The organism is Streptomyces sp. 5-10, assembly GCF_014712245.1.
Classification (GTDB): Bacteria; Actinomycetota; Actinomycetes; order Streptomycetales; family Streptomycetaceae; genus Streptomyces; species Streptomyces violaceusniger.
The window spans coordinates 57,081-114,053 of sequence record NZ_JACVYG010000032.1; the positions used below are offsets into that span (position 1 = coordinate 57,081).

General features: G+C 72.3%; 48 protein-coding genes and 2 tRNA genes (1 of these 50 cut by a window edge). 27 read left to right on the forward strand and 23 right to left on the reverse strand.

Annotation, left to right across the window (positions count from 1 at the left end; genetic code table 11):
- A protein-coding gene (locus IEJ02_RS29785; RefSeq protein WP_191067653.1) for a LacI family DNA-binding transcriptional regulator crosses the window boundary here: on the reverse strand, window positions 1–337 show its beginning. Its footprint begins 710 nt before the window's first position; 337 of the gene's 1,047 nt are visible here — the first part of the coding sequence; it begins with the start codon at window positions 335–337; its stop codon lies beyond the left edge, outside the window.
- Window positions 338–617: 280 nt separating this feature from the next.
- On the opposite strand from IEJ02_RS29785, the gene IEJ02_RS29790 reads away from it, so the two are divergent.
- The 5 genes from IEJ02_RS29790 (at window position 618) to qcrB (ending at window position 7,300) form a co-directional block, all read left to right on the forward strand.
- Window positions 618–1,952 (forward strand): ABC transporter substrate-binding protein, encoded by a 1,335-nt coding sequence (locus tag IEJ02_RS29790; protein WP_191067654.1) that lies wholly within the window; start codon window positions 618–620, stop codon window positions 1,950–1,952.
- A gap of 7 nt (window positions 1,953–1,959) precedes the next feature.
- Complete coding sequence (locus tag IEJ02_RS29795) at window positions 1,960–2,985, forward strand: carbohydrate ABC transporter permease (RefSeq protein ID WP_191067655.1); 1,026 nt, start codon at window positions 1,960–1,962, stop codon at window positions 2,983–2,985.
- A 17-nt stretch (window positions 2,986–3,002) separates the two neighbouring features.
- Entirely contained in the window at window positions 3,003–3,917 is a 915-nt protein-coding gene (locus tag IEJ02_RS29800; protein WP_191067656.1) for a carbohydrate ABC transporter permease, read from the forward strand.
- A 103-nt stretch (window positions 3,918–4,020) separates the two neighbouring features.
- Window positions 4,021–5,427 (forward strand): GH1 family beta-glucosidase, encoded by a 1,407-nt coding sequence (locus tag IEJ02_RS29805; RefSeq protein ID WP_191067657.1) that lies wholly within the window; start codon window positions 4,021–4,023, stop codon window positions 5,425–5,427.
- Window positions 5,428–5,608: 181 nt separating this feature from the next.
- Complete coding sequence (qcrB, locus tag IEJ02_RS29810; RefSeq protein WP_191067658.1) at window positions 5,609–7,300, forward strand: cytochrome bc1 complex cytochrome b subunit; 1,692 nt, start codon at window positions 5,609–5,611, stop codon at window positions 7,298–7,300.
- A gap of 379 nt (window positions 7,301–7,679) precedes the next feature.
- On the opposite strand, the gene IEJ02_RS29815 is transcribed toward qcrB, so the two are convergent.
- From IEJ02_RS29815 to IEJ02_RS29825, 3 genes are all read right to left on the reverse strand, one after another.
- A complete protein-coding gene (locus IEJ02_RS29815; RefSeq protein ID WP_191067659.1) occupies window positions 7,680–8,732 on the reverse strand; it encodes a chitinase in 1,053 nt (350 codons plus the stop codon).
- 138 nt (window positions 8,733–8,870) lie between these two features.
- Window positions 8,871–10,265, reverse strand: a complete 1,395-nt coding sequence (locus IEJ02_RS29820) for a sensor histidine kinase (RefSeq protein WP_191067660.1) — start codon at window positions 10,263–10,265, stop codon at window positions 8,871–8,873.
- The gene (locus IEJ02_RS29825; RefSeq protein WP_191067661.1) at window positions 10,262–10,975 is read right to left on the reverse strand and encodes a response regulator transcription factor; all 714 of its coding nucleotides are present in this window, start codon (window positions 10,973–10,975) and stop codon (window positions 10,262–10,264) included. Before IEJ02_RS29825 ends, IEJ02_RS29820 begins: the two co-directional genes overlap by 4 nt.
- Before the next feature lie 42 nt (window positions 10,976–11,017).
- Here IEJ02_RS29825 and IEJ02_RS29830 point away from each other — a divergent pair, with 42 nt between their 5' ends.
- The gene (locus IEJ02_RS29830; protein WP_191067662.1) at window positions 11,018–11,599 is read left to right on the forward strand and encodes a hypothetical protein; all 582 of its coding nucleotides are present in this window, start codon (window positions 11,018–11,020) and stop codon (window positions 11,597–11,599) included.
- A gap of 494 nt (window positions 11,600–12,093) precedes the next feature.
- On the opposite strand, the gene IEJ02_RS29835 is transcribed toward IEJ02_RS29830, so the two are convergent.
- Window positions 12,094–12,984 (reverse strand): spermidine synthase, encoded by an 891-nt coding sequence (locus tag IEJ02_RS29835; protein WP_191067663.1) that lies wholly within the window; start codon window positions 12,982–12,984, stop codon window positions 12,094–12,096.
- A 39-nt stretch (window positions 12,985–13,023) separates the two neighbouring features.
- Entirely contained in the window at window positions 13,024–13,581 is a 558-nt protein-coding gene (locus IEJ02_RS29840) for a hypothetical protein (protein ID WP_191067664.1), read from the reverse strand.
- Between the two features lie 204 nt (window positions 13,582–13,785).
- Between IEJ02_RS29840 and IEJ02_RS29845 the strand changes: the two genes are divergently transcribed.
- The gene (locus IEJ02_RS29845; protein ID WP_191067665.1) at window positions 13,786–15,204 is read left to right on the forward strand and encodes an NsdA family TPR-like regulatory protein; all 1,419 of its coding nucleotides are present in this window, start codon (window positions 13,786–13,788) and stop codon (window positions 15,202–15,204) included.
- Window positions 15,205–15,261: 57 nt separating this feature from the next.
- Here IEJ02_RS29845 and IEJ02_RS29850 read toward each other — a convergent pair whose 3' ends face one another.
- Window positions 15,262–15,855 (reverse strand): histidine phosphatase family protein, encoded by a 594-nt coding sequence (locus tag IEJ02_RS29850; RefSeq protein WP_191067666.1) that lies wholly within the window; start codon window positions 15,853–15,855, stop codon window positions 15,262–15,264.
- 307 nt (window positions 15,856–16,162) lie between these two features.
- Between IEJ02_RS29850 and IEJ02_RS29855 the strand changes: the two genes are divergently transcribed.
- From IEJ02_RS29855 to IEJ02_RS29885, 7 genes are all read left to right on the forward strand, one after another.
- Complete coding sequence (locus IEJ02_RS29855) at window positions 16,163–17,188, forward strand: phosphatase PAP2 family protein (RefSeq protein ID WP_191067667.1); 1,026 nt, start codon at window positions 16,163–16,165, stop codon at window positions 17,186–17,188.
- Window positions 17,189–17,219: 31 nt separating this feature from the next.
- Complete coding sequence (locus tag IEJ02_RS29860; protein WP_223864665.1) at window positions 17,220–18,500, forward strand: DUF2139 domain-containing protein; 1,281 nt, start codon at window positions 17,220–17,222, stop codon at window positions 18,498–18,500.
- Complete coding sequence (locus tag IEJ02_RS29865; RefSeq protein WP_191067668.1) at window positions 18,491–20,170, forward strand: hypothetical protein; 1,680 nt, start codon at window positions 18,491–18,493, stop codon at window positions 20,168–20,170. The genes IEJ02_RS29860 and IEJ02_RS29865 overlap by 10 nt, the downstream gene beginning before the upstream one ends.
- Window positions 20,170–21,552 (forward strand): AAA domain-containing protein, encoded by a 1,383-nt coding sequence (locus IEJ02_RS29870; RefSeq protein WP_317985948.1) that lies wholly within the window; start codon window positions 20,170–20,172, stop codon window positions 21,550–21,552. Before IEJ02_RS29865 ends, IEJ02_RS29870 begins: the two co-directional genes overlap by 1 nt.
- 213 nt (window positions 21,553–21,765) lie before the next feature.
- Window positions 21,766–22,131: a DUF8844 domain-containing protein gene (locus IEJ02_RS29875; protein WP_191067669.1), complete on the forward strand. Its 366-nt coding sequence runs from the start codon at window positions 21,766–21,768 to the stop codon at window positions 22,129–22,131.
- Window positions 22,132–22,245: 114 nt separating this feature from the next.
- Entirely contained in the window at window positions 22,246–22,977 is a 732-nt protein-coding gene (locus IEJ02_RS29880; RefSeq protein ID WP_191067670.1) for a bifunctional DNA primase/polymerase, read from the forward strand.
- A 56-nt stretch (window positions 22,978–23,033) separates the two neighbouring features.
- Window positions 23,034–23,107 (forward strand) — tRNA-Lys (locus IEJ02_RS29885).
- 76 nt (window positions 23,108–23,183) lie between these two features.
- On the opposite strand, the gene IEJ02_RS29890 is transcribed toward IEJ02_RS29885, so the two are convergent.
- The 5 genes from IEJ02_RS29890 to IEJ02_RS29910 form a co-directional block, all read right to left on the reverse strand.
- Window positions 23,184–24,512 (reverse strand): nucleotide disphospho-sugar-binding domain-containing protein, encoded by a 1,329-nt coding sequence (locus tag IEJ02_RS29890; protein WP_191067671.1) that lies wholly within the window; start codon window positions 24,510–24,512, stop codon window positions 23,184–23,186.
- A 90-nt stretch (window positions 24,513–24,602) separates the two neighbouring features.
- Window positions 24,603–25,472, reverse strand: a complete 870-nt coding sequence (locus IEJ02_RS29895; RefSeq protein ID WP_191067672.1) for an SDR family NAD(P)-dependent oxidoreductase — start codon at window positions 25,470–25,472, stop codon at window positions 24,603–24,605.
- 103 nt (window positions 25,473–25,575) lie between these two features.
- A complete protein-coding gene (locus IEJ02_RS29900; RefSeq protein ID WP_191067673.1) occupies window positions 25,576–26,526 on the reverse strand; it encodes a GlxA family transcriptional regulator in 951 nt (316 codons plus the stop codon).
- A gap of 92 nt (window positions 26,527–26,618) precedes the next feature.
- Window positions 26,619–27,854, reverse strand: a complete 1,236-nt coding sequence (locus tag IEJ02_RS29905; protein ID WP_191067674.1) for an FAD-dependent monooxygenase — start codon at window positions 27,852–27,854, stop codon at window positions 26,619–26,621.
- Between the two features lie 368 nt (window positions 27,855–28,222).
- Window positions 28,223–29,047 (reverse strand): AfsR/SARP family transcriptional regulator, encoded by an 825-nt coding sequence (locus tag IEJ02_RS29910; RefSeq protein WP_037953152.1) that lies wholly within the window; start codon window positions 29,045–29,047, stop codon window positions 28,223–28,225.
- A 183-nt stretch (window positions 29,048–29,230) separates the two neighbouring features.
- Here IEJ02_RS29910 and IEJ02_RS29915 point away from each other — a divergent pair, with 183 nt between their 5' ends.
- The 3 genes from IEJ02_RS29915 to IEJ02_RS29925 all read left to right on the forward strand — a co-directional run bounded on the left by IEJ02_RS29915 (window position 29,231) and on the right by IEJ02_RS29925 (window position 33,251).
- Complete coding sequence (locus IEJ02_RS29915) at window positions 29,231–29,485, forward strand: hypothetical protein (RefSeq protein ID WP_191067675.1); 255 nt, start codon at window positions 29,231–29,233, stop codon at window positions 29,483–29,485.
- Between the two features lie 7 nt (window positions 29,486–29,492).
- Window positions 29,493–31,892 carry a TOMM precursor leader peptide-binding protein gene (locus tag IEJ02_RS29920; protein ID WP_191067676.1) on the forward strand — a complete coding sequence of 800 codons (2,400 nt, stop codon included), beginning with the start codon at window positions 29,493–29,495 and terminating at the stop codon, window positions 31,890–31,892.
- A gap of 129 nt (window positions 31,893–32,021) precedes the next feature.
- A complete protein-coding gene (locus tag IEJ02_RS29925) occupies window positions 32,022–33,251 on the forward strand; it encodes a sensor histidine kinase (protein WP_275560394.1) in 1,230 nt (409 codons plus the stop codon).
- Window positions 33,252–33,371: 120 nt separating this feature from the next.
- Here IEJ02_RS29925 and IEJ02_RS29930 read toward each other — a convergent pair whose 3' ends face one another.
- From IEJ02_RS29930 to IEJ02_RS29940, 3 genes are all read right to left on the reverse strand, one after another.
- Window positions 33,372–33,977, reverse strand: coding sequence for a response regulator transcription factor (locus IEJ02_RS29930; protein ID WP_191067677.1), 606 nt, complete (start codon window positions 33,975–33,977; stop codon window positions 33,372–33,374).
- Between the two features lie 140 nt (window positions 33,978–34,117).
- Entirely contained in the window at window positions 34,118–35,761 is a 1,644-nt protein-coding gene (locus tag IEJ02_RS29935) for an AMP-binding protein (RefSeq protein ID WP_191067678.1), read from the reverse strand.
- Window positions 35,762–35,985: 224 nt separating this feature from the next.
- Window positions 35,986–37,251, reverse strand: coding sequence for a M6 family metalloprotease domain-containing protein (locus tag IEJ02_RS29940; RefSeq protein WP_191067679.1), 1,266 nt, complete (start codon window positions 37,249–37,251; stop codon window positions 35,986–35,988).
- 712 nt (window positions 37,252–37,963) lie between these two features.
- Between IEJ02_RS29940 and IEJ02_RS29945 the strand changes: the two genes are divergently transcribed.
- A complete protein-coding gene (locus tag IEJ02_RS29945) occupies window positions 37,964–39,607 on the forward strand; it encodes a putative bifunctional diguanylate cyclase/phosphodiesterase (protein ID WP_263407994.1) in 1,644 nt (547 codons plus the stop codon).
- A 76-nt stretch (window positions 39,608–39,683) separates the two neighbouring features.
- Here IEJ02_RS29945 and IEJ02_RS29950 read toward each other — a convergent pair whose 3' ends face one another.
- The 6 genes from IEJ02_RS29950 to IEJ02_RS29975 all read right to left on the reverse strand — a co-directional run bounded on the left by IEJ02_RS29950 (window position 39,684) and on the right by IEJ02_RS29975 (window position 47,742).
- The gene (locus tag IEJ02_RS29950) at window positions 39,684–40,811 is read right to left on the reverse strand and encodes an LLM class flavin-dependent oxidoreductase (RefSeq protein WP_191067680.1); all 1,128 of its coding nucleotides are present in this window, start codon (window positions 40,809–40,811) and stop codon (window positions 39,684–39,686) included.
- Between the two features lie 231 nt (window positions 40,812–41,042).
- Window positions 41,043–42,917, reverse strand: coding sequence for a phospholipase C (locus IEJ02_RS29955; RefSeq protein WP_191067681.1), 1,875 nt, complete (start codon window positions 42,915–42,917; stop codon window positions 41,043–41,045).
- Between the two features lie 167 nt (window positions 42,918–43,084).
- Window positions 43,085–44,305: an iron uptake transporter deferrochelatase/peroxidase subunit gene (gene efeB, locus IEJ02_RS29960; RefSeq protein ID WP_191067682.1), complete on the reverse strand. Its 1,221-nt coding sequence runs from the start codon at window positions 44,303–44,305 to the stop codon at window positions 43,085–43,087.
- On the reverse strand, window positions 44,302–45,549 hold the full coding sequence (locus IEJ02_RS29965) for an EfeM/EfeO family lipoprotein (protein WP_191067683.1): 1,248 nt from the start codon (window positions 45,547–45,549) through the stop codon (window positions 44,302–44,304). Before IEJ02_RS29965 ends, efeB begins: the two co-directional genes overlap by 4 nt.
- 139 nt (window positions 45,550–45,688) lie before the next feature.
- Window positions 45,689–46,444, reverse strand: a complete 756-nt coding sequence (locus IEJ02_RS29970) for a maleate cis-trans isomerase family protein (protein WP_191067684.1) — start codon at window positions 46,442–46,444, stop codon at window positions 45,689–45,691.
- 314 nt (window positions 46,445–46,758) lie between these two features.
- Window positions 46,759–47,742, reverse strand: a complete 984-nt coding sequence (locus tag IEJ02_RS29975; protein WP_137978108.1) for a maleate cis-trans isomerase family protein — start codon at window positions 47,740–47,742, stop codon at window positions 46,759–46,761.
- Window positions 47,743–47,949: 207 nt separating this feature from the next.
- Between IEJ02_RS29975 and IEJ02_RS29980 the strand changes: the two genes are divergently transcribed.
- Both IEJ02_RS29980 and IEJ02_RS29985 read left to right on the forward strand, forming a co-directional pair.
- The gene (locus IEJ02_RS29980) at window positions 47,950–48,897 is read left to right on the forward strand and encodes a D-2-hydroxyacid dehydrogenase (protein ID WP_191067685.1); all 948 of its coding nucleotides are present in this window, start codon (window positions 47,950–47,952) and stop codon (window positions 48,895–48,897) included.
- A gap of 25 nt (window positions 48,898–48,922) precedes the next feature.
- Window positions 48,923–50,338 carry an amidase gene (locus tag IEJ02_RS29985; protein ID WP_191067686.1) on the forward strand — a complete coding sequence of 472 codons (1,416 nt, stop codon included), beginning with the start codon at window positions 48,923–48,925 and terminating at the stop codon, window positions 50,336–50,338.
- Window positions 50,339–50,768: 430 nt separating this feature from the next.
- On the opposite strand, the gene IEJ02_RS29990 is transcribed toward IEJ02_RS29985, so the two are convergent.
- The gene (locus IEJ02_RS29990; protein ID WP_191067687.1) at window positions 50,769–51,278 is read right to left on the reverse strand and encodes a DUF3830 family protein; all 510 of its coding nucleotides are present in this window, start codon (window positions 51,276–51,278) and stop codon (window positions 50,769–50,771) included.
- A gap of 120 nt (window positions 51,279–51,398) precedes the next feature.
- On the opposite strand from IEJ02_RS29990, the gene ehuB reads away from it, so the two are divergent.
- The 7 genes from ehuB (at window position 51,399) to IEJ02_RS30025 (ending at window position 56,495) form a co-directional block, all read left to right on the forward strand.
- A complete protein-coding gene (gene ehuB / locus IEJ02_RS29995) occupies window positions 51,399–52,322 on the forward strand; it encodes an ectoine/hydroxyectoine ABC transporter substrate-binding protein EhuB (RefSeq protein ID WP_137978110.1) in 924 nt (307 codons plus the stop codon).
- Complete coding sequence (gene ehuC, locus IEJ02_RS30000) at window positions 52,319–53,071, forward strand: ectoine/hydroxyectoine ABC transporter permease subunit EhuC (protein ID WP_191067688.1); 753 nt, start codon at window positions 52,319–52,321, stop codon at window positions 53,069–53,071. Before ehuB ends, ehuC begins: the two co-directional genes overlap by 4 nt.
- Complete coding sequence (ehuD, locus tag IEJ02_RS30005; RefSeq protein WP_191067689.1) at window positions 53,068–53,718, forward strand: ectoine/hydroxyectoine ABC transporter permease subunit EhuD; 651 nt, start codon at window positions 53,068–53,070, stop codon at window positions 53,716–53,718. Before ehuC ends, ehuD begins: the two co-directional genes overlap by 4 nt.
- A gap of 22 nt (window positions 53,719–53,740) precedes the next feature.
- Window positions 53,741–54,511, forward strand: a complete 771-nt coding sequence (gene ehuA, locus IEJ02_RS30010) for an ectoine/hydroxyectoine ABC transporter ATP-binding protein EhuA (RefSeq protein WP_191067704.1) — start codon at window positions 53,741–53,743, stop codon at window positions 54,509–54,511.
- Between the two features lie 281 nt (window positions 54,512–54,792).
- The gene (locus IEJ02_RS30015) at window positions 54,793–55,554 is read left to right on the forward strand and encodes an IclR family transcriptional regulator domain-containing protein (protein WP_191067690.1); all 762 of its coding nucleotides are present in this window, start codon (window positions 54,793–54,795) and stop codon (window positions 55,552–55,554) included.
- 128 nt (window positions 55,555–55,682) lie between these two features.
- Window positions 55,683–55,756 (forward strand) — tRNA-Lys (locus IEJ02_RS30020).
- A 157-nt stretch (window positions 55,757–55,913) separates the two neighbouring features.
- Complete coding sequence (locus IEJ02_RS30025; protein WP_191067691.1) at window positions 55,914–56,495, forward strand: Uma2 family endonuclease; 582 nt, start codon at window positions 55,914–55,916, stop codon at window positions 56,493–56,495.
- A 96-nt stretch (window positions 56,496–56,591) separates the two neighbouring features.
- On the opposite strand, the gene IEJ02_RS30030 is transcribed toward IEJ02_RS30025, so the two are convergent.
- Window positions 56,592–56,810, reverse strand: a complete 219-nt coding sequence (locus tag IEJ02_RS30030; protein ID WP_137978113.1) for a DUF2277 domain-containing protein — start codon at window positions 56,808–56,810, stop codon at window positions 56,592–56,594.
- Between the last annotated feature and the right edge of the window lie 163 nt (window positions 56,811–56,973).

Here is a 56,973-nt window from a genome sequence, read left to right on the forward strand (position 1 = left end):
GGGTGAGCAGCAGCTGGAGGTCGGTGTCGGCGAGCTCGGCGCCGACACCGCGGATGATGTCGGAGAAGTACGGTTCGGCGAAGACCCGGGTCTCGGGCTCGGGGATGACCAGGGCGACGGCGTCGGCACGGTTGGCGGCGAGGGCGCGGGCCACCCGGTTCGGCACATAGCCGAGTTCGGCGACGGCCTGCTCCACGGCCGTTCGGGTGCGGTCGCTGACCCGGGGCGAACCGTTGATCACCCGGGACACGGTGCCGCGGCCGACTCCGGCGCGGGCCGCCACCTCCTCGAGGGTCGGCCGTCCCCGCCCCGCGCCATGCCGCCGCGTTCCTGCCATATCGCGCCTCCAGCCGTCCGTACCCAGCAGCTCCAACCCCCCAAATGGGCGGCTGCGGGGACATTCAACAGCAGTGTGGTTTCGGGAAGTTGTTTCGCGCACTCCCTTGACACCCCAGCGGGGAGCCGCGACCCTTCAACACATCACAGCTGGGAGCGCTCCCACCGTACCCGAGTCATACACAACCCGCACGATGCCCACCCGACTCGATGCATCTCAAAGAGCCATGTATCACTACTTTTTGGCCGGAAGCCGTTGGGCGGGGCGCTAGGAGGACGGAATGCGCAGGAACACTGGTAGTCACCGCGGCAGAGCCGTGGTCCTCGCGGCCGTCGCCGCTTTAGGAGCCGGGCTGCTCAGCGGTTGCGCCGATGACGGCGAGGACGGATCCGGCGGCTCGTCCGGCGGCGGCGACAGCAAGGGCAAGACGGTGGTGACCGTCGGCACGTACGGCGTCATGGGTTTCAAACAGGCCGGGCTCTATGACGAGTACACAAAGCTGCACCCGAATATCAAGATCGAAGAGAATGTGATCGACCCGGCCTCGAACTACTACCCGCAGTTGCTCACCCATCTCGGCTCGGGCAGCGGGCTCGCCGACATCCAGGCGGTCGAGGTGGGCAACATCAATGAGGTCACCACCACCCAGGCCGACAAGTTCGTTGATCTTTCGAAGGCGGACGGCGTCAAGAAGGAGAACTTCCTCGACTGGAAATGGGCGCAGGCCACCGCCGAGGACGGCAAGACGATCGGCCTCGGCACGGACGTGGGCCCGATGGCGATCTGCTACCGCAAGGACCTCTTCCAGCAGGCCGGGCTCCCGGCCGACCGTGACGCGGTCTCCAAGCTCTGGGCGGGCGACTGGGAGAAGTACCTCGACGCCGGCAAGGACTACGCGAAGAAGGCGCCGGGCGGAGCCGCGTTCCTGGACTCGGCCGGCGGACTGTTCAACGCGGCGGTCTCCGGCGGCTCGGAGGTCTACTACGACAAGAGCGGGAAGCCCATCTACAAGGACAGCCCGGCCGTGAAGAAGGCGTGGAAGCTGGCGACCGACGCGTCCGCGTCCAAACTCTCCGCCGGGCTCCAGGAGTTCACCAAGCCCTGGCAGCAGGCGCTCGCCAACGGCAAGTTCGCCACCGTCTCCTGCCCGGCCTGGATGCTCGGCCAGATCAAGGAGTACGCCGGGGACAAGTACAAGGGCAAGTGGGACGTCGCCGCCGCCCCCAAGCCCGCCAACTGGGGCGGCTCCTTCCTCTCGGTGCCGCAGGCGGCGAAGAACAAGGACGAGGCGGTCAAGCTCGCCACCTGGCTGACCGCGCCCGAGCAGCAGGCCAAGCTCTTCGAGAAGCAGGCGAGCTTCCCCAGCGCCCAGACCGCGTACGACCTGCCCCAGGTGGCCGACGCCAAGCTCCCGTACTTCGACAACGCGCCCATCGGCAAGATCTTCTCCAAGGCCGCGAAGGACAGCCCGACGCAGGTCCTGGGCCCGAAGGACGCCGTCATCAAGCAGAACTTCACCGATGTCGGCCTGCTCCAGGTCGAGCAGCAGGGCAAGTCCGCCGATGAAGGCTGGAAGGCCGCGATCAAGACGAACGACAACGCGCTGGACCAGTGACCCGGACATGACCGCACCTTCCGGTTTCACCCCTGATACGGCCGCGCCCCCCGCAGGGCAGGGGGGCGCGGCCCCGCGCGCCGCGACCGCGCCGGCGCCCGACCCGGCCGAGCAGCGGCGCCACGACCGGCGCAGCCGCCGCTACCGCTGGGACGTGCGATGGAGCCCGTACGCCTTCGTCGCCCCCTTCTTCATCTTCTTCGCCGCCTTCGGCCTCTTCCCCCTGCTCTACACGGGATGGGCCTCGCTGCACCAAGTGGAGCTCACCGACCCCACCCATATGGAGTGGGCGGGATGGCACAACTACTCCAGGCTGTGGGAAGACGAGTTCTTCTGGAAAGCGCTGCGGAACACCTTCACCATCGGGGTGATCTCCACCGTTCCCCAGCTGCTGATGGCCCTCGGGATCGCGCATCTGCTCAACTACCGGCTGCGTGCCTCGATGTTCTTCCGGGTGGCGATCCTCACCCCGTACGCCACCTCCGTCGCCGCCGCCACTCTGGTGTTCGCGCTGCTCTTCGGGCGTGACTACGGCATGGTCAACTGGGCCCTGGGGCTGGTCGGACTGGACGGCATCGACTGGCAGAGCGGCACCTGGACCTCGCAGATCGCGGTCTCCACGATCGTCATCTGGCGGTGGACCGGCTACAACGCGCTGATCTACCTGGCCGCCATGCAGGCCGTGCCGAACGATCTGTATGAGTCGGCGGCGCTGGACGGGGCCTCGCGCTGGAAGCAGTTCCTGCACGTCACCGTCCCGTCGCTGCGGCCCACCATCCTCTTCACGGTCGTCGTCTCCACGATCGGGGCCACCCAGCTCTTCGGTGAGCCGCTGCTGTTCAACTCCGCGGGGACGGCCACCGGCGGCGCCGATCACCAGTACCAGACGCTCGGCCTGTACATGTACGAGCAGGGCTGGGTGAACCTGCACCTCGGCCGGGCCTCCGCCATCGCCTGGACGATGTTCCTGATCCTGCTGCTGATCGCCGCGGCCAACGCGCTGTTCGCGCGACGGCTGCGAAAGAGCCAGTGAGGGAGACGAGGAGAACCATGAGCGCCACTGTCTCTTCCCGGCCGACACGCGGTCCGGCGGCTCCCGCGCCCGCCACTCCGCGGGGCGGTAAGGGCCGCGGCCGAGCGGGCAGGCAGCTGCACGGCGGCAAGATCACCTACGCCGTGCTGATCCTGTTCACCATCGGCTCGCTCTTCCCGCTGGTGTGGACCGCCATCGCCGCCTCCCGCACCAACACCCGGCTGGCCCAGACGCCCCCTCCCCTGTGGTTCGGCGGCAACCTCTTCAACAACCTGGACAAGGCGTGGAACGGCGCCAACATGGGCACCGCGCTGCTGAACACGACGGTGGTGGCGGGCACGGTGGCGGCGTCGACGGTGCTGTTCTCGACCGTCGCGGGCTTCGCCTTCGCCAAGCTGCGCTTCCGCTTCAAGAACGTCCTGCTGATGCTCACCATCGGGACCATGATGGTGCCGCCCCAGCTCAGCGTCGTGCCGCTGTACATGATGGTGGCCAAGCTGGAGTGGACCGACCAGCTCCAGGCGGTCATCGTGCCGACGCTCGTCAGCGCCTTCGGGGTCTTCTTCATGCGGCAGTACCTCTCCCAGGCGCTGCCGACCGAGCTGATCGAGGCGGCGCGGATGGACGGCGCGAGCAGCTTGCGGATCATCTGGCACGTCGTCTTCCCGGCGGCGCGTCCGGCGATGGCGGTGCTGGGGATGCTCACCTTCGTCCAATCGTGGAATGACTTCTTCTGGCCGTTCATCGCGCTCACGCAGAACGGCAACCCGACCATGCAGGTGGCATTGACCGGTCTGAGCCGTGGGTACACCCCGGATCAATCACTGATCATGGCGGGGGCGCTGCTGGGCACCCTGCCGCTGCTGATCGCCTTCGTCCTCTTCGGCAAGCAGATTGTGGGGGGAATCATGCAGGGCGCGGTCAAGGGCTGAGCGGTCCGCGACCACCACTCCGTCCTCCCTCCCCTTTCCCCCCTCCCCGTTTCCCCCTCCCCACGACCTCGAACTCCCCACGACCTCGAATGGGAGCGCTTCCATGACTCTTACCTTCCCGCCCGGATTCCTGTGGGGCGCGGCCTCGGCCGCCTATCAGGTCGAGGGCGCCGCCCAGGAGGACGGCCGCACCCCCTCCATCTGGGACACCTTCAGCCACACCCCCGGCAAGGTGCTCGCCGGCGACACCGGTGATGTGGCCGTGGACCACTACCACCGCTTCCGCGAGGACGTCCGGCTGATGGCCGAGCTGAACCTGGGGGCGTACCGCTTCTCGGTGTCCTGGTCCCGGGTCCAGCCGACCGGCCGGGGGCCGGCCGTGCAGCGCGGTCTTGACTTCTACCGCTCGCTGGTGGACGAGCTGCTGGGCGCGGGCATCCAGCCGGTGGTCACCCTCTACCACTGGGACCTGCCCCAGGAGCTGGAGAACGCGGGCGGGTGGCCGGAGCGCGAGACCGCCGAGCGGTTCGCCGAGTACGCGGGCATCGTGGCGGAGGCGCTGGGCGACCGCGTCGAGTTCTGGACCACCCTCAACGAGCCGTGGTGCAGCGCCTTCCTGGGCTATGGCTCGGGGGTGCACGCCCCGGGCCGCACCGAGCGGCTGGCCCCGCTGCGCGCCGCCCACCATCTGAACCTCGCCCACGGCCTCGGCGCCCAGGCGCTGCGCGCCGCGCTCCCCGCCCGCGCCCAGCTCGCCATCAGCCTCAACCCGGCCGTGGTCCGGCCGCTCAGCGACAAGCCCGAGGACCTGGACGCTCAGCGGCGTATCGACGCGCTGGCCAATCGCGTCTTCACCGGGCCGCTGCTGCGCGGTGCGTACCCCAGCGACCTGATCAAGGACACCGCCTCGATCACCGACTGGTCGTTCGTCCGCGATGGCGATCTGGCCGTCATCAAGCACCCCCTGGACGCGCTGGGCATCAACTACTACACACCGTCATTGGTATCAGCCGCCACCGACAACGACGGCTCGCCCGCCCGCCACGACGGCCACGGCGCCAGCGACCACTCCCCGTGGCCGGGCTCGGAGCGGGTGGCGTTCCACCAGACCCCGGGCGAGCGCACCGAGATGGGCTGGACGATCGACCCGACCGGGCTGCACGACCTGCTGATGCGCTACAGCCGTGAGGCGCCGGGCGTGCCGCTGTACATCACCGAGAACGGCGCCGCGTTCGACGACAAGCCGGACGCGGAGGGCGCGGTCCACGACCCGCGGCGGATCGACTACCTCCAGGCCCATCTGGCCGTGGCCCACCAGGCCATCGCGGACGGCGCCGATCTGCGCGGCTACTTCCTGTGGTCGCTGATGGACAACTTCGAATGGGCGTACGGCTACAGCAAGCGCTTCGGCGCGGTCTACGTCGACTACCCGACGCAGGCCCGGGTACCGAAGTCCAGCGCCCGCTGGTACGCCCGGGTGGCCCGCACCGGAGAGCTTCCGGCGTCCTGACCGGGGGCCCGCGTCCGCGGCGCCGCCCGCTGGGGGGCGGGCGGCGCCGCGGATCGCGGTGGGAGTGTGTGTACGGGCGCAAGCGGGCCGGGGCGTTCTTCCTTCAATGGGGTTACGCCCTGATCCACCCGGCGGAAGGGCGCCGTCACCGCGTGAGAATGCCTGGTAAACCCATTGAGACATGAGAGCATTTCCGGAGCGCCGGCAGAGGTTCCGCGATGAGCCATCCGGTCGGCGCGCGCCCACCGGAAAAGGCGAGGCCGTCGCCGACTGGTTCGACGGCCGGGTGGGCCTGTTCAAGATGGCCAAGGCCAATCTGCGCAAGGTCTTCCCCGACCACTGGTCGTTCCTGATCGGTGAGATCGCCCTCTATACCTTCGTCATCATCATTCTGACCGGGGTCTATCTGACCCTGTTCTTCAAACCGGCGATGAACGAGGTGGTCTACGCCGGCCGGTGGACGCCGCTGAGCGGCATCCGCATGTCGCAGGCGTATGAGTCCACGCTGAACATCAGCTTCGATGTGCGCGGCGGACTGCTGATGCGGCAGGTGCACCACTGGGCGGCCATCGTCTTCATCGCCAGCATGATCGTCCATATGATGCGGACGTTCTTCAACGGCGTCTTCCGCAAACCGCGCGAGATCAACTGGCTCTCCGGCGCCGGTCTGCTGATTCTCGGGATGTTCGACGGCTTCATGGGCTATTCGCTGCCCGACGATCTGCTGTCCGGCACCGGTCTGCGCTTCATGGAGGGCGCGATCCTGTCGATCCCGATCGTCGGCACCTATTTGTCGTTCTTCTTCTTCGGCGGCCAATTCCCGGGTGATTCGATCGTGCCACGGCTGTTCACCGTGCACGTGCTGCTGATTCCGGGCATCATGCTCGGGCTGCTGGCGCTCCATATGATCCTGCTCGTCTACCACAAGCACACACATCACCCGGGGCCCGGCGCGAAGAACATGAATATCGTGGGGCCGCCCCTGTGGCCGGTCTATGTGGCCAAGTCCGGCGGATTCTTCTTCCTGGTCTTCGGCGTCACCACCCTGATGTCGGCCATCGCCCAGATCAATCCGGTGTGGGCCTATGGCCCCTACCGGCCCGACCAGGTCTCCACCGACGCCCAGCCCGACTGGTACATGGGCTATTCCGAAGGGCTGATCCGGCTGATGCCCGGCTGGGAGATCAATCTCTGGGGTCACACCCTGGTGCTCGGGGTGCTGATCCCCTTCCTGGTCTTCCCCACGGTGCTGCTGGTCATCTGGTCCTATCCGTTCCTGGAGGCATGGATCACCGGGGACAGACGCGAGCACCATTTCAATGAGCGCCCACGCAATGCCCCGACCCGCACCGCCTTCGGCGCCGCCTGGATCGCCCTCTACGCGGTTCTGCTGGCGGGCGGCGGCAATGACCTCATCGCCACCCACTTCCATCTGTCGATCAACGCGATCACCTGGACCTGCCGGATCGCCTTCTTCGTGGCACCGGTCGTGGTCTTCATCATCACCAAGCGGATCTGTCTCGGCCTCCAGCACAAGGACCGGCAGAAGCTGCTGCACGGCCGCGAGACCGGCATCATCCAGCGGCTGCCGCACGGCGAGTACATGGAGGTGCACGAGCCGCTCTCGCAGGGTGAGAAGTACACGCTGACCGCGTATGAGCAGTATCTGCCGCTGGAGCTGCCGCCGTCGGTCGACGAGGCCGGGGTCGCCCGGAAGCTCCCTTTCAAGGAGCGGCTGCGCGTCTCGCTGTCCCGGAGCTACTTCGGTCGCGACGGCCAGGTCGCCAAGCTCACGAAGGAGCAGGTGGCGGAGCACGAGGAGCACGAGGAGCGCGAGGAGGAGGTGCGGGCGGAGGAACCACAGCGGCCGTAGGTGTTCTCCGACGGTACGCGTACGCCTGCGGCGGGCTGCTTTCCCCTCCCTGCCCCTTCCCGAACCAGGGGCTGTGCCCCTGGACCCCGGGGTTTGGAGGGCGGAGCCCCACCACGCAGCGGAGCCCCACCACGCGGCGGAGCCGCGGCACGGGGTCTGGGGCGGAGCCCCAGTTGCGGGAAGGGGCGGGGAGGGAAAGCGTCGATATGCGGCTCCGCCGCATGGCCCGCCGGACGCGCCGCAGGGCGCCAGAACGCGGAAACGGCGGGGCGCGGTGGGTGGGGGAATTCCGGCCGCGCCCCGCCGTGTGGGGGGTTTCCGTGGGGGGTGGTGATGTGGGGCTTGTGCGGCGGCTACGCCGACTCAGCTGTCGTGGGCGTCAGCCGTTGAAGGCGCCGAAGGCCTTGGTGAACGCGAGCTCTTCCTGGTCGATCGAGCTGCAGGTCGGCGACGCGGTGTCCTGCGGGCTGGGGCACTGCTTGTCGCGGGTCGCGGACCACATCGACAGCCAGGCCAGCCCCTTGGACTTGGCGAACTCCACCAGCTGGGAGGCGTCGTCGACCTTGAATATCTCGTTCTTGACGTCGTTGACGCCGATCATCGGGGTGACCGCGACGGTCTTCCACGCCTCGTCGTCGCTCAGCCCGAGCGCGTCCTTGATCTGGCCCTGGGTCGCGGTGGCGGCGTCGATGGCGTACTGGCCCATGTCGCCGTCGAAAGACGCGCCGTAGTCCATCGCCATGATGTTGACGGCGGAGACCTTCACGCCGTTCTTCTTGGCGTCGGCGACGAGGTCGACGCCGTCCTGGGTGAGGCCGGTCGGGAGCACCGGCAGGGTGAAGGAGACGTCCAGGTCCGCGTGCTCCTGCTGGAGCTTGGCTATCGCCTGGGCGCGGCGGGTGTTGGCCTCCTTGTTCGGGAGCGCGCTGCCCTCGATGTCGAAGTCGACCTTGGTGAGCTTGAGGGCGTCCACGACCTTGCCGTAGGCCGCCGCGAGCTCGTCCGCCGAGGTGCAGGCCAGGCCCAGCTCGGAGCCGGAGGCGCCGCCGAAGGAGACCCGGACGTCGCCGCCCTTCGCGCGCAGCTGCTCGGTCTGCTTGGCCACCTCGTTGTCACCGACCTCGGTGACGCCGCCCCACTTGGGGGTACAGCCGCCGCCGGAGGTGATGAAGGCGAGGTTGAACTCCTTGACGCCGGTCTTGTCGGCGGTGCCCACCATGTCGTAGGCGGGGTAGAGCGAGGTGTCGATGTACGGGGCGAAGCCGCCCGCCGCCGCGGCGGGCTTCTCGGAGGCGGAGGTCTTCTCGGAGACGGTTCCCGCGTTCGCCGCCCCGCTGAGCGCGAACGCCGTGCCGCCGGCCACGACGGCGGCGGCGGTCGCGCCGATCACCTTGGTGGTCCGGCTCGTCTTGCGACGGTGCGTGCTGCTCATCAGGTGCCTGCCTTCGCTGTACGGGTGTGGGGGGTGATGGTGCGGGCGACACGCTAGCGAGGGGAAGTCGGACAAACGGCAGGATCCGTGCACGGGCCATGGATCTTATGGCTGCCTTAAGGAACCCATCGGCGGCGATTAATGCTCCGCGGGCTCCTTGGGCCTGCCGCGGCCCCGGGTCCGCTTCTTACGGCCGCGCCGCCGCTGCCCCGAGTCGGCGGAGCCGGCGCCGTTCAGCGAGAGCCACACCCGTACCTCGGTGCCGCCCAGCACGGACCGCCCGATCCGCAGATCGCCGCCCGTGGACTCCGCGACCCGGCGCACGATGTCCAGGCCGAGGCCGGTCGAGCCGGGGCCGCCGTCGCCGTGGCCCCGGCGGAGCGCCGCGTCGGGGTCGGCGATGCCGGGGCCCGCGTCGGAGACCAGGATGATCACGCTGTCCTCGCCGGTGTGCACGTCGACCGCGAGCGCCGTGCCCTCGGGGGTGTGCCGGAACACGTTGCCGAGCAGGGCGTCCAGCGCGGCGCCCAGTTCGGGACGGGCGACCGGCACCCTTACGGTGCGGTCGACCCCGGCCAGGCGCACCGTACGGTCCTCGTCCTCGGCGAGCGCGGACCAGAACTCCATCCGGTCCCGGATCACCTCGGAGGCGTCACAGCCGGAGGGGGTGTGGGTCTTCTGCTGGCGCGCGGTGCGGATGATCTGGTCGACCTCGCCCTCCAGCTGGGCGACGGCGGCGCGGGTCTGGTCGGCCGCCGGTCCCTCGCCCAGTGAGGCGGCGTTGAGGCGCAGCACGGTGAGCGGGGTGCGGAGCCGGTGGGAGAGGTCGGCGGCCAGCTCGCGCTCGCTGGCCAGGAGCTGGACCACCTGGTCGGCCATGGAGTTGAACGCGGCGGCGGCCGCCCGGAGTTCGGCCGGGCCGTCCTCCGGGACGCGCACCCCGAGCTCGCCCCGGCCCAGGTCGTGCGCGGCCTCGGCGAGCCGCCCGGCGGGGCGCACCAGCCGGGTGCCGAGCCGGTCGGCGATGGCCACGGCGCCGACGATCAGCGCGAGGCCGACGCCCGCGAGCACCAGCCACGACGTGGTGACCCCGCTGGTGACCACGCCACGCGGGACGTACACCTCCACGACCGCGACCTGACCGCTGCCCAGCGCGGTCGGCTGGAGCAGCGCGTAGCCCCCGGGGGTGTCGGACACCGAGGCGCGGCCGAGCCGCCGCGCGGTGGCCAGCTCGCCCTTGGGCGCACGGCTCTTGCCCAGGTCGTAGCCGCTTCCCCGCTCCCCCGGCTCATCGGGGACGTGCACCGCCATCCGGCCGTCCCCGCCCGCCTGGGTGCTGGCGACCGCGCGCTGGAGCCGCGCCCGCTCGGTGGTGATGGCCAGCGCCGGGCCGATGGTGGCGGCCTGCCGCTCGGCGTCGGCGAACGCCCGGTCCCGGGCCAGTTCCTTGACGACGAGTCCGAGCGGTACGGCGAAGGCGACCACGACCATCGCCGTGACCGCCAGGCAGACCTTGACCAGGGCCCATCTCACGTGTGCTCCGCCGGAGGCTCCAGTTTGACGCCGACCCCGCGCAGCGTGTGGAGGTAGCGCGGCCGGGCGGCGGTCTCGCCCAGTTTGCGGCGCAGCCAGGACAGATGGACGTCTATGGTCTGGTCGTCCCCGTACGCCTGCCGCCAGACCTCGGCGAGGAGTTCCCGGCGCGGCACCACGACGCCGGGCCGCCCGGCGAGATAGGCCAGCAGGTCGAACTCCCGCCGGGTCAGATCGAGCGCCGTTCCGTCCAACTGGGCCTGGCGGCGCAGCGGATCGACGGCGAGACCGCCGACCCGGAGCACCGCCGGAGGCGCCGCCGCGCCGCCCGGCTCGCCCGCCCCGCCCCCGCGCGCACGGCGCAGCACGGCGGTCATCCGGGCGGAGAGATGGGCCACGGAGAACGGTTTGACCAGGTAGTCGTCGGCGCCGTCGTTGAGCAGCCGGACGATCTCGCCCTCGTCGTCACGGGCGGTGGCCACGATGACCGGCACATCGGTGATGCCGCGCAGCATCTTGAGCGCCTCCGCCCCGTCCAGATCGGGCAGGCCGAGGTCCAGGATGACGACGTCGAATCCGATCTGCGCCACCTCGCGCAACGCCTCCAGGGCGGTGCCGACACTGCGCACGGTATGGGACGCCTCGGTCAACTGCCGTATGAGGGCTGAGCGCACGAACTGGTCGTCCTCGACCACAAGCACACTTGCCATGAGCGGCACCGTACGCCATTCGGGTGAGGCAAGATGAGGAAGATGCAAAGAGGTCTGGTCCAATGTCTGGCCTGGGTGCTGGCGACCGGCGCCGCGGTCACGCTGTCGTGGTACGGCGTGCGGACGGTGCTGACCGGTACGGCCTACGATCCGCCGCGCGCGCTGCCGATCGCGGACGGCTCCGGGTCGGCGAACGGGGCCTGGTCCTCCTCGACGCATCGGCCCAAACCGCCCTCGCCCTCTGCCACTTCACCCTCCTCGCCGTCCTCGCCCTCGTCTTCGCCTTCGGGGGCGGACGCGGGGTCCGGCGGGGACGAGGACAAGGGGTCCGGTTCGGCCGGGCCCACCCGGAAGCCGACGCAGACGCCGTCCCGGCCGGAGTCGGCGCGGCCGGAGGAGAGCGGGGAGGTGCGCAGCTATCCGGCCAAGGGCGGCCGGGCGGTCTTCGACATCCGGGCGGCATCGGCGGATCTGGTCTCGGCCACACCGGACGGCGGATGGCAGATGCAGGTGTGGAAACAGAGCGAGTGGATCCGGGTGGACTTCGTCTCCGGGGCCGACACCACCACCATCTTCTGCACCTGGCACGACGGCCCGCCCCAGGTCCGCATCGACGAGCACTGAGCGCTCCGCTGGAAGTGCTGCGATGCGTCGTCGGCCGTCTGCGGCGCCGTCGTGGCTGGTCCCACGCGGCGGAGCCGCACATCGACACAGCCCCGCGCCCCTTCGGGGCGCTGCCGAACCGTAGCCTTCCCGCTACCAGGGGCTCCGCCCCCCGGGCCCCCGGCTGGGGCGGAGCCCCACCACGCGGCGGAGCCGCATATCGATGCCGCGGGAAGGGGCGAAGCCCCGGCCCGGGATCTGGGGCGGAGCCCCCACCCGGGGACTGGGCCAGAGCCCCCACCCGGGGCCCGGGGCGGAGGCCCAGTTCGGGGTCTGGGGCGNCCCGGCCCGGGATCTGGGGCGGAGCCCCCACCCGGGGACTGGGCCAGAGCCCCCACCCGGGGCCCGGGGCGGAGGCCCAGTTCGGGGTCTGGGGCGGAGGCCCGCACGCGGCGGAGCCGCATATCGTCAGGTGTCGGGAAGGGGCGGGGTGGGGACCAGGTGCCGGTCTCCGGTCAGGCGAAGACGGCGGGCGGCGGGGCCGGGGAGGGGGCGGCGGTCGCGTCGGTGACCGGGGCGGCGCCTCCGGTGAAGTCCGCGAGCGCACGGCCGTGTTCGACCCGGGCGGGGTGGGGATCGCCCGCGGCGCGGCGGGTGAGCTCGGCCAGCGGCAGCTCGCGGTCGGCGGCCAGCAGCACGGCGTTGCCGAAGCGGCGGCCGCGCAGCAGGGCGGGGTCGGCGGTCAGACACACCTCGGCGAACGCGGCGCGGGCGGTGGCGATCTGGGCCTTCAGATGGGCCAGCGGCGGGCCGTCGGCGAGATTCGCGGCGTAGCACCCGTCCGGGCGCAGGGCGCGGCGCACCTCGGCGAGGAATTCCGCACTGGTCAGGTGGGCGGGCGTACGGGCCCCGCTGAAGACATCCGCGATGATCAGATCCGCCCAGCCGTCGGGCACCTTGGCGAGCCCGGCCCGGGCGTCGGCGCCGCGCACCCGTATCCGGTCACCGGGGTCCAGCGGCAGCTCACGCCGGACGAACTGGACGAGCGGGGCGTCGATCTCGATGATCTGCTGGGTGGAGCGGGGGCGGGTGGCCGCTATGTAGCGGGCGAGGGTGAAGGCGCCGCCGCCCAGATGGACCACGTGCAGCGGACGGCCGGGAGGGGCGGCGAGATCGGCGACATGGCCGAATCTGCGCTGGTACTCGAAGTCGAGATACGCGGGGTCGTCGAGGTCCACATGCGACTGCGGCTTGCCGTCGAGCAGCAGCGTCCAGCCGCGCGGCCGGTCCCGGTCCGGCACGAGCTCGGCGAGCCCCCCGTCGACGGATGCGGTGACCGGCTCGGAGCTACGCCCCCGCGCCGCTCCGCGCCCGCGCGCGGCTCGCTTGTTCGTGCCTTTCGCCATGTGTCCCAGTATGGGGCCGGCCACTGACAGCCCCCGGACTCACTGGCAGCGGTCGACGGCCTCGATCGTGCGGGCCGCCTCACCGAGCGCCGCCCGGAGCTCGGCGGGGTCGGTGGCGACCGTGTACGCCGCGTCGGGCGGCACCAGCCAGCCGGTGCCGATGCCCGGCAGCGCCTCGTCCCCGGCCGCGCCGGACGCGCCGTTTCCGGATCCGCTGTCCGCGGATGCGGCGTCTCCGGATGCGGCGTCTCCGGATTCGCCGTCTCCGGATGGGGGATCTCCGCATGCGGAGTCTCCGGTTCGGGTGTCTCCGGCCTCGGCGGGGGTGCCGGTGCCGGAGCCGATATTTATCCGGATCCCACGCCCGGAGGTCTGCGTACAGGCCGAGCCCGGCAGGTCCCAGCCGTCCGCCGTGCCGGGCGGGACCAGGAAGCCGAGGGTGTCGCAGGCGTTGTCGTGCAGGACGGGGCCGAGGCCATCGCACGCACGACGCAGGATGTCCACGGCCTCCAGCCCCTGGCGGGCGGGCACGGTGACGAGGTCGCAGTCCTGGCGCTGGGGGTGCTGGGCAGTCGTCCGTGAGCGGCTGGTATCCACTCCGGCCTCCCTCTTCATCGGGTAGCACCTGGTTCAACGCGCGGCGGTGTCAACGGCTACGGCTGAATGCCGCCGTAAAGGATGGCAGTTCATGGCAGATCGCGGGCGAGACGTCACCTTTGCCGGAAATCTCCGAGTGTCGTGGATCTCACAGCCGGTACGGTTCTCCCCCGCCCACCTGGCATCACCAAGGGAGAGGCTGAGATGACGCCGCTTCCAGAGCCCTCGCCGCCCCGGCCGAACACCGCGTTCCGCCGACTGCGCGGACAGCTCTCGCCCTCCGAGTTCGCGGCGTCCGTGCGCCGCGCGGCCCGTGAGATCGGCGAGCAGGTCTCCTGCGACGCCCGCTATATCGGCCGTGTCGAGTCGGGGGCGATCCGCTGCCCCAACTACGCGTACGAGCGGGTCTTCCGCCATATGTTCCCCGGCCGCACCCTTACGGATCTCGGCTTCGCCTCCCGTGAGTCGGTGCGCGGCCACCAGGCGCGCGGCCCAGCGGGCCCTCCCGTCCCCGGCCCGCGCCCCGGGCCCTGCGAGCCCCCGGGCAAGGGGTCAGTCGACGTCTTCGAGGAGAGCGAACTGCTGCGCCGCTCGTTCATGGCCGGTGGGGCGGCGGCCGCCGCCGTGGCCGCCGCGCCCCGGGCCGGGACGCCGCCCCGGCGGGCGGGGCGCCGGGTGGGCGAGGCCGAGGCCGCCGCCGTGGAGGAGGCCGTACGGCGGATCCGGGTGCTGGACGACCGGCACGGCGCCGACCCCCTCTACGCACACACCGCCAAACCGCTGAGCGCCGCCTACGCGCTGCTCGACGCGGGCGGCTACAACCGCTCGATCGCCGAGCGGCTCTTCGCGGGCGCGGGCGAACTGGCCATCTCGGTGGGCTGGCTGGCCCATGACTCCGGGCGGCTGTCCGACGCGCGGTCCCACTACGCCGAGGCCCTGGCCACCGCGCGGGTCTCCGGCGACGCCGCCCTGGAGGCGCACGCGTTCTGCAACACCGCCTTCCTCGCCCGCGACGCCGGACACCCCCGCGAGGCCGTAAGGGCGGCGCAGGCGGCACAGCGGGTCGCCGAGCGGCTCGCCTCGCCACGGCTGCTGTCGCTGCTCGCGCTGCGCGAGGCCGGGGGGCTCGCCTGGCTGACCGACCGGGGCGGCTGTGAGCGGGCGCTGCTGCGCGCCCGGACGCTGTTCGGGCGCGGACCCTGCGACGCCGACCCCGAGTGGATGAGCTTCTTCGGGGAGGCCGAACTGGAGGGGCTGGAGGCGCAGTGCTGGTCGGCGCTCGGCGACTGGAAGCGCGCCGTGGAGCACGCGCGGCGCGCGGTGGCCCTCCAGAACCCCCACTTCACCCGCAACATCGCGCTGTTCACCACCGAGCTGGCGAGCGATCTGGTGGCGGGCGGCGCGCCGGACGCGGCCGCCGCCTCGGCCGGCCGGGCGCTCGGGCTGCTGGACCAGGTGAAGTCGTCGCGGATCCGCCGGATGCTCGCCGACACGGCCCGGATACTGCGTCCTTACGGTCGCGATGCGGCGGTCGCGGACTTCCTCGCCCGCTATGAGACGGCCGCCGCCCGCCCCGAGACAGCCGCGCGCCCAGAGCCGACCGCCCGCCCCAGCCCGGTCTGACGCCGGTTCGGGCCCTCGGTCGGGATGGCCGGTCGGGTGGCCGGTTGAGTGGCCGGTTCAGTCGAGATGGCCGGTGTCGTTCCAGCGCTCGATGGCGGGCTCGCCGTACGCCCAGCCGAGCACCGACAGAGACGTGGGATCGAGCCGGATACGGGCGGCGAAGGAGACGTCATGGCCGAGCCAACGCGCGCCCAGCGTCCGCAGGATGTGGCCGTGCGCGAAGACCAGCACATCGCGGTCGGCCGAGCGCGCCCACTCCACGACCTCGTCGGCCCGCGCCGCGATCGAGGCGATCGACTCGCCCTCGGGCACCCCGTCGCGCCAGATGAGCCAGCCCGGCCGGGCGGCCTTGATCTCGGCGGGCGTCATCCCCTCGTACGCGCCGTAGTCCCACTCCAGGAGCGCGTCCCACTCCCGCGCCCGGTCGCCGAAGCCCGCCAGCGCGCAGGTCTCCTTCGCCCGCGACAGGGGGCTGGTGCGCACCTCGGCGTCCGGGAGGCCCGCCCAGGGGCCGTGGCGCAGCCGCTCGCCGAGCAGTTTGGCGCCGCGCCGCCCCTCGTCCAGCAGCGGGATGTCCGTACGGCCGGTGTGCTTCCCGGTCAGCGACCACCGCGTCTGTCCGTGCCGGGCCAGGAGGATGCGTGGGGCCATGGGGTAGTGCCTTCTTTCACCGGATCCGCACCGCCGCGCCGCCGTGCGCCGTTACACGTCGCTGCCTGCGGTTTCGTGCACATCGCGGGACCGGCACATGGCCGATCGCCATCCCTCCATCATCGCGCACGTGATCGGCAGGCAACCTCCGGGTCACTCCTGGCGTCTTCCAGGCTGCGCGCGTCCGCCAGGGGGTTCCAACAGTGGGCGCGCTCGCGGACGGGGGCGGTGCGTAGGTCGCTTCGCCTACACCGTACGGTTGACCGCGCGCCTTTTTCTGGCCGCCTGAACTTTGGAGAGCGTCCGAATGCCCCATACCGTGCCCCGTGCCGGAGCAGCACAGGGCAGTCGGCCCCGTTGGTGGACCGAACTGCCGCTCATAGCGGTGGTGTACGCCGCGTACTCGGCCGGTCGGCTCCTGGCCCGCGGCGATGTGTCCACCGCCGTCGATCACGGTCTGGCGATCCTCCATTTCGAACAGCGCCTGAACATCGACTTCGAGTCGCCGCTGAACGACCTCTTCACAACTCACGCGGTCATAGGCATACCGGCGGACTTCGCCTACGCCTCGCTGCACTACGTCCTCACCCCGGCTATCCTGATGTGGCTGTGGAAGCGCCGTAAGGCGTCGGACTACCGCTTTCTGCGCACCTGGCTGCTGGTCTCCACGGTCATCGGCCTCATCGGCTTCACCCTGCTGCCGACGTGTCCGCCGCGGCTCCTGGAGGCCAGCCACGGCTTCGTGGACACCATGGCGCAGTACGGCTCGTACGGCTGGTGGGGCGGCGACGCCAGCGCGCCGCGCGGGCTCGGCGGGCTGACCAACCAGTACGCGGCGATGCCCAGCCTCCATGTGGGATGGGCGCTGTGGTGCGGCGTCGCCCTGTGGCGGCACGGACACGCGGTGTGGACCAAGGTCGTCGCGGTCGCCTATCCGCTGGTGATCACGCTCGTGGTGATGGGCACCGCCAACCACTACTTCCTGGACGCGGCCGCCGGCGCCGCCACCATGGGGCTCGGGGCGCTGCTTGCGGGCCCGGCGCTGCGGCTCACGGACGCCCTGCGCACCCGCCTGCGCCCGGCCCAGGAGGCCTCCGTCGCCTCCCGATACGCGGGTGTGCCCGCGAATGTCGGTGACAAGTGCGAGACTTCGGCGCGTGAACGGGAACGGATCCCCCGACAGCAGGGCAGGGGCGCGGACAGGCAACGCACCGACGGTGCCGCGGACGACGGCGGCCGGGGAGCCGGTGCCGGTACCGGCGGCCGGGGCGCCACGGCCACGGGCGGCGCGGCCCCCGCGGCAGGCGACGGGGCTCCGGCAGCGGCTCGCTGAGCTGCGCGGCCCGGCCACCGCTCCCCGTCCGATGGACGCCCGAGCGCTGGCGGCGCTGGCCGCCAACCCGGGCTGCCGCCGCCGCGCGCTGCTGGACGGGGCCGGGGTCGACAAGGGCGCGCTGGCGCAGGCCCTGGGGGCTCCCGCGAACTTCGGGCAGTCGCAGTTCGCGCATCAGCGCGGCAACTCCTTCGAGGCCCGGGTCAAGGCCGACGGCGGCGCGGACCTGGTCCGGCTGCTGCACGAGCGGCTGCGCGACGGCTCGGAGCCGCCCGGCCCCGGCGCCGTCGCGACCCCCGATCTGACCGCGCCCGGACCGCAGGGCCGCACGGCCCGTACGGCGCTCGCGCTGCGGGAGGCCACGGAGGCGGGGCGCTGGGCGCTGCTGGACCACCCGATGGTGAGCCTGGACGTCGCGGGCTCGCCCGCCTTCCTGGAGCCGGACGCGGTCGTGGTGCACCCCGACGGGTCGTGGACGGTTGTCGAGATCAAGTCCTTCCCCATGATCGACGGCTCCGCCGACCCGGCCAAGGTGGGCGCGGCCGCCCGGCAGTCGGCGGTCTACACGCTGGCGCTGGAGCGGGTGGCGTCGATGATCGGCCGGCCGCCGGAGGGCGGCGGCGACACCGCGGAAGCGGTGGAGGCCGTGGATGTGGCGGAGACGGCGAGCGCGGCGATGACGGCGGACGCGGCGGCCCCGGCTGGGACGAAGGAGGCAGCAACCTCGGCGGACCCGGCCGAAGCGGCGGCGCGGGAGGGCTCGGTGACCCCGGCGGAGGCCGCTTCCGTGCGGGCCCGGGTGCGACATCAGGTGCTGCTCGTCTGCCCCAAGGACTTCTCCAACCTGCCGACCGCCGAACTGGTCGACGTGCGCAAGCAGCTGGCGGCCACCCGGCGGCAGCTGGACCGGCTGACCCGGATCGAGGAGATCGCCGCCGCCCTCCCCGAGGGCACCACCTTCGACCTCCGGCTCACCGACGACGGCCGCGTCCCGACCCGGCCGGTCGAGGAGCTCACGGCCGCCGTGGACGCGGTGGACGCGGCGTACGCCCCCGAGTGCCTGTCCACGTGCGAGCTGGCCGCCCACTGCCGGGCGCGGTCCCGCGCGGCGGGACGGGTCGAGGCGCTGGGCCGTGGCATCCGGGGCGAGCTGGGCGGGCTCACCACCGTGGACGCCGTCCTTACGGCCGCCATGAACGGCCCCGCCGACGAGGCGCCCACCGGTGACCCCGCCGTGGACGCCCTGCGCCGCGCGGCGGCCCTGCGCGCCGAAGCGCTCGCGTCCCGCCCGGAGGCGGTGGCATGTCGCTGATCACCACCCTGGCCCGGATGGAGGCGGTCCGGGAGGGGCGGGCCCAGCCCCTGACCACCGTGCGCCACCGCCATCTGTCGGAGCGCCCGCTGGCGTTCGTCCCGCTCACCACCGCCGGTGAGGCGGGGGCGCCGCTCGGGGCGCTGGTGGGCACCGACCGGGACGCGCCCCGGCTGCTGATCGTGGCCCAGCCGCGCGACCGCGACCTGAGGTTCGCGTTCCTCGCCGAGCTCGCGGAGGAGATCCAGCCCTATCTGGACTCGTACGCGGACGAGGTCGAGCTGGAGGAGCGCAAGGAGACCGATCCGGAGACCGGAAAGAAGGTGCCGGTCCAGGTCGAGCTCTGTCAGGACGCGCCGCAGCTGCTGGTGCCCAGCGCCGCGGGCGTGGCGTTCGTCCGGCTGCTGGGCCGGTCGATGCGGTTCCGGCGGACCGCCGAGCAGGACCCGGAGACGCCCTTCCCGGCGCCCGCGCGGGTACCGCTGCTGGGCCGCTGGCTGACCCACTACGGGGAGCGGGCGCGAGTGCCCGGCTCCTGTCTGCTGCTGTCGCTCACCGAGCTGCTGAGCCGTCACTGGGCGACCGGGCAGAGCAATCTGGAGGATCACCATCTGGGCTCGCTGCTGGCCTGGATCGACCCCCCGGAGGGCGTACCGGGGGCGGAGGCGGCGCTGCGGGCCGAGTCGGAGCGGGACGAGGACGGCCTGCTGCGCTGCCCGCCCGCCGGCCCGGCCACCGACCCCGCCTTCGACAACAAGCTGCTGGCCCCGGCGATGGCCCGCTACGACGCGGCGCGCGCCGAGGCGTCGCAGGGCGTGGCCGGGGGCGAGGCGCGGCTGCGGCTCGCCGAGGCGGAGCTGCGCGGGCTGATCGCGTCGCAGCTGCGGCCCACCTGGGACGCGCTGTGGCGCGGGGTGGATCTGCTGCGCGCCCTCCCGGAGGGCGCGCGGGTGGCCGACCGCTGGAAGCGGGACCGCTGGTCCTACACCGGCCACCGGGACCGGGTCCGGGCCGGGGAGCCGCCGCAGCCGAAGCTGGACGACGCGGTGACGGCGGCGCAGAAGCTCGCCGCGCGCGAGACCGCGCAGGCCCAGCTGGACGCCCATGAGGCGCTGGACGATCCGCTGGTCATGGCGGGGCGGCGGCTGGCCGGTGAGGCGTTCGCGGGCGAGGTGATCGACGTGGAGATGGCCTGGTCGGACGCGAAGGTGCCGCGCCCGCGCCCGCTGGTCACGATCCGCACCGAGGACCGTCCGCACCTGGCCGAGCGGGTCAAGCTGCACCGGGTCACGGAGGACGGCAGGGCGCAGAGCGGGGAGTTCGCCGGCTTCGCGGACATGGACGGTACCGACGGGTCCGAGGGGTCCGACGGTTCCGATGAGACCGACGGAGCCGATGTCGCGCAGGGCCCGGGCGATGCGGGCGGCCCGGGCCGTGCGCTGGTGGTGCGGCTGACCGGCGGGATGGGCCGAGGCAAGCAGCCCGAGCCGGGCACGGTGCCCGAGAAGGGCGACCGGGTGTGCTGGACGCTGTTCGAGCACGCCCCGCGCGGCGGCCCCGAACTGCCCGACCCGGAGAGCACCCCATGGACCCATGGCGGCCCGCCGGACGCCGCCGCCCCGGCCCAGGGCGCCCAGCCCGACCCGATGACCGAGGAGGACTATCTGTGATCGGCGCGGACCCGGCCGCCGCCGCGGCCCACCCGGGCCGTGCCCGCGCGGGCGAGCCGTTCGACCCGTCGGCCGCCGCGGCGCGCGCCACCGAGGCGATCCTGCACGACACGCTGCACGGAGCGGACCGCGGCGTCGTCGTGGACTCCCCGCCCGGTGCGGGCAAGTCGACGCTGGTGGTGCGGGCGGCGCGGGAGCTGGCCGCCGCCGGGCAGCCGCTGATGGTGGTCGCGCAGACCAACGCCCAGGTGGACGATCTGGTGGACCGGCTGGCCACGGCGGACCCCGATCTTCCGGTGGGGCGGCTGCACAGCAGCGATCCGCATCCGTACGACCCGGTGCTCGACGGCCATGAGTCGGTCCGCACCTCCGCGAAGATCGCCGACCTCGCCGGGCTCGACATCGTGGTCTCCACGGCCGCGAAGTGGGCGCACATCAAACACGTCGAGCCGTGGCGGCACGCGATCGTGGACGAGGCGTACCAGATGCGCTCCGACGCGCTGCTGGCAGTCGCCGGGTTGTTCGAGCGGGCGCTGTTCGTGGGCGACCCCGGGCAGCTGGACCCGTTCAGCGTGGTGGGCGCCGACCAGTGGGCGGGGCTGTCGTACGACCCGTCGGCGAGCGCGGTCACCACCCTGCTGGCCCACAATCCGCGGCTTCCGCAGCACCGGCTGCCGGTCTCCTGGCGGCTCCCGGCCTCGGCCGCGCCGCTGGTCTCGCACGCGTTCTACCCGTACACGCCGTTCCGCAGCGGCACCGGCCACGGCGAGCGGCGGCTGAGCTTCGGGGTGGCCTCCGACGGTTCGGGCCCTGACCGGGTGCTGGACGAGGCCGCCGCGTCCGGCTGGGGGCTGCTGGAGCTGCCCGCCCGGCGCACCCCGCGCACCGACCCGGAGGCGGTGGCGGCCGTGGCCCAGGTGGTGCGGCGGCTGCTGGACCGGGGCGCGGTGGCGGTCAGCGAGCGGTCCGACGAGCCACAGCCGGTCGCCGCGGACCGGATCGCGGTGGGCACCGCGCACCGGGACCAGGCGGCGGCGGTCCGCGCGGCGCTGACGGGCCTCGGGGTCTCCGGCGTCACCGTCGACACCGCCAATCGCCTCCAAGGGCGTGAGTTCGAGGTCACGGTCGTGCTGCACCCGCTGTCGGGGCGGCCGGACGCCACGGCCTTCCACCTGGAGACGGGGCGGCTGTGCGTGCTGGCGTCGCGGCACCGGCAGGCGTGTGTGGTGGTGTGCCGGGCGGGGGTGGCCGAGCTGCTGGACGAGCACCCGTCCACGGAGCCGGTGCAGCTGGGCGTCACGGTGAAGTTCCCCGATGGCTGGGAGGCCAATCACGCGGTGCTGGCGCACCTGTCCGAGCACCGGGTGGCATGGCGACCGTAAGCGGGTGGCATGGCGACCGTAAGGGCGGCGCGTTCCGGTGGCCGTACGGTGCGTCACCGGCTGAGCGGTGCGGCCATGGTTCAGGGGGCGGTGGGGTGGGGAGAGACCCCAGGTCGGCGGCGTACGGCGGGGGCGCCCTTGCCCTACGCGCGACAATGGAGACGGCAAGACCCGCGAACCGTACGTGTCTCACGAGCCAGGAGGAGAGATCACATGCCCGAGCCGGATTCGGCTCACGGCCGGCACGGCTCCGCGCCCCGGCGGCTGAAACCCGCGCCCCTGCTCTTCGAACCGGCCGCCGCCGCGTCGGACGAGGCGCACTTCTTCGACCTGGAGTCGATCGAAGACCCGCGTGAGCTGCTGTCCCGCTCGACGGAGCTGGTACTGGCGTTCCGCGCGGCGACGGACCGGGCCATGGAGTTCCAGGCGATGGCGGCCGCGCAGCTCGCCGACCCGAGGCGGTTCGATCGGCTGACCCCCGCCGTGATCGCCGAGCGTGCCGAGTGGACCGAGGACTACGCCAAGAAGATGGTCGAATTCGGTCGTGAGCTGATGCGGGGCGGCGAGGTGCCGGACTGACGGCAGGCGTGAGCCCGGGGCATATGCGGGCGGAAGGTACCCGATACCGCCATCCGATGTCCCGGTTTCGTCTCATCTCTCTACACCGTCATCGCCGACGGTAAAGGTGGAAACATGAGCAGATCGCCGCAGGACTCACTTCACACCGCCGCCTTCGTCACCCCGGCAGGCGCGGACTGGCTGGCCTCGGCCAGCGCCTCCCCTCGCGGTGTGCAGGCCCTGTGGGCCGCGGCCCCGACGGCCCCGGTGACGCTGCCGTGCGGCACGGCGTTCGACGTGATCAGCATGGACGCGCTCTTCGGCCGCCGGGTGGTGGGCCGGTTATGGACCGACGGCCCCGGCACCGGCCCGGTCGCGGCCCAGAGCGGCCGGGTCCTGCTCTTCGCCACCCCGGGAACCGCCCAGCGGCTGCCCGCGCTGCTCGGCTGGGAGGAATGGAGCGCGGCCGCTCCCCCGCTGCTCTGCTACGGCCGGGGGGACGCGGTGACCGTGCCGCCGCTGTTCCCACCGGACCCCGGTCCGCAGGAGGCGGCGCCCCTGGAGCCCGACGCCTCGGAGTCCCGCGCCAGGAAGCCCGACGCCTCGGAGTCCGGCGCCACGAGGCCCGGCACCCTGGAGTCCGGGGCCAGGAAGTCCGGCGCCCGGGAGTCCCGGGCCACGGAGTCCGGAAGCCGGGAGTCCGCCCCGATGCCGTCGCCGCGCTGGCTGGTCGCGCCCGATGTCCGCAGCCCCTGGCTGCCCGGCCCCGAGGTGCTGCTGTGGGCCTGTGTGAGGGCGGCCCGCGCCGCCGGTGGTGATCTTGTCAGCATGGCTGTGACCAGCGCACCCGCCGCCTTTCCGGGCTGAAACTTATCGATTTTCGCTCCGTGGCGTCCGGGTGCTAAGGTCTCCTACGTCAGCAGGCGCCGCTAGCTCAGTTGGTTAGAGCAGCTGACTCTTAATCAGCGGGTCCGGGGTTCGAGTCCCTGGCGGCGCACAGACAGTGAAAGGCCCCTCACTTCGGTGGGGGGCCTTTCACGTGGCCCGTCCGCACAGGCCGCGCATGACGGCCCTCACACCGCCGGGCCCGTGAGCCGGGTGACCGCCCGCACCGCCTTGTCCGGGCCGGGCATCGCGAGCGCCTCCCGGCGCAGGGCGTGCGCCGCCGCCGCGTACGAGGGCTGCTCCAGCAGGGTGAACAGATCCAGGGCCAGCCGGGCGCCCGCCGCCCGCGCCCCGGGCCGGGTGGCGTCGAGGGCGTCGGCGGGCAGATACATCCCGGCGCCCGCCCGGGCCAGCCGCGCCCCGTTCAGCTGGTGCTCCAGGCGGGGCGCGACGACCAGCTGCGGCACCCCGGCCATGGCCGCGGCCAGCACCGCCGCGCCCCCGCCCTGGTGGAGCAGCGCCCGGCAGCCCGGCAGCACCCGGTGCAGCGGCCCGGCGGGCGGCCGCCCCTCGGCGGCGCTGCCGACCCGGACGACCTCCACACCTCGCGCCTCGGCGGCCCACAGCGCGGCCCGTACGGCGTCCGGCGGGCCACCCGCGTCGTCCCACGCCACGCACACCCGCACCGGCCCGGAGCGCCTGGGGCCGCCGCCCGGTCCGTGCCGCCCGTTCGACGCGGCGACGTGGCGCCCGGGGTGCCCGGAGTGCCCTAGCCCGGAGTGCCCTAGGTGCCCGGGGCGCCCGGGGTGCTCATGGCGTCCGGGGTGCGCCCCGGCGCGGCGGGCCTCGTACGGCGACGGCGTCTCATCCGGCGACGTCCCGTCGTGCGGCACGAAGCGCACCGGCAGCCGCCGCGCCCGCGAGGGCAGTGCGAGGCTCGGCGGGCAGGGGTCGAGCCACAGGTCGGGCTCGCGCGCCGGGTCGGCGCCGTAACGCCGCATCAGCCGGGCGTAGCCGGGCAGCGGCGGGCCTTCCAGCCGCTGCCGGTCCAGCCGCAGGACGGCCGCGCTCCCCCACAGCTGGCCGACCGCGGGCACCCCCAGCGCCCCCGCGGCCACCGTGCCCGCGTACGCGCCCGCGTCGTGCACCACCAGCTCCGGCTGCCAGCAGCGGGCGAAGGCCACCAGGCCCTGGGCCATCGCCTCGGCGATCCGCACCTGCCGGTCGCCGCACGCGCGCAGTACGCCGTGCTGCTCCGGGGTGAGCGCGGTGGGCCGCAGCGGCCAGTCCGTGGGCCAGATGCCGTGCGGGCGGCGCACCGCCTCCGGCGCCCTGACCACCGCCATGGGCAGGGCGCCGATCTGCACCGGCACCAGGCCGGTCCGGGCGACGGCGGCCGCGCATTCGGACGGCACCGCGACCCGCACCTGGTGCCCGGCCTCGAGCAGGGCGCGGGCCAGCGGCACCATGGGGACGAGATGGGCGCCCGAGGCCCAGGTCGTGAACAGGACGCGCACGGTCACCTCCCGCAGAGGTCGAGTCGGCCGGACCGCCCCGTCCGGCCGATGGACATGACACCGAGCCGACCCCTCGCACCCCCGGCGGGCTCAGCGGAATCCCGCGAGCGTCAGCGTCTCGCCGGTGATCGCGCCGTTGGCCGCCGAGCACAGGAAGACGAGAGCGCGGGCGATGTCCTCGGGGGTGGTCGTGGGGCCCTCGGGGGTCATGGAGCCCTTGGGCGTGGTGGAGCCCTCGGGGGCGGTGGGCGGCCGATCGGGCGGGGTCGGGGACCGATCAAGCGAAGTCGGGGACCGGTCAAGCGAGGTCGGCGACCGGTCACGCGATCTCGGCGGCTGGTCAGGCGAGATCAGGGACCGATCAGACGGGGTGGGCCCGGGGCATACGGCGTTGATCAGCACTCCATCCCCGCCCACCTCGCCCACCAGACCGCGGACCAGACCCCGCAGCCCGGCCCGCGCCACCGCATGGAACTCCCCACCTGGGCCGCCCTCCGGTGGGTGCGGCGGGGCCACCAGCGCGATCCGGCCCCAGCCGCGCTTCCGCATCCCGGCCACGGCCCACTGGGCGGTGCGGATCGCGGGCGCGAAGGCGTCGGCGACGAGCGGCCGCCAGTGCTCCTCCGGGACGTCCTCGAACCGGGCGTGCGGCTCGCGCCGCGCGCCCCTTCGCCGGGCGGCCGCCACCAGCACGTCCAGCCCGCCCCAGTGCTCCTCCACGGCGGCCACGACCCAGCGCGGCGACGCGGCGTCGTCCAGGGCGTACGGCACGGCGAAGGCCCTGCCCCGGTCCGGTCCGGACAGCTCGGCGGCCAGCGCCTCGGCGGTCTCGCGGCGGTGCCGGAAGGCGAGCGCGACCCGGGCGCCCTGCGCCGCGAAGGCGCGTGCGGCGGCGCTGCCGATGGCCCCGGTGGCCCCGGTGACCAGGACCGTGCGCCCCTCCAGGCCGAGGTCCAACATGGGCGCTCCTCGCGGTCGTCCCCACTGAGAAGGCCATGGTCGCCGCCGTGACTCGAGCCCGCCTCGACCCGCGCCCGACCCCGTCCGGGGCCTCGCTCGGTGGCTAGCCGGCGTTTCGCTGGAAGGCGGAGCGATAGCTGTGCGGGCTGGTGCCGACGACGCGCTTGAAGCGGTCCCGGAAGGAGGTCGGCGAGCCGAACCCCACCTGGGCGGCGATGCGCTCGACGGGGTGGGTGGTGGCCTCCAGCAGATACTGCGCCTGGCGGATCCGGGCGCGGTGCAGCCACTGCAGCGGGGTGGTCCCGGTGTGCTCACGGAAGCGGCGGTTGAGGGTGCGGGTGCTCATGCCGACGTGGGCGGCGATCTCGTTGAGGGTGAGGTCCCGTGCGGCGTTGTCCTCCATCCACCGCAGCAGGGGCTCGAACAGCGATCCACGCGGTACGGGCGGCTGGTCGTGGACGATGAACTGGGCCTGTCCGCCCTCCCGTTCCAGGGGCATCACGGACAGCCGGGCGGCGTCGGCCGCCACGGCGGAGCCATGGTCGCGCCGGATGATGTGCAGACACAGATCGAGCCCGGCCGCGGCGCCCGCCGAGGTGAGGAACTGGCCGTTGTCCACATAGAGCACATCCGGGTCGACCTGGATCTTCGGATGGAGCTCGGCGAGCAGCGCGCCGCCGCGCCAGTGCGTGGTGGCGCGGAGCCCGTCGAGCAGCCCGGTGGCGGCGAGGATGAAGGCCCCGGAGCAGATCGAGGCGATCCGGGTGCCCCGCCCGGCCGCGTCCCGCAGCGCCTCGATCACCTCGTCGGGGACCGGGAGCAGGGGGTCGCCGCGGCCGGGCACGACGATGGTGTCGGCCTCGGCGAGCGCCTCGAGCCCGTACGGAGCCTGGAGGGCGAACACCCCGGCGTCGACGGCGGGGGCGGGGGCACAGACCCGGACCCGGTAGGGCTCCCGGCCGTCCGGCAGCCGGGTGCGGGTGAACACCTCGATCGGGGTGGCCAGATCAAAGGCGATGACCTGGTCCAGCGCCAGGATCACGACAGTGTGCATGGCCTCAACCTAGGCCATACGGGGCATGGCGCCCATGCCGGGGTGGCGAGAAGTCGGTATGGAGTCGCTTTCCAGCCATCGCGCTCGGAGTGTCATGTACGGCCGCACACTCCGGCGTCGGCGACGCGGATCGAGGGGTTGCCGTAGGCCATGCGCTGGAGGATCTTGCGATAGAGCGGCGTACGACGCAGCGCCCGCGCGAGGCGGGGGCGCACCCGGGTGGTGAACGCGCCCTGCGAGAGGATCGCCCGGCTCTGCAGGGTCTGCATCCGCATCACCGCCGCGATATCGGGCCCGCGCCGCCGCTCGAACTCCGCCAGCCGCTCGGCGCTGGTGTCGCCCTCGGCCAGGGCCCGGGCCAGCAGGGGGTGCAGCACCACCGCGTCCTGCACCGCGAGGTTGATGCCCTGGGCACCGATCGGGCTGTGGGTGTGGGCGGCGTCGCCGATCAGCACCAGCCCGTCGGCCACCCAGCGCTCGGCGCGTGCGGAGAAGACATCGAGCACACCGAGATCGGCGGGGGTGCGGACCTGATCGCGGATCAGCTCGGCGTACCGCGGCACGGCGCGCACCAGCCGCTCCTTGACGTGGTCGAGGCCGAGGTCGGCGATATGGCCGTAGCGCCGGTGCGGCAGGGTCCAGCCGAGCTGGATCCGGTTCGGCCAGGAGCCGTAGACCAGCACCGGGCCGCCGCCGGTGCGGTACACCCGCACATCGCGGAGGGGCGGCTCTTCCGGGGGCGCGATGAGGGTGCACCACAGCACGTCCTGGGCGAACGCGTCGGCGCGGCCCGCCCCGATGCCCGCCAGCCGCCGGATCCGCGAGAACCGGCCGTCCGCGCCGACCACGACCCGGGCCCGTACGACACAGCGGCCCGGCGGGCCTTCGGCGATGACCCCGGCGATCCGCCCCTCCCGGCGCAGCAGCGCCCCGGCCCGCCGCCCGGGCAGATAGCGGAAGCCGGGCGAGCGGCGGCAGTGGGCGAGGAGCTCATCCAGCAGATGGGCGCGCACCACGCTCAACAGGTGGTCGTACGGGGCCGGAAGCAGCCGGTAGTCGGCCTCCAGCAGCACCCGCTCGCCCTCGATCACCAGGAACCGGTGGTGCTCATGGGCGCCGCGGGCGCGTGCGCCGGCGAGCACATCGAGCGCGTCCAACAGCTGCATCGCGCCGGGCTGGAGTATTTCGCCGCGGACCACGCGCTGGTGCGCGCGGGCGCACTCCACCACGGTCACCCGGGCCCCCGACCGCAGCATCAGCAGCGCCAGCACGAGACCGGCCGGGCCGCCCCCGACCACGCACACATCGGTGTCGATCTCGCGCATCATCGCGCCTCCTGCTGGTCGGGCTCAGGTCCAGGGCTTCAGGCCATGGGCATCGGGCCATCGGGCATCGGGCGCCTGTGACAGCCCCCTGGACGCACTACGGCTCCGCTTGCCCGCGCGGGGGGATCGGGCAGCGGAGCCGTAGCAGGCCCGGCTGAAGGGCGGCGCCGGGCGTATGGGGGGATGGTTCGCCGGACGGGGACGGCTGGCTGGTACGAGACCTACGGGACCTACGGGACTCCGGACGAGGGCGGGGCGGTATCGGGGACGTGGGGGAACTCGGCTCTGCTCTGCGGGGGTTGTGGGCTGGGAGCCGGGGTTGAGGGCTGAGCGCTGGGGGTCGGGCTGGGAGCTGGGGCCGTTGGCCGGGGTTATGCGGCGAACAGATCGAGCACTGGGCGGCGCCAGTGGCCGTCCAGGTCCAGATCGAGCGCCGGGTCGGAGGCGAGCACCGCCTGCTGGAGCTTCTGCAACCGCGGCGACGGCTCCAGCCCGAGGTCCTCGACCAGTCTGGCGCGCAGCCCCTGGTAGACCTCCAGCGCCTGCCAGGGGCGGCCCGCGCGGTAGAGCGCGGCCATGCACTGGGCGTGCAGCCCCTCGTGCAGCGGATGACGGGCGGTCAGCTCGGTGAGCTCCGTGAGCAGCTCGGCATGGCGGCCCAGCCGCAGGTCGGCCTCGATACGGCGCTCCAGGACGCCGAGCCGGCTCTCCTCCAGGCGGGCCAGCTCGATCTCCAGGACCGGTCCGACCTTCACATCCACCAGCGCGGGGCCGCGCCAGACGGCCAGCGCCTCGCGCAGCAGCAGGGACGCCTGGACATCGTCCCCGGCGTCCAGCGCGTCCCGCCCCGCGGCCACCAGCCGGTCGTACTCATGGATGTCCACCGCGCCGGGCTGGGCCTCCAGCACATAGCCGCCGTACCGCGTGGCCAGCACGTCCTTGGAGGCCTGCGGGGCCTGCGGGCCATAGGCCGCGGCCAGCCTGCGGCGCAGCTGGAGGATGTAGGTCTGCAAAGTGGTGAGCGCGCTGCGCGGCATCTGCGTGCCCCAGATTTCCTCCATAAGAGTGGGCACCGGCAGCATCTGGTTGGCGTAGACGGAAAGCAGTGCAAGGATCTGGCGCGGCTTGCCCGCGCTGGGCACGATCGACTGACCGCACGCCTCGACGCTCAGCGGCCCCAACACCTTGATGTCCATGGTCGTGTACCTCCGTCAACGGTCCGTCAAGTGCCTCCTGGCCGCGCGGCCCTGCCACCGAGGCATCTAAGAGCCTCGCTTGTGGGCGGCCTGTGCGGCCAGTGCCGGAGTAACGAGCTCGATATGAGTTCCAGAGCCTCGCACCATGACAAATTCACACCCCTGGCGATGAGAGAGTCCGCGATGACCGATACGCCCGTCCCACAGGAGCCCACGAGCCCCGCCGCCCTGGCTCATCCCGCCGAGAACACCGAGGTCACCGGGGTCGTCCCGATCACCGAGCGCACCAGGACCGCCGGGGCTGCCAAGGCCACCGGGGCCGCCGACGCCGTTCGTCCGCCCGCCGAGGACGACGACCTGGTCATCGAGGACCTCTCCGACGCCTCGTGGCCCATCCCCGCACCCGGCATCTGCATCTGCACCGTCGGCGCCGAATGACCGGGCCATGACCGGCGAACTGGGCTTCACACCACATCTGCGGGTCGAGCCGGTGCCGGGCGAGGCCGTCTATCTCGTCTCCGAGCACGGGGTCACGGCGCTGCACGGCCGGGCGATCGCCGCGCTGGCGCCGCTGCTCGACGGGTCGCGGGACCTCGCCCACATCCTCACCGAGGCCGCCGCGCCCGGCCGCGCCGCGGACCCGCCCGGCGCGGTGCCGGCCGGGCAGGCCGAGCGCGTCATCGCCCGTCTCCGCGCGGCCGGGCTGGTCTCCGAGCGGGAGCGCGCCTGGACCCCCGAGGAGGCGTACTGGGAGCTGGCCGGGCCGGGCACGGGCGGCTCAGCCCCGGCCCCCACGCCCGCGTCCACCCGCCCCGCCGTGGCCCCGCTGGTGCTCGGCTCGACCGACCCGGACGAGGTGGTCCGGGCGCTGCGCGTCGCGCGGCTGAGGACCGCCGCGGGGCTGAGGACCGTGGACGGCGAGACGGCGGACCCGAGGTCCGTGAACGCGGAGGCGGCGGACGGCGATCCGACGACCTCGGGGGCCAATAGCCGTCAGCGAGAGATATGTCAAATCGCCCTTCGTCAACATGACGACGCGGAACTCACCCTTGTGGTGTGCGATGACTACCTCGATCCCCGGCTCGCCGCCGTGGACGCCGCGCACCGCGCCGCCGGCCGTCGCTGGCTGCCCGTCAAACCGGTGGGCACCCAGGCGTGGCTGGGCCCGTTCCTCGGCGCCCCCGACGATCCGTGCTGGGTCTGTCTGGCCGACCGGCTGTGGCGCGGACGGCAGGCCGAGGCGTATCTCCAGCGCCGGCTCGGCCGCCCCGGGCCCGTGCCGCGGCCGCCCGCCTCCCTGCCCGCGAGCCGCGCCGCCGCGCTCCAGCTCGCCGCCCTCGAGGCCGCCAAGTGGCTGGCCGGGTACCGGCACCCGGGCCAGCGGGAGCTGCGCACCCTGGACAGCCTCACCGCCACCGTGGACCGCCATCCGCTCTCCCGCCGTCCGCAGTGCGCCTGCTGCGGCGATCCGGCACTGGTCGCGGCCCGGATACGGGCGCCCCTGTCGCTGCCGTCACAGCGGGATCCCCTGGCCGATACCGCTGCCGACACCTCCCCGCGCGGGATCATGGAGCGCTATGGACATCTGGTGGACCCCGTCACCGGGCTGGTCACCGAGATCCGGCGCGATCCGCGCGGCCCCGCCGTCCTCAACTGCTTCCACGCCCGCCACCCCTCGTACGCCGGGGCGGCCCCCCACAGCGGCCTGGACGCCGTAAGAGCCGGACTGCGGGCGGCCGCCCACGGTAAGGGCCGCACGGCCGAACAGGCGCGGGCGAGCGCGCTGTGCGAGGCCCTGGAGCACTACAGCGGCCACTTCCAGGGGGACGAGCCGCGTCAGCGCGCCCGCTACCGCGATCTGCGCCCGGACGACGCGGTGCACCCGGACACCGTCCAGCTCTTCGACCCGCGCCAGTTCCGGGACCCGGCGCTCCCCGCGCGCCACCGCGTCCACGATCCGTTCGACGAGGGCGCGGAGCTGGACTGGACCCCGGTGTGGTCGCTCACCGCCGAGCGCCACCGGCTGGTGCCCACCGCGCTGCTGTACTACGGCGCCCCGCAGCCCCCCGGCCACCGCTGCTGCCGGGCCGACTCCAACGGCGCGGCGGCGGGCGGCACCCTGGCCGACGCCGTCGTACGGGGCTTCCTGGAGCTCGTGGAGCGGGACGCGGTGGCCCTGTGGTGGTACAACCGGACCCGGCAGCCCGCCGTGCCCCTGGACGCCTTCGACGACCCGTGGCTGGCCGAGGTGCGCGCCGCCCACCGGGGCGTGCGGCGCGAGGTGTGGGCCCTGGACCTCACCACGGACTTCGGCATCCCGGTGGTCGCCGCGCTCTCCCGGCGCCTCGACAAGTCCGCCGAGGACATCACCTTCGGCTTCGGCGCCCACTTCGACCGGCACACCGCGCTGTGCCACGCCTTCGCCGAGCTGAACCAGATGCTTCCGGCGGTGGTCGAGGCCCGCGCCGACGGCGGGGGTTACGGTGCCGCCGAGCCCGAGGCGCTGCGCTGGTTCCGTACCGCGACCCTCGCCGACCACCCGTATCTGGCCCCCGATCCGGCCGCCGTACCGCCCCCGGGGATATCCGGCCCCCCGGTGCCCCCGGAGGGCGGTGCGCCGGCCGCCGTAAGGGAGTTGGTGCGCGGGCGCGGGATGGAACTGCTGGTACTGGACCAGACCCGGCCGGATGTGGGGCTGCCGGTGGCCAAGGTGCTGGTGCCCGGAATGCGCCCGCACTGGGCCCGGTTCGCGCCCGGCCGGCTCTTCGATGTCCCGGTCGCGCTCGGCCGACTGCCGGGGCCCACGCCCTATGCGGACCTCAACCCGATTCCGTTTTTCCTGTGATCCCCCGTGATATCCGGTAACTCTGCGTACACCATGAGCCTTCCACAGGGCCTCTCCACCCCGGGTGAAGATCGGATACTCTCGGGCAAGCCACCCAATCCGGCCCGACCATCCGGAGGACGAGTGCAGGTGAGCCTCTTGCCCGACGATGCCGGGAACCACCCACCGCGCCACCAGGACGGTCTGGCGCCGCGTCTGGCCGTGGTCATCACGGTCCTCGTGCTGGTGGGGTACTTCGCCGTGGCCGTCACCTACGTGGTCGACGGCAATCGTTCGGGCCGGTCGGTCGACGCGGCGATGCTCGGTCTTGCGCTGCTGCCGATGACCATGCTGCTCTGCCTCCAGATGCTGCACTCCTTCCCCGGCCTCGCGCCCCGGCTCAGCGGTGCGCGGCGCTGGACGCTGGCGCTCCAGGCGGTGCTGACCTTCGCCCCGTTCGCCGTCTTCAAGCACGCCTGGCTGGGCATGCCGGGCTTCCTGGCCGGCTCCTCGCTGCTGGTGCTGGTCCCGGCGCTGGCGTGGCCGGCGTTCGCGGCCATCCTGCTGTGCACGGACGTGCTGCTGTTCCAGGTGGGCTTCGGCTGGGGCCAGGTCGCGTACACCACGGTCTCCACCGCGCTGACCGGGCTGGTGGTCTTCGGGCTCTCGCGGCTGTCCGGGCTGGTCGCCGAGGTGTCCCGGTCCCGGGCGGAGCTGGCCCGGCTGGCGGTCGCCCAGGAGCGGCTGCGGTTCTCCCGGGACGTCCACGACCTGCTGGGCTACAGCCTGTCCACGATCACCCTCAAATGCGAGCTGGTGCACCGGCTGGTGCCCCGGCAGAACTCCCGCGCCCAGCAGGAGCTCTCGGAGATCCTGCAGACCTCCCGTCAGGCCCTCGCCGACGTACGGGCGGTGGCCAGCGGCTATCGCAAGATGTCGCTGTCGGCGGAGGCGGCGACGGCCCGCTCGATGCTGGCCGCGGCGGGCATCAGCGCGACGGCCGAGATCGACTGCGGACCGCTGCCGGAGCTGGTGGACACGGTGCTGGCGAGCGTGTTGCGCGAGGGGCTGACCAATGTGCTGCGCCACAGCAAGGCCGACCACTGCGCGGTCGAGGCGCGCCGCAGCGGGCACCGGGTGTCGCTGACCCTCGTCAACGACGGGGTCGGCCGGCCGTCCACGATCCTGCGCGCCGACAGCTCGGACGGCGGCAGCGGCATCGGCAACCTCCGGGTGCGGGTGGAGAACCTCGGCGGGCGGCTGCGCGCGGGCGTACGGTCGGACGGCTGGTTCGAATTACGGGCGGAGCTGGATGTGTCCGTGGACGCGCCGCCGCGGAGCGGCCGGGAGTACGGCCCGGGGCCGACCGTGACGGCCTAGGCGGGGCCTAGCGGGGCCTGACGGCGTGACGAGCGCGCGGGGACACCGTACGCCGCCCTACAGCCGGCCCACGCCGCCATACAGCCAGTCCGCGCCGCCCTACAGCCGGTCCGCGCCGCCCTACAGCCAGCCCGCCTCGCGGGCGATCCGGATGGCGTCCACCCTGTTGCGGGCGTCCAGCTTGGTCACGGCGGACGTCAGATAGTTGCGCACCGTGCCCACCGACAGGAACAGCTTGGCCGCGATCTGCGCGGAGTCCTCGCCCTTCGCGGCGAAGCGCAGGACCTCCAGCTCCCGCGGGGTCAGCGGCTGTGGGCCGTCGTCCAGGGCGGCCAGCGCGAGCTGGGGATCGATCACCCGCTCGCCCTTGGCGACGGCACGGATGGCGTCGCTCAGCTTCTCCGGGCTGCTGTCCTTCAGCAGAAAGCCGGAGACATGGGCGGCCAGCGCCCGGCGCAGATTTCCGGGGCGGCCGAGGCTGGTGAGCATCATGGTGCGGCACTCGGGGACGGCGGTGCTCAATTCGGCCGCGGCGGTGAGTCCGTCCACGCCCGGCAGATCGATGTCCAGCACGGCGACGTCCGGGCGGAGTTCACGGGCGCGCGGCAGGATGTCGGCGCCGCTGGAGAATTCGGCCACCACATCGATATCCGGTTCGAATTCCAGCAGGGCCACCAGCGCCTTGCGCAACATATGCATGTCTTCCGCGATCAGCACCCTGACCATGCCGCCCCCTGCTTTCCCCGCCCGTCCTCACCCCGCACAGTGATTATTCCCCCGCCCTCTCGGCCATTCCCTCGATTCGCGGGCAAATACGCCCGTCGAACGCCTATCCCGTAGCGCGGACGCGACCGCGCGCCCCCTTTTCACGCCGCACCACCCCGGCAGGGCTCACCGGCCCCCGGCCCGAACTCGGCGTGCAGCGTGCGCACTTCACCCCGCAGATAGCGCTCGCGCAGCAGGGCGCGCCGTACCTTGGCGGTTCCCGCCCCGCGCACGGTGCCGGGGCGCACCAGCAGCAGCGCGCCGGTCTCGACCCCGAACTCCTCCGCGATCAGGGCCCGGATCCGGGCCGCCAGCCGGGGCAGCCCGGTGCGCGCCCCGCCCGCCGTACGGACCACCTCCTGGACGACCACCAGCGCCCCCGCGCCGGGCCCCGCGCAGAACACCCGGGCCGACCCCAGCGCCTTCGCGCAGCCCAGCAGTTCGCGCTCCACGTCCTGGGGGTGCAGGGTGTGGCCGTCCACCAGGAGGGCGTCACGGACCCGGCCGGTCATCCGGAGCCGGCCGTTGACCGTAAGGCCGAGATCGCCGGTGCGCAGGAAGCCGCCAGACCCCTCGGCGACGCGGGCGGCGAACAGCGGCGCGGTGTCCGACGGACCGCCCCAGTGGCCGGTGGCGACGGCGGGACCGCGCACCCAGATCTCCCCGGGCGCCCCGTCCGGCAGCCTGCGCCCGGTCAGCGGGTCCACGACGGCGAAGTCCGCGCCCGGCACCGGTGTGCGCCCCGTGGCCAGCGGCACCGGCGCCCCCTCGGCCGGGACGTACCCGGCCACCAGGGTGCCCGGGCGCAGGCCCAGCGGGGCGCAGCGGTGGGGGAAGGCGGCCATGGTCCCGGCCGAGACCGGCTCCCCGGCGTTCAGCGCGGTCCGCCAGCGGGAGAGGTCGAGCCCGGCCGGTGTCTCGTCGCCGAGGAGGGCGGCGCACCGGGCGTGGAGGATGTCGGGCGCGAGGGTTTCGGTGATGCCGTGGCGGCTGATGGCGCGCAGCCAGCCGAGCGGATCGGTGCGGAACGGCTCCGCCGGAAGCGGCACGGCGGTGGCGCCCAGCCATAAGGGGTGCAGCACCTGCCCGATCAGCCCGGGGGTGTGGTGGCGGGGCAGCCAGCCGCCGATCCGGGAGCGGCGGTCGGTGCCGAGCGTCCGCCGCAGCCCGGCCATGGCCGCCGTAAGGTTGCCATGCGTCAGCAGGGCGCCGCGGGGGGCGGTGGCGGGCCCGGAGTCGTAGGCGAGCAGCGCGAGGCTGTCGGCGGTGGTGCGGACGGGGTGCCGGGGCGCGTCGGCGCACGCGCCGGGGCGGAGTCCGTCGACGGCGAGGCAGGTCAGACCGGCGCGGCCGATGCGGGAGAGCCGGCGGGAGGTCTCGGTGGCGTGGGCGGTCTCGGTCAGGACGAGGTCCACGGCGGCGTCCCGGACGATCGAGGCGGTGCGCTCGGCATCGGTCCGGGAGGCGGACGGCGCGGGCACGGGCACCGCCACGGCCCCCGCGTACAGACAGCCGAGCAGCGCCACCGCGGCGCACGGACCGGGGTCCATGGCGAGCAGCACCCGGCGGCCGGCGGCGTCCCGGGCGCGCAGCCAGGCGGCCACGGCGTCGGCGCGGGCGTCGAGCGCGGCGTAGGACACGCGGTGTTCGGTGCCATCGGCGGCGGGGTGGGCGAGCGCCGTGGCGTCGGGGCGCTGGAGGGCCCGTTCCTTCAGGGCCTCGGCCAGATTCGCGTGTCGCGGCATTCTCAACTCCCGGGCGCCCGACGTCGAAAAGGGGCCCACAGTCTCGAAGCGCCACCTCGAAGCCGACTTGATCAACGGTGAGGAGCGCGCCCCGGTCCTCGGCGGAGGTCCGTCAGCGGCCCGACCTGCTGCATCGGCGGGGGCCCGCCGACGGGCCGAGCTGCTTCATCGGCGGGGCCCGCCACCGGCCCGCCGGGCCGTCGCGGCCCCGTCATCGGCCGTCATCAGCGCGCCCTGCGGTTGACCCGGACGGTCCAGCCCCCGTCGGCAGTGCGACCGGTCACCGTGATCCGTACGGAGTCCTCCTTGACCGACATGGTGTCGCCGACACCGAGCGGGGCGTCGGCGAGTTCGGGGTAGACCGACTCGTTCCAGCAGGCGGAGGTGGCGGGGTGGCCGTCCAGCACCTGGACGGGACCGTCGCCCGACGCCTTGTCGTTGCGGACGCGGTAGACCAGCACGCCCTCGGTGCAGGTGCCCGCGTCGTTGCCGCGGCCGCCGCGCGCCTCGATGGCCAGCGCGGTGGTGGGCCCGGTGCGGACCACGACCAGCCGGGTGCGGGTGTCGGCGCCGGACCGGCCGCGGGCCATGGGGGCGGCGAGGGGCTGGAGGGTGTAGCGGCGCGGTCCGGCGAGGCGATCGCAGGCCACCTGGCGCGCGCCGAGCCAGCCGAGCTTCCACTTGTGCCAGCCGAACGGATCGGGTGCCATGCCGAACTGGCTTCCCATCAGGTCCCAGTCGCCGACGTAGGTGTCCCATTCGGCGTTGCCGTCGGTGTCCTTCGGCCGGTGGTAGAGGTCGGGCAGGTCGAAGACATGGCCGGTCTCATGGGCCAGCACATTGCGGTCCGGCGGATGGTGCTCGAAAACGGTGACCAGGCGGCGCAGATCGACACCGTCCGCGCGCAGGGGCTTTTCGAAGTTGACCACTTTCGTCGCGTCGGCGTCCACACCGGGGGCGTCGGGGTCGGCGACCAGATAGACGAGGTCGTAGCGGGCGAAGTCGAGGTGCGGATCGGCGGCCGCGATGGCGTCGCGCAGATAGGCGGCGCGGCGCTGGGCGTTCCAGTCGCGCTGTATGGCGTACGCGGTGGAGCGCTGGGGCATGGTGATCCAGCGCCGCAGCGGACGCACCCGTAAGCGGAACTTCCCGTAGGAGGCCCTTTTGAAGAAATTGGGGGTCGCGGGAATGTGGTCGGCGGCCAGCTTCGCGGGGGTCACCCGGGGCCGCGCGTCCGGGAAGGACAGGAAGACCATCGCCGCGTCCAGGCGGCGGACCGGGCGCGGATAGCGGGAGTTCCAGGTGTCCAGGCCCTCCGAGTGGTGGGCATCGGTGCGTTCCAGGTCACAGGGCCCGCCGGGGCCGGCCGCGACGGCGGGGCCCGCCACCACGGTGGTCGCGATGAGCGCGCTCAGCGAGGTGAGCAGGGCTCCGGTCCGACGCAGCCGAGGCTGCCGGTGCACCCCCTCGGGTACCTGAGGACGCACCATGTCGACCTCCCGGGCGTAGTCGGAAACACCCACTCCACCCTGAGGTGAATTGGCGGGGTACGCCCTGTTGGGTTGGGCTGGTCGAGTGAAGAGGCCGCTATCCGGGTACGTAACAGACGGTCACATTCGGTCAGAGCGGCTGTTGGCCCGCGCAGAGTCGAACAGATACGACCAAACACATTGTCAAGGCGGCGGTGAGCGCGATGACATCGATGGAACGCCCGGAGTACGAGCCCCTATGATCGGCACATTTCCAGCGGGGAACCCCCCTTCAGGCAGGCACTTACGGTCGGCCCGGCACCCGGTGTGAGACATGCACAAGGTGTGTACGAACAACCTGGACACAACAAACGTCACGCGGGAGCGAGCGGTGAGCGGAACCCCCGACGGGCAGGGACGCGCCCCGGGCGCGACACTGCCGACGATCACAGAGCGTGAGGCCATGCCGAGCGTCCTTCCGGTCGCGGAGGACCCCGGCGCACCCCGTCCGGCCCCCGGCGCGCCGTCGGTCCTGGGCACGCCCCCGGCCCCCGGCACGCCCCCGGGCGCGGGGAACCCAACGGGGAACACAACGGGGAACCCAACGGGGCACCGAACAACGGGGCATACCACCGGGCCCGCGGCCGGACATACGGCCGGGCCCACCACCGGTCCCACGACCGGCTCCGCGCCCGGCGACTACCGCGCCGCCTTCAACGTGGCGCGCCTCGCCATGGCCGTCGTCGACCGCGAGGGCAGGGTGCTCGACGCCAACACCGCGCTCGGCGCCCTGCTCGGCACCGATCCGGCCCTGCTGATCACCCGCAGCGCGGCGGACCTGGCCGATCTGCGCGAGGATCCGCGCACCTGGCGGGAGTACCGGGACGTCCTCGGCGGCCGTGCCGCGCGGCTGCGCCGCACCCGGCGGCTGCGGCGCGCCGACGGCCACGCCCTGTGGGCCGAGATCACCGTCGAGCCGGCGCCGGACAGCTGCAGTCTGCTGCTGTCGATGGCCGACATCAGCGACCAGCGGGATCTCCAGGGGCGGCTGCGCCATCTGCAGATGCATGACCCGGTGACCCGGCTGCCCAACCGCAGCCTCTTCTTCGAGCGGATGACCAGGGCGCTGGAGGCGGCCACCTACGACCACGAGGGCACCGGCCGGATCGGGCTCTGCTATCTCGACCTGGACGGCTTCAAGGCGGTCAACGACACCCTCGGCCACCGGGTCGGCGACCGGCTGCTCGGCGCGGTCGCCCAGCGGCTCACCGACTGCGCGGCGCCCGGCGGCCATCTGGTGGCGCGGCTCGGCGGGGACGAGTTCGCCCTGCTGGTCCGCAACTCCACCGGCACCGAGCAGCTGTGCGACCTCGCCCGGACGGTGCTGGCCGCCTTGCAGGAACCGTTCGACGTGGGCGGACAGCGGCTGTCGGTGTCGGCGAGCATCGGCGTGGTGGAGCGGCCCGCGGCCGGCACCCACACCACCTGGCTGATGCAGGCCGCGGACACCACGCTGTACTGGGCGAAGGAGGACGGCAAGGCGCGCTGGACCCTCTTCGACCCGGAGCGCAACGCCCATCGGATGACCCGGCAGGCGCTGTCCAGCACCCTGCGCCCGGCGGTCGAGCGGGACGAGTTCGTGCTCGACTACCAGCCGCTGGTGGGGCTGGGCGACGGGGTGGTCCGGGGGGTGGAGGCGCTGGTGCGCTGGGACCATCCGCAGTTCGGGCGGCTGTCGCCGAACCGGTTCATCCCGCTGGCCGAGGAGAACGGCGCGATCGTGCCGCTGGGCCGGTGGGTGCTGCGCACCGCCTGCCGTCAGGCCCGTGCCTGGCAGCTGGCCGAACCGCCGCATCCGCTGGTGGTCAGCGTGAATGTGGCGGTCCGCCAGGTGTGGGACTCCGATCTGGTGGCCGATGTCGGCGCGATCCTGGCGGAGACCGGGCTGCCGCCCCATCTGCTCCAGCTGGAGCTGACCGAGTCGGCGGTGATGGGGTCCACGGGGCGGCCGCTGGAGGCGCTGCAGCAGCTCAGCGACATGGGGGTGGCCATCGCGATCGACGACTTCGGGACGGGCTACTCCAACCTCGCCTATCTCAGCCGGCTGCCGGTCTCCACGCTCAAGCTGGACGGCTCGTTCGTCCAGGGGTTCCGGGCGGAGGAGCATCCGAATCCGGCCGACGAGACCATCGTGGAGGCGCTGGTGCAGCTCGCGCACCGGCTGGGCCTCACGGTGACGGCCGAATGCGTGGAGAGCGCCGAGCAGGCGGAGCGGCTGAGGCGGATCGGCTGCGACACGGGACAGGGCTGGTTCTACTCCCGTCCGGTGCCGCCGGACCGCATCCAGGCGATGATCACCTGCCCGGCGCCGGGTTAGGGCATGTCCGGCGGTACGCGTACGCCTGCGCGGGCCACGCGGCGGAGCCGCGTGGCCCTCCGGACACCCCGTAGGGCTACGCCTCCGTCTGTGCCGTCGGCAGATCGTAGGCGTCGGCGATCAGCTCGTACGAGCGCAGACGGGCGGCTCGGCCGTGGGCATTGGCCGTGATCTTGATTTCATCCGCTCCGGTGCGCTTGATCAGCCCGTCGAGGCCCTCGCGGACCTGGTCCGGGCTGCCGTACTCGACATTGGCCAGCCAGCCGTTGATGAAGTCGCGCTCGATCTCGTTGAACTCGTACCCCTCGGCCTCCTCGGGCGTCGGCACCAGGCCGGGGCGTCCGGTGCGCAGCCGGATCATGGCCAGGGCGCCGGTGAGCACCTGGCGGTGGGCCTCCTTCTCGTCCTCGGCGGCGAAGGCCGAGACGCCAATCGAGGCGTACGGCTTGTCCAGCACGGCGGACGGCCGGAAGCTCTCGCGGTAGAGGTCGAGCGCGGGGACGGTGTTGGCCGCGGAGAAGTGGTGGGCGAAGGAGAACGGCAGACCGAGCATCCCGGCGAGCCGGGCGCTGAACCCGCTCGAGCCCAGCAGCCAGACCGAGGGCCGGTCGGCGGACTGGACCCCGCCGGGCACGGTGCCCTGCACCGGCCCCGGCACCGCGTGGATACGGGCATAGCGGTGGCCGTCGGGGAAGTCGTCGTCGAGGAAGCGGATCAGCTCGGCGAGCTGCTGGGGGAAGTCGTCGGCACCCTCGCGCAGCCGGTCGGTGCGGCGCAGCGCGGCGGCCGTGGCCCCGTCGGTGCCGGGGGCGCGGCCGAGGCCGAGGTCCACCCGGCCGGGGGCGAGCGCCTCCAGGGTGCCGAACTGCTCGGCGATGACCAGCGGGGCGTGGTTGGGGAGCATCACCCCGCCGGAGCCCAGCCGGATCCGCTCGGTGTGCGCGGCGAGATGGGCGAGGATCACCGCCGGGGAGGAGCTGGCGACGCCGGGCATGGAGTGGTGCTCGGCGACCCAGAACCGCTGGAAGCCCCGGCGCTCGGCGAGCCGGGCGAGCTCGGTGGTGGTCCGCAGCGCCTCGGCGGCCGTCACCCCGCTGCCGACGGTCGCGAGGTCCAGCACCGACAGGGGCACGGGTGCGCTGCCGAGGGGCCGGGCCCGGATGGGGTCGCGCTGGTCGTCTCGCCGGTCCTGCTCATCGGCCACGGTGGCCCGCCTCCCTGGTCGCACTGCGGTGCGCGTATGTGGTGTGCGTGTGCGGCACTGCGCCGCCACGCCTCTACGTCTACCGCCGACATTCAACCGGAGAAAGGCTCCGCTTTATTCCCGGCCCTTGTTCCCCGGGCTGGCGATGAACGGCCGGGCCCGCCGCCACCTGGGGAGGAGGTGTGGCGGCGGACCCGACGGCGGTGTGCCGCGCGCTCGCGCGGAACGGGCCTAGCCCGCGGTCCGCGCGGTGCGGCGGCGGTGGAGGGCCAGCGCCGTACCGGCGCCGCCGAGCACCAGCGCACCCGCCGTGAGGCCGATGGGCAGGGCGGCGGAGATGCCCTTGTCGTCGGCGAGACGCCGGGTGGTCAGGGCGTCGGCGGCCGCGGCGTTCACGATCGGGGCGTGGGCGGCCAGGGCGGAGGTGGTGTAGTGACCGGCCTTGTGGACCGACGCGACCGAGCCGTCGGACTTCAGCAGCACCTGGGTGTTGTTGGGGTGACGGAAGTCGAAGAGGCCGGAGAGGGTGTTCGCCCGGCGGTCGAAGGAGGCGTCACCGATCCGGCCGGTGTGCCAGTTGTCCTCGATGAAGCGGGGGATCGAGGTCTGCTCGGTCTGGGTGTGGTCGACCTTGTTGGACTTGCTGAAGGGCGAGATCACCAGCAGCGGCTGCCGGGGGCCGGGGCCACAGCGGTCCTGGTAGCCGCCCGCGGGCTTCGGGGCGGACTGGCAGGCGGGGCTGTCGGTGGCCTTGCCGCCCGAGCCCGTGGTCTTGTCGGTCGACCCGTTGAGGGGCTTGGCGTAGGCGTGGTCGTACCAGCCGTCGCTGTCGTCGTACGCGACGACGATCGCGGTGTCCTTCCACTGCGGCGACTTCTGGATCGCGTTGATCTGCTCGACCAGGAAGTGCTGCTCGTCGACCGGGTCGGAGTAGGCGGCGTGGCCGTCCTGGTACTCGGCGGCCTTCAGGAAGCTGACGGACGGCAGATGGCCGGTCTTGAGCGCCGCGTGGAAGTCGGTGAGGTCGTAGTTGTGGTTGGCCCGGCCGCTGTGGCCGATCTCCTGGACGTTCTTCGGCGGGAGGTGATGCGGGTTCGCCGTGGACTTGTAGTACTGGAACGGCGCGTGGTGCGGGCTGTAGTCCACCGAGGCCGCGCCGCCGACGTTCTTGTGGGTGGTGCCGGAGCACTTGGCGTAGTGGTCGGGCTCACCGTCCCAGGCGGTGCTGGGGCGGAAGCCGCCCTGGAACCAGCCCCAGCTCACCCCCTTGGCGTTGAGCAGATCGCCGACGTTCCGGCCCTTCATCCGGGCCAGGGCGTTGCCACTGGTGTGGTCCTTGTTGGAGCAGTCGTCGAAGGCCGGGTCCGGGTCGTTGATCACCGTGCCGACGCCCTTGGCGTCCGGCGAGGCCACCGCGTACGCGTCCGGCTTGTCGGTCTGGATCGGGTTCTCGGTGGAGGACTTGGGGTCGGTGGAGATCACGCCATGGGTCTGGCCCGAGATCAGCTCCAGCGCTCCGGGGGTGGAGGGGCCGTAGGCGGAGCTGAAGGAGCGGTCGCTCATCGCATAGTGCTGGGCGTAGTTCCACAGGCCGGTGACGGTGTTTCCGTCGTAGTAGTCCATCACCAGACCGGGCTCGCCGAACAGCCCGGTGCACTTGCTGACCTCGGTGTTCTCCACGAACTTATCGGCCTTGCCACCATTGGCCGCGTACTGCTCGGGGCCGTAGGAGTGGTTCTGGTCGCAGGTCATGGCCTGGTCGCTGCGCAGCCGCTTGGGCTTGTAGAGATTGGGGTTCTTCTCCAGCAGCCCGGCGTGCGCCAGGGTGTCGATGTCCTTGGGGGTGTCCTTGGCCGGCGTGAACCTGGTGCCGTCCGTGTTCGCCGCCTTGGGGTAGGTGCCGAAGTAGTGGTCGAACGAGATGTTCTCGTCGAAGATCACCACCACATGCTTCACCGGGGTCGCGGTGGGGTCGCCCTTGGCGGGCGCGGCCCATGCGGGGGCCACCCCGCCCACGGCCGCCAGGGCCGCGGCGCCGGCCAGGGCACCCCAGCGCGTGGCCCGGCCTCGCCGTCGGCCGCCTTCGGATCCTGCCGTGCCGCCCATGCCATGCCTCCACATGATTCGCGTTTCACGCCTGCGCCTGATCCTGTGCCGCGGGCAGGACTCTCCGATGGAATCCATGGAGGCGGCCGAGTGAATAGAGGGTCAGAAGAATCCAAGGAACTCTTGAGGCGTTCTTGACCGGATGGTGGGGCGACTTCAAGCCCCGGTCAGGACAGAAGGCTCCGCCCCAGCCAGTCGGAGCCGTCCCTCACCCCGGGGAGCGCGAAGAAATAGCCGCCGCCGAAGGGGGTGATGTAGTCCACCAGCGGCTCCCCCGCCAGCCGCTTCTGCACGGTCTCGAACTGGCGCTCGAGATCCTGCTGGTAGCAGCAGAACAGCAGCCCCATGTCCAAGTTGCCATTGCCGTCCATGCCCCGGTCGTAGTTGTAGGCACGGCGGAGGATGCGCTGGTCCTCGGTCCGGGCGGTGCGCGGATTGGCCAGCCGTATATGGCTGTCCAGCGGAATGACGTCGCCCTTGGGGTCCTGTGCGAAGCGCGGGATGTCGAACTCGTGCTGACCGTCCAGCGGGGCGCCGGAGTCCCGGCTGCGGCCGAACATGCGCTCCTGCTCGCTGATCGACACCCGGTCCCAGAATTCCACCAGCATCCGGATCAGCCGGATCACCTGATAGCTGCCGCCGGTCGCCCAGGCGGGCTCCCCGGAGTGGGCGCCCACCCACACCAGACGGTCCATCGCCCGGGCGTCCCCGGTGTCGGGGTTGGCGGTGCCGTCCTTGAACCCCATGTGGTTGCGCGGGGTGCCGGACGGGCGCGGCGGGCTGACGAAGCCGTCGATACGCCAGCGGATCTGCAGCGCGCCCCGGGTGTGCCGGGCGATGTCGCGCAGCGCGTGCAGCACCGTGTCCGTGCTGTCGGCGCACAGTTGGAGGCTCAGATCGCCATGGCACCAGTCGGGGTCGAGGTCGTCGTCGGGGAAGGAGCGCATCGCGTGCAGCCGCCGGGGCTTGCGGTCCCGCAGTCCGTAGCGCTCGTCGAAGAGCGAGGCGCCCACGCCGACGGTCGCGGTCAGCCGGTCGGCGGCCACCTGGGGTCCCAGGGTGCCGGAGTCGGCGGGCGGCGCGGTGATCCCGACCGGGTCGGGGGCGCCTCCGGTGGTGAGGAAGCGGCACCGCTCGGTGAGCGTACGGAAGGCGTCGGCCAGCTCCTCGCGGCCCTCGGCCATGGCGTCGAAGGCGATGAACGCGGTGGCCCGCTGGGACGGGGTGAGGATGCCCGCCTGATGGGTGCCGTGGAAGGGGACGCGGGTGGGCCTCTTCTCCGGCCCGCCCTCCTTCGCGGCCGCCGTGCCCGCGACCGTGCCCGCGACCGCGCCGACCGTGCCCGCGGCGGCGCCCAGCAGAAAGCCCCTGCGCAGCACCTCGCTCACCGGGTCCTCCGCACATCCATCAGCGCCGCCACCCGGGCCAGCCGCTCCACCAGCGCGCCCGCGTCCGCGTTGAGCCGCTGGCGCCCGGTGCGGCTCAGCCGGTCCAGCGGGGTCCAGTGGTCGCCGTGGTGCGAGCGCTCCAGGGTCCGCTGGGTGCGGTCCAGGTCGCTCTCCAGCTCGGACAGCCAGGGGGCGCGGGGCTTCAGCAGCGGCTCCAGCCGGCGCAGCACGGCCCGGGTGCCGTCCAGATTGGCCCGCGCGGTGGCCAGATTGGTGCCGCTGCCGTAGTCGGTGCGGCCGGTCAGCTCGAACTGCACGGTGTTCTCCATGATCTCGTGCGCCCGCAGGCCCAGGTCGGCCGGGTCCATCCGCTCCTGCGGCCAGCCGTCCCGCAGGTCCCGGACGTCCTTGGCGAGCCGGTCGGCGGCCGGGCGCAGTGAGCTCGCGGACTCGCCGTGCCACAGGCCGTACTCGAGGCGGTGGAATCCGGTGAAGTCCGGGTCATGGACCCCGTCGGACAGCCCCGCCGTGGTGCCGTTGATCGCCCCGTCGGCGTCGCCGAAGGTGCCGTAGGCGGCGCCCATCCGCTCGTACACCAGATGGGCCGGCAGCCAGGCCGCACGGGCCGCGGCCAGGTCACCGCAGTGGATGGCCGAGCGCAGCGCGTCCGTGCGCCGCACCAGCTCGTCCATCCGGCCCGCCACCCACTTCTGGTAGGCGATGGTCGGCGGGATCAGGTCCTGCTGGCTGACCGGGACCGCGGCCGGTCCACCGCCCCGCGCCGGTCCGGGCACGGTGACGGTGGGCCCGGTGACCGCGTCCGCGTCCTCGGGCAGGCAGACGAAGGCATAGGAACCCCCGCCGAGCGTGACGCTCAACGGTCTGCTGATGCCAGGGCCCAGGCCCTCCACCTCTCCGTAGACGGCACCGTTCGCCGGATCGGTGAGATAGACCTCGGCCGGTCTGCTGGAGGTGTTCCGCAGATCGAAGACCTGTTTGCCACGGGTGGCATCGGTCCAGCCACTGCCGCAGCCGCCCTCGGACACCTCGACGGAGGTGTGCCGCAGCCCGTCCGACGCCTTCGTGAGCGCGCTTCCGCTCGCGGAGGGGTGCGCACGAGGGCCGTCCGAGGAGCCTCCGCCGACCGCCAGCGCGCCGATTCCGACGGCCGTGGCCACCGTCACCGCACCGGCGACCAGCAGATGACGTGCCGGCGGGACCGGGGAGAGATGTTGGCGACGCACGGCTGCATGCTAGGCGCAGTCCGATAAGCGGAATGCACTGATGCCCAAAGAGCTGCATGGAATTCCGCCGGGGTTCAGCTCCCCGTCACCGACTCCTCGGGACCTTCGGCGCGCCCGCCCGTGGCCGCGCCACCCTCCGCTATCCGCCGCTCCGGGCGAAGAGCGTGCCCAGCCGGTCATGGACCGGATCGCGGCCCAGCAGCCGCAGCCCCTCCCAGACCGTGACCTGGTTGGCCGTGAGCACCGGCTTGCCCAGCTCCGCCTCCAGATCCGGAATCCAGGCGGCGGTGTGCAGGGCGGTGTCCGGCAGGAGCACCGCCTGGGCCTCGGGGTGGTCCCCGGCGCGGCCCAGCTCCAGCACCTCCTCCCGGCCCCAGGTGCCGACCTCCGCTGCCGTGATGATCCCGCTGCCGCGCATCGAGACCACCTCGGCGCCGGCCGCCTTCAAAAATGCCCGGAAGTAGTCGGCGACGTCCTCCGGGTAGGTGGCGGCGATGGCCACCCGGTCGGCGCCGAGCGCCTGCACCGCGTGGGCGAAGGCGAAGGAGGTGCTGGAGGCGGGCATCCCCGCCGTCTCGCTCAGCTCGCGCACCTGCTCCTTGGCGCCCTCCCAGCCGAAGACGAAGCTGGCGCTGGTGCACGCCCAGACCACGGCCCGGGCACCGCGCTCGGCGAGCTCGGCGACCCCGGCCGCGAGGCGGGCCGCCGATCCCATCTCCAGCAGGGCGTCCACCCGATGGGCGTCCTCACCGATGTCGGTGTGGACGAGCGGAAGCCGGATGTCGCCGCTGTCGCCGCCGAGCATGCCTTCCAGGCGCGGGTATTCGTCCTCGGCGGAGTATCCGGGGTAGAGAAAGCCCACCGTGTCCGGGGCCGGGTGCGTCGCGTCCACCATGACTGCCTCCTTGACTGGCGGCCCCCGCGAGCGCCGCCGCTGCACTGCTGTCACTTCTCCTACACCGCGGACGCCCGGCGGGTTCCCACCCGCCGCACAGCCTCCCTCGCGTAGGTGACGGGCCCGCCCGTCCCACCCGGGCAGGCTTCCCGGCCATGCCGGGACGCCCACCCCGCATTCCGGAGCGGGCCCGGCCACGCCGGGGCGCCCCTCCTCATAGCTGGGCAGGCTTCCCGGCCACGCCGGGGCGCCCGCCCCCTCACTCCGGGGCGGGCCGCCCTCCACATCACGTCAGATCACGCCGGGCCGCCGCCTCACCCCGCGGCCGGGCCTCCCGAATCGTCCAGGTAGGGGCCCTCGCCGAGGCCGGTGCCGAAGCCCGGGTCGAGCCCGTCGGCCGGGTCGCCGTCCGAACCCGGCGAGGCCGCCCCGGCCAGCGCCGCCTCCGGCTCGTCCACCACGGACTCGACCGACTCCACGGCCCCGAGCATCGACTCGACCACCGGATCCGTCACCGGGAGCGGGCCGCTCGGCGAGACCGACATCCCCGCCGGACCGGACCGGGCGGCCGGGTCGAGCAGCGCCTGGTACGGCCCGACGGCCCGGGCTCCGATCGCCCGCAGTGCCGCCCACATGGTGACCTGGTTCGCGGACAGCACGGGCATCCGCAGCTCCGCCTCCAGCTGCGGGATCACGTCGTAGGTCGGCAGATTGGTGCAGCTGATGAAGAGCGCGTCGGTGGCCCCCACCACCGCCTGCCGGGCCATGTCGACCACATCGCGGTACGGCACCTTCCAGATGTGCCGGGTCAGTCCGAGGTACGCCCGCCCGGTGACGGTCATCCCGCCCTCGGCCAGGTACTCCTCCAGCGAGTCGGTGACCGACTGGGTGTACGGCGTCACCACGGCGATCCGCCGGGCGCCGATCTCCCGCAGCGCCTCCAGCAGCGCGCCCGAGGTGGTCAGCGACGGGATCTCACCCGCCTGGGACATGGCCGCGCACATCGCGCGCTCCCCGGCCACACCGCCGACGAAACTGCCCGAGGTGCACGCGTACGCCACCACTTCCGGTGCGACGGCCGCCAGCGCCTGCACCGCGTCGTGCAAGGTCTCGTGCTCACTCACGAGCCGCGCCAGGTCGAGGCTCACCTCGACGGGTACGAACGGGGTACGGGTGAGGTGGAGGGATACCTCGTCCGGCACCCAGCGCCACAGCTCACGGTCGAGTGCGAAGTCGAACGGTGCCACCACACCCACGCCGCGCTGCGGCTGTGGGCCACCCAGAAAAGAGACGTCCAAAGCGAGCCCCAATACGGAACGGAGGGACTGGACCATTGGCCAGAGATTTGGATGGAGAGAGCCGGCCTGATGCCGGGGACGCCGGGACAGATGCCGTTGTTGACGACGGTAGTTTCCGCTGCCTAGCGTGGTCAATCCTCAAACTGAGGCGCCTGCCCGCTCCTTCTTCAGGCAAACCCATCCACGTTTCGAAACGGTTTCCCGCCTATGTCCGAAAGCACAGTTGTCGTCTTCGGCGACCAGCCGCCGGTTCACCTGAACCGGGTGGCCGGCCGGGCCAAGGTGCTCGTCTGTGACGAGAATTCGCTCCCCCAGGCGCTCCCCACCGCGGATGTGCTCCTGGTCTGGGACTTCACCTCCGACGCGGTCCGCGACGCCTGGCCCGGCGAGGGCCCCCGGCCGGCGTGGGTCCATACCGCGAGCGCGGGGGTGGACCGGCTGCTCTGCCCCGAACTCGTCGCGTCCGACACCGTGCTGACCAATGCCCGAGGGGTCTTCGAGCAGCCGATCGCGGAGTACGTGGCCGGCCTGGTGATCGCCATGGCCAAGGACTTCCACGGAAGCTGGGAGCTGCAGCGGCAGCGACGCTGGCAGCACCGCGAGACGATGCGGCTGGCCGGAACGCGTGCCGTGGTCGTGGGCGCGGGTCCCATCGGCCGGGCGATCGGCTCCACCCTGGCCGCGCTCGGCGTGGTGGTCGACCTGGTGGGCCGCACCGCCCGGCAGGGCGTGCGCGGCGGTGACGAGCTGCCCGAGCTGCTTCCGTCGGCCGACTGGGTGGTGAGCGCGGCGCCGCTCACGGATGCCAACCGCGGCATGTTCGACCGCACCGTCTTCGACCGGATGAAGCCCTCCGCCCGGTTCATCAACGTCGGCCGCGGCCCCCTGGTCGTCGAGAAGGACCTTACGGCGGCCCTGGTCGCGCGGCGGATCGCCGGCGCGGCCCTGGACGTCTTCGAACACGAGCCGCTGGCCTCGGACGATCCCCTGTGGGACGTGCCCGGGCTGTTCGTCTCGCCCCATATGAGCGGCGACACGGTCGGGTGGCGCGACCATCTGGCCGACCAGTTCCAGGACAACTACGAGCGCTGGTGCGCGGGCGAACCACTGCTCAACATCGTCGACAAACGCCTCGGGTACGTACCGGTGGACTGATCGCAGGACCTGAACGGAGAGCCGGATGACCGACATTCACGACCTGACAGCCGTTCAACTCGTCGAGCGCTACGCCTCCGGCGAACTCTCCCCCGTCGAGGCGACCCGTGCCGTCCTCCACCGGATCGAGCAGATTCAGCCAGAGGTGAACGCCTTCACCCGGGTGGACGCCGAGGGCGCGCTGCGGCAGGCGGAGGAGTCCGCCGAGCGGTGGCGGCGCGGGGCCCCGGCGGGTCTGGTGGACGGCGTTCCGGTGTCGGTGAAGGACATCCTGCTGCAGCGCGGCGCCCCCACGCTGCGCGGTTCGCGGACCGTACGGCCCGAGGGCCGGGCGTGGGACGAGGACGCGCCCTCGGTGGCGCGGCTGCGCGAGCACGGCGCGGTGTTCGTCGGGAAGACCACGACCCCGGAGTTCGGCTGGAAGGGCGTCACCGACAGCCCGGTCCACGGGGTCACCGGCAATCCGTACGACCCCCAGCGGACCGCGGGCGGCTCCAGTGGCGGCAGCGCGGCCGCGGTCGCGCTGGGCGCGGGTCCGCTGAGCCTGGGGACGGACGGCGGGGGCTCGGTCCGTATCCCGGCGGCCTTCTGCGGCATCTTCGCGTTGAAACCCACCTATGGGAGGGTTCCGCTCTATCCGGCGAGCGCGTTCGGCACCCTGGCCCATGTGGGGCCGATGACCCGGGACGCGGCGGACGCGGCGCTGCTGATGGATGTGATCTCCGGCCCGGACTGGCGCGACTGGTCCCAGCTGGGCCCCGCCGAGGGCAGCTTCCGGGAGGCGCTCACCTCCGGCGGGGGCGGGGTGGACGGCCTGCGGGTCGCCTACAGCCCCGCGCTCGGCGGCGCTGCCGTGGTCGACCCGGAGGTGGCCGCGTCGGTGCGGCGGGCGGTGGACCTGCTGGCGGAGCTGGGCGCGGTGGTCGAGGAGATCGACCCGGGGTTCGAGGACCCGGTGGAGGCGTTCCACACGCTGTGGTTCAGCGGCGCGGCCCGGGTGGTGCAGCCGCTGGGGCAGGAGGACTGGGAGCTGCTGGACCCGGGGCTGCGCGAGATCTGCGCCCAGGGGGCGTCGTACAGCGCGCTGGACTATCTGGCGGCCGTGGATGTGCGGATGGCCCTCGGCCACGCCATGGGGCGGTTCCACTCCGCGTACGACCTGCTGGTCACCCCGACGCTGCCGATCACCGCGTTCGAGGCGGGGGTCGAGGTGCCCAAGGGGTCGGAGCACACCCGGTGGACCGGCTGGACGCCGTTCACCTACCCGTTCAACCTGACCCAGCAGCCCGCGGCGTCGGTGCCGTGCGGCCTGAGCGGCGCGGGTCTGCCGATCGGGGTGCAGCTGGTGGGCGCGCGCCACGCGGACGCGCTCGTGCTGCGCGCGGCGCACGCGCTGTTCGAGGCGGGGCTGGCGGACGGGGTGCGCCCGCCGGCGACGTAACGCCCGCTGCCCGCGGCCCGGGGCGGAGCGGCCCCGGGCCCGGCCCATGCGGTACGCCGGGCGGCGAGCCGAGGGCCTGCGCTCAGGGCGAGCCGAGGTCTGCGCCGGGCACAAGCCGAGGGCCTGCGCCCGGCACGAGCCGAGGTCTACACCGGGCACAAGCCGAGCACCCGTGCCCGATGCATGCCGAGGTCTACACCGGGCAACAAGCCGAGGGCCTGCGCCCGGCACGAGCCGAGGTCTACACCGGGCACAAGCCGAGCACCCGTGCCCGATGCATGCCGAGGTCTACACCGGGCAACAAGCCGAGGGCCTGCGCCCGGCATGGGCCGAGGTGTTCACTGAGCGCGAGCCGAGGTCTACACCGGGCAACAAGCCGAGGGCCTGCGCCCGGCATGGGCCGAGGTGTTCACTGAGCGCGAGCCGAGGTCTACACACGGCGGAAGTTCAGCGTCTCCCCCAGCGCCCCCGCGCGCCACAGGTCCTGGCAGGCGTCGGCCATGCGGTCGAGGCCATCCACGACCGCGCCCCAGACGATCCCCGGCACCCACCCCGCGTCGCCGTTGATCAGCAGGTTGTTCCGCTCGTAGAAGAGCGCCAGGTCGATCACCTGCCGCCGCCCCTGGTGCTTGGCCTCGGTCTCGTATCCGTACGACTTGGTCCCGAGCTGGGTGTCCGTGAAGGTGAAGTAGCACAGGTCGCCGGGGATCGGGGTGATCGTCGGGTTCTCCAGGGGCGGCTCCTCGGGCGCGAACGGGGGCAGCAGCGCGTAGATCTCGTTGCGCGCGTACTTCGCGTGATACACATCACCCCCGAGCGGCAGCGCGTTCCACACCGCCTCGCAGGTGATCGGCGCGAGATCGTCAAGGAGCTTGGCCGTGCAGCTCACCCCGCGCTTGTCGAGCGAGACCTCGATGAACCGGTCGGCTCGGTCAACCATCGACTTTCCTCCAGGTCGCTTCGGAACCAGTCCTGTCCCAGGGGACTACCCAGACATCGGCTGTATCAAGGGCCGGAAACGGCCCGCATACATTTGCCGGAGTCGGGTAGCCGCGCGCCCATGGCTCCACCACGTGGGAAAGACACCGATAGCAGAGAAACAGCAAAAATGGGCCCGAGTCGCCGCGCTCTTCTCGCCGGCGGTGCGGCCCTGGGTCTGCTGGGCGCGGCCGGCTGCAGCCGGGTGTCCGGCTCGGGCGCCGAGGACGGGGGCAATCTGCTGGAGCGGCTGCGGTCGCAAGGGACGGTCCGGCTGGGAATTGCGGGGGAGATCCCATTCGGCTACATCGACAAGAACGGCGAGTTCACCGGCGAGGCGCCGGAGATCGCGAAAATCATCTTCAAGCGGCTGGGCGTGCCCAAGGTCCAGCCGGTGCCGACCGAGTTCGGCTCGCTCATTCCGGGCCTTCGCTCGCAGCAGTTCGACGTGGTCTCGGCGGGGATGTACATCAACCCCGAGCGCTGCGCCCAGGTGATCTTCTCCGACCCCGACTACCGCATGCGTGACGCGTTCATCGTGCGCAAGGGGAACCCCAAGAACCTCCACAATTACGACGACATCGCCAAGCAGAAGGCCAAAATGGCCACCGGCACCGCATACGCCCAGATCGGCTATGCGGAGGACGCCGGGATCAAGCAGAGCGACATGCTGATCCTCCCCGACCAGCTGGCCGGACTGCTGGCCGTGGAACAGGGCCGGGCCGATGTCTTCGCGGGCACGACCGTGACCGTCCACAACGTGGTGAAGCAGCGGAACAGCCGGCAGGCCGAGGCCACCGAGCCGTTCCAGGCGTACGTCGGCGGCAAACCGGACATCGGCGCAGGCGGCTTCGCCTTCCGCCCCGAGGAGACCAAGCTCCGGGACGCCTTCAATGTGGAGCTGCACAAGATGAAGAAGAGCGGCGAGCTGCTGCGCGTCGTGCGGCCCTTCGGCTTCACCAAGGAAGAGATGACCGATCTGACCGCCAAGGAGCTGTGCTCATGACGGCCGGGCTGTGGGAAAACTGGCTTCTTCCGGGCGTCTGGATCACCATCCAGCTGACCCTGTACAGCGCGGTCTTCGCGGCCGTCGTGGCGTTCGGCATCGGGATCGCGCGCACCTCCCGGCTGTGGATCGTCCGCTTCCTGACCGGCTTCTATGTGGAGGTCTTCCGCGGCACCTCGGCCCTGGTGCTGATGTTCTGGCTGTTCTTCGTGATGCCGCTGGCGTTCCAGTACCAGCTGGTGCCGATGTGGGCCGCGGTGCTGGCACTGGGCCTCACCTACGGGGCGTACGGTTCGGAGATCGTGCGCGGCGCGATCGCCGCGGTGGCCCCGGCGCAGCGTGAGGCGGCCATCGCGCTCAGCTTCACGCCCGCGCAGCGGATGCGCCGGGTGATCCTGCCGCAGGCGATCCCGGAGATGATCCCGCCCTTCAACAACCTACTGATCGAGCTGTTGAAGGCGACCGCCCTGGTCTCCGCGGTGAGCGTCGCCGACATCACCTTCGCCGCCCAGCTCTCGCGGCTGGCGACCGGTGACAGCCTGGAGATCTACGCGATCATCCTGGTCCTCTACTTCGTGCTGGCCTTCGTCCTCACCCGGCTGATGCGGCTGCTGGAGCGGCGCGCCAAGGCGGGCATCGGCCAGGCCCCCGTGAAGTCGGACAAGGGCCCGCTGGTCACCCGGAAGCTGCCCCCGCGCCAGGAGGCCGAGCAGTCGTCCAACATCATCACGGCGGGAGGTGCCCAGTGAGCTGGAACTGGGATGTGGCGAAGGACTTCCTCCCCGAGCTGGGCAACGGACTGCTGATCACCCTGGAGGCGACCGCCCTGGGCTCGGTCCTGGCGTTCGCGCTCGGCCTGGTGTGGGCGATGGCCTTCCGCTCGCCGACCCGCTTCGTCCGCTGGCCGGTGGCGGCGATCGTGGAGTTCATCCGCAACACGCCGCTGCTGGTGCAGCTGTTCTTCTTCTACTACGTGCTGCCGACCTGGGACATCAAGTTCTCGGCGCTCACCACCGGGGTGATCGCGCTCGGTCTGCACTACTCGACGTACACCGCCGAGGTCTACCGGGCCGGTATCGACGGTGTGCCCAAGGGCCAGTGGGAGGCGGCGACCGCGCTCAGCCTCTCCCGCGGCCGTACCTGGACCGCGGTGATCCTGCCGCAGGCCATTCGCCGGGTGGTGCCCGCACTGGGCAACTACGTGATCGCGATGCTGAAGGACTCCCCGATGCTCGCGCTGATCGGCGTCGTCGACATGCTGCAGAAGGCGCGCGCGGAGGGCGCGTCGTCCTTCCAGTACATCGAGCCCTACACGATGGTCGGCATCGCCTTCATCCTCATCGCCTATCCGGCTTCCCTTCTGATGCGAGCCCTGGAGCGTCGTCTTGGCCACTGAAACCGACCACACGAACCCTGCCGTGGACGGCAGTGAACTGATCCGCTTCGACCAGGTGACCAAGCGCTTCGGCAGCAATACGGTCCTGGACAACCTCGACTTCTCGGTCTCCTCCGGCAAGCACGTCACCCTGATCGGCCCCTCGGGCTCGGGCAAGACCACGATCCTGCGGCTGCTGATGACGCTGATCAAGCCGGACGAGGGCACGATCAAGGTCGACGGCGACTACCTGACCCATGAGGACAGGGCCGGCAAGCTGGTCCCGGCGGGCGAGAAGCACACCAGAGAGGTGCGCAAGAAGATCGGAATGGTCTTCCAGCAGTTCAACCTCTTTCCCAATATGCGCGTACTGCGGAACATCACCGAGGCCCCGGTGCATGTGCTGGGCCTCAGCAAGGACGAGGCCGAGACCCGCGCCCGGGAGCTGCTCGACATGGTCGGCCTCGGCGACAAGTGCGACGCGTACCCGACGCAGCTGTCCGGCGGGCAGCAGCAGCGGGTGGCGATCGCCCGGGCGCTGGCGATGCGGCCGCAGGTGATGCTGCTGGACGAGGTGACGTCGGCGCTGGACCCGGAGCTGGTGGCCGGGGTGCTGGATGTGCTGCGTGACATCGCTCACACAACGGACATCACCATGCTCTGTGTCACCCATGAGATGAACTTCGCGCGGGACATATCCGATGATGTGCTGATGTTCGACGCGGGCCGGGTGATCGAGTCCGGACCGCCGGAGAAGATCTTCACCGAGCCGGAGCACGAGCGGACGAGGGAGTTCCTGAGCGCGGTCCTCTAGCCCCCGGCCGGATGGCCCCGCCCCTGACGGGCTGATCATCCGGTCCCTGACGGGCTGATCACCCGACCCCTGACGGGCTGATCATCCGGTCCCCGCCGGGCCCGGTTCGGCGTTGCCCCCGCGACCCCCCCGCGGGGGCACGCCATTGTCATATGCGGTCGACATACGCCCCTGCTGACCGGGGCCAATACGCCTCGGCAATATCCTCAACAGCCGATCCGGATAAGCCCCTTGGCGGTTATCGTGATACAAAGCCACGCCAACCTGCGAGGGGGGAAATCGTGGCGCTCAGGCCCGAGCCGACCGCACCGTTCCACTCGGTGCAGCACGCCCTCCGCATCCTGGAGGTCGTCGCCAAACACTCGTCCGGCGTCAGCGACATCATGCTCGCCCGGGAGACCCGGCTACCGGCCCACCAGCTCGCCGATCTGCTGCGGATGCTGCGCCGCGAGGGCTATGTGGAGCAGATCGCCGACGGCGCCTACGTCGGTGGCAACGCCCTGACCCTGCTGGGCTCCGCCGCCCCCGACCGCGGCCACGCCGTCCGGGACAAGCTCCAGCAGTCCCTCATCGCCCTGCGCGACTCGGTGGGCGCGGCGGTCTACCTCAGCCGCTATGTGGACGGCGAAATCAAGATCACGCAGTACGCGGACGGGCCGCGCACCCCCAAGGTCAACGAGTGGGTGGACTTCCGCTCCGCCGGCCACGCCATGGCGCTCGGCAAATGCCTGCTCACCCAGCTCGACCACGACAGCCGCCGCGACCACCTCGCCCGCCACAAGACGGTGCGGCTCACCTCCCGGACCACCACCAACGAGAAGGTGCTGTTCCGCAAGCTGGACAGCCAGCCCGCCACCGTCCCCGTCCTTGACCTGCAAGAATACGCGGTCGGCACGGTCTGCGCGGCGGTCCCGATCAGCGCCGGGCGCTCGGTGGGCTGCCTGGCCCTCTCCCTCCCCCTGGCCCATGCCCACCGCCTCCGCCAGGCCGCCGACACCCTCAACCGCGAGGCGGCCCCGATGCTGCTCTCCCTCTCCATCTGAGCCGCCCGTCCGGGCCGCCTCCACCTGAGCCGCCCGGCCCCGGCCGCCCGGAGGTGCCCCGGCCTTGCCCCGGAGAGCGGTGGTCAAAACCACCCCTCCGGACCAGGTAGTATTTATGTCGTCAGCAGGCGCCGCTAGCTCAGTTGGTTAGAGCAGCTGACTCTTAATCAGCGGGTCCGGGGTTCGAGTCCCTGGCGGCGCACCGTGGCATTGGTCTGGGGCTTCTCGGTTTTTCCGAGAGGCCCCAGACGCGTTTCTCCCCGTCGCATCCCTTCACTCTCAGGAGTGATCCGCTACGGATTGCGCCCCCGTCGCGTCGACGCCCGGAACACTGGCTTCATCCAGGAAAGGGGTGCAACATGACGGTTATGACCGAGCGCACGCACATGCTGGTGGAGGAGTTCGAGGAGATCGCCTCCACGGTGCCCGAAACCGTCACGTTGGAGTTCATCAACGGACGGATCGAGGAGAAGCGCGTGGCCGACGGGGATCACGAGACGATCATCATGTGGCTGCTCAGGCAATGCATGCAGAGTCGTCCAGAGCTCGACCTGCATACGTCTCAGGGTCTGAAAGTCGGGGAGTACCGCAACGGGCGGGCCCGCCCGGACGGCTCGCTCGCACCCGTCGCGCACTTCGCGGGTCAGGGAGAATGGGCCGAGCCTGATGGGGTGCTGATGACCGTCGAGGTCACGTCCTACGACCGGGACACCGATAGCCGCGACCGCCAGGAAAAGCCAACCGCCTACGCGGCTGCGGGCATCCCCGTCTACCTCCTCGTGGACCGAGATGCCTGCGCGGTCATTGTCCACACCAACCCCGATCCGAAGAGCGCCTGCTACCTCGACATCCACCGCGCGCCCTTCGGCGAGCAGGTCGCGCTTCCGGAGCCCGTGGGCATCACGCTCGACACGGAGATCCTTAAAAACTACGTCCGCTGAGTCCCCCGCCCGACGCCGGGGCTTCGGTGGGGCACGGTGGAGGCCGGACGGCATCAAGGCACCACGTACCGGGTGCTCTCGGCGGCCCCGGGCCCTTCAGCGTGCCGCTCCGCCGCGCACCTCGAGTGAGGCCAGCAGCTCCCCCGTGGCGGCGGCGATGGCTTCTACGGCCTTGTCGAAGGCCTCCGCGTTGTGGGCGGCCGGCTGGCGGAAGCCGGAGATCTTGCGGACGTACTGGAGGGCCGCGGCGCGCATATCGGCCTCGGTGACGGACTCGGCGTACGGCGGGCGGAGCGTCTTGATGGATCTGCACATATTGACGACGGTACGCCGGGGGTACGACAGTCCCCAGGTCGTGGCGGGGCGGTCCCTACGGGGTGTCCGGCGGATCTGGGCGCCTGCGGTGGGCTGTTCCCCTCCCCGCCCCTTCCCACACAGCGTCGATTTGCGGCTCCGCCGCGTGGTCCGCCGGACACCC

Bases quoted from the DNA above. Each gene is read 5' to 3' on its own strand.
- IEJ02_RS29790 (WP_191067654.1), top strand. From the start codon at position 618: ATGCGCAGGAACACTGGTAGTCACCGCGGCAGAGCCGTGGTCCTCGCG.
- IEJ02_RS29795 (WP_191067655.1), top strand. From the start codon at position 1,960: ATGACCGCACCTTCCGGTTTCACCCCTGATACGGCCGCGCCCCCCGCA.
- IEJ02_RS29800 (WP_191067656.1), top strand. From the start codon at position 3,003: ATGAGCGCCACTGTCTCTTCCCGGCCGACACGCGGTCCGGCGGCTCCC.
- IEJ02_RS29805 (WP_191067657.1), top strand. From the start codon at position 4,021: ATGACTCTTACCTTCCCGCCCGGATTCCTGTGGGGCGCGGCCTCGGCC.
- qcrB (WP_191067658.1), top strand. From the start codon at position 5,609: ATGAGAGCATTTCCGGAGCGCCGGCAGAGGTTCCGCGATGAGCCATCC.
- IEJ02_RS29815 (WP_191067659.1), bottom strand. From the start codon at position 8,732: ATGAGCAGCACGCACCGTCGCAAGACGAGCCGGACCACCAAGGTGATC.
- IEJ02_RS29825 (WP_191067661.1), bottom strand. From the start codon at position 10,975: ATGGCAAGTGTGCTTGTGGTCGAGGACGACCAGTTCGTGCGCTCAGCC.
- IEJ02_RS29830 (WP_191067662.1), top strand. From the start codon at position 11,018: ATGCAAAGAGGTCTGGTCCAATGTCTGGCCTGGGTGCTGGCGACCGGC.
- IEJ02_RS29835 (WP_191067663.1), bottom strand. From the start codon at position 12,984: ATGGCGAAAGGCACGAACAAGCGAGCCGCGCGCGGGCGCGGAGCGGCG.
- IEJ02_RS29845 (WP_191067665.1), top strand. From the start codon at position 13,786: ATGACGCCGCTTCCAGAGCCCTCGCCGCCCCGGCCGAACACCGCGTTC.
- IEJ02_RS29850 (WP_191067666.1), bottom strand. From the start codon at position 15,855: ATGGCCCCACGCATCCTCCTGGCCCGGCACGGACAGACGCGGTGGTCG.
- IEJ02_RS29855 (WP_191067667.1), top strand. From the start codon at position 16,163: ATGCCCCATACCGTGCCCCGTGCCGGAGCAGCACAGGGCAGTCGGCCC.
- IEJ02_RS29860 (WP_223864665.1), top strand. From the start codon at position 17,220: ATGGACGCCCGAGCGCTGGCGGCGCTGGCCGCCAACCCGGGCTGCCGC.
- IEJ02_RS29865 (WP_191067668.1), top strand. From the start codon at position 18,491: ATGTCGCTGATCACCACCCTGGCCCGGATGGAGGCGGTCCGGGAGGGG.
- IEJ02_RS29875 (WP_191067669.1), top strand. From the start codon at position 21,766: ATGCCCGAGCCGGATTCGGCTCACGGCCGGCACGGCTCCGCGCCCCGG.
- IEJ02_RS29880 (WP_191067670.1), top strand. From the start codon at position 22,246: ATGAGCAGATCGCCGCAGGACTCACTTCACACCGCCGCCTTCGTCACC.
- IEJ02_RS29895 (WP_191067672.1), bottom strand. From the start codon at position 25,472: ATGTTGGACCTCGGCCTGGAGGGGCGCACGGTCCTGGTCACCGGGGCC.
- IEJ02_RS29900 (WP_191067673.1), bottom strand. From the start codon at position 26,526: ATGCACACTGTCGTGATCCTGGCGCTGGACCAGGTCATCGCCTTTGAT.
- IEJ02_RS29905 (WP_191067674.1), bottom strand. From the start codon at position 27,854: ATGATGCGCGAGATCGACACCGATGTGTGCGTGGTCGGGGGCGGCCCG.
- IEJ02_RS29910 (WP_037953152.1), bottom strand. From the start codon at position 29,047: ATGGACATCAAGGTGTTGGGGCCGCTGAGCGTCGAGGCGTGCGGTCAG.
- IEJ02_RS29915 (WP_191067675.1), top strand. From the start codon at position 29,231: ATGACCGATACGCCCGTCCCACAGGAGCCCACGAGCCCCGCCGCCCTG.
- IEJ02_RS29920 (WP_191067676.1), top strand. From the start codon at position 29,493: ATGACCGGCGAACTGGGCTTCACACCACATCTGCGGGTCGAGCCGGTG.
- IEJ02_RS29930 (WP_191067677.1), bottom strand. From the start codon at position 33,977: ATGGTCAGGGTGCTGATCGCGGAAGACATGCATATGTTGCGCAAGGCG.
- IEJ02_RS29935 (WP_191067678.1), bottom strand. From the start codon at position 35,761: ATGCCGCGACACGCGAATCTGGCCGAGGCCCTGAAGGAACGGGCCCTC.
- IEJ02_RS29940 (WP_191067679.1), bottom strand. From the start codon at position 37,251: ATGGTGCGTCCTCAGGTACCCGAGGGGGTGCACCGGCAGCCTCGGCTG.
- IEJ02_RS29945 (WP_263407994.1), top strand. From the start codon at position 37,964: ATGGCCGTCGTCGACCGCGAGGGCAGGGTGCTCGACGCCAACACCGCG.
- IEJ02_RS29955 (WP_191067681.1), bottom strand. From the start codon at position 42,917: ATGGGCGGCACGGCAGGATCCGAAGGCGGCCGACGGCGAGGCCGGGCC.
- IEJ02_RS29970 (WP_191067684.1), bottom strand. From the start codon at position 46,444: ATGGTGGACGCGACGCACCCGGCCCCGGACACGGTGGGCTTTCTCTAC.
- IEJ02_RS29980 (WP_191067685.1), top strand. From the start codon at position 47,950: ATGTCCGAAAGCACAGTTGTCGTCTTCGGCGACCAGCCGCCGGTTCAC.
- IEJ02_RS29985 (WP_191067686.1), top strand. From the start codon at position 48,923: ATGACCGACATTCACGACCTGACAGCCGTTCAACTCGTCGAGCGCTAC.
- IEJ02_RS29990 (WP_191067687.1), bottom strand. From the start codon at position 51,278: ATGGTTGACCGAGCCGACCGGTTCATCGAGGTCTCGCTCGACAAGCGC.
- ehuB (WP_137978110.1), top strand. From the start codon at position 51,399: ATGGCTCCACCACGTGGGAAAGACACCGATAGCAGAGAAACAGCAAAA.
- ehuC (WP_191067688.1), top strand. From the start codon at position 52,319: ATGACGGCCGGGCTGTGGGAAAACTGGCTTCTTCCGGGCGTCTGGATC.
- IEJ02_RS30025 (WP_191067691.1), top strand. From the start codon at position 55,914: ATGACGGTTATGACCGAGCGCACGCACATGCTGGTGGAGGAGTTCGAG.
- IEJ02_RS30030 (WP_137978113.1), bottom strand. From the start codon at position 56,810: ATGTGCAGATCCATCAAGACGCTCCGCCCGCCGTACGCCGAGTCCGTC.